52 protein-coding genes (1 of these 52 cut by a window edge) are annotated in these 56,376 nt (G+C 63.3%); 33 read left to right on the forward strand and 19 right to left on the reverse strand.

Annotation, left to right across the window (positions count from 1 at the left end; translation table 11 throughout):
• From ACT7B3_RS06230 to ACT7B3_RS06240, 3 genes are all read right to left on the reverse strand, one after another.
• On the reverse strand, positions 1-218 hold the 5' portion of the coding sequence (locus ACT7B3_RS06230; RefSeq protein ID WP_444677994.1) for a peptidylprolyl isomerase. Its footprint begins 61 nt before the window's first position; only the first 218 of its 279 coding nucleotides appear in the window; its start codon is at positions 216-218; its stop codon lies beyond the left edge, outside the window.
• 80 nt (positions 219-298) lie between these two features.
• A complete protein-coding gene (locus ACT7B3_RS06235) occupies positions 299-586 on the reverse strand; it encodes a DUF1330 domain-containing protein (protein WP_445157248.1) in 288 nt (95 codons plus the stop codon).
• Positions 587-619: 33 nt separating this feature from the next.
• Positions 620-940 carry a hypothetical protein gene (locus ACT7B3_RS06240; protein WP_444677991.1) on the reverse strand — a complete coding sequence of 107 codons (321 nt, stop codon included), beginning with the start codon at positions 938-940 and terminating at the stop codon, positions 620-622.
• A 302-nt stretch (positions 941-1,242) separates the two neighbouring features.
• Here ACT7B3_RS06240 and ACT7B3_RS06245 point away from each other — a divergent pair, with 302 nt between their 5' ends.
• From ACT7B3_RS06245 to ACT7B3_RS06270, 6 genes are all read left to right on the forward strand, one after another.
• The gene (locus ACT7B3_RS06245) at positions 1,243-1,746 is read left to right on the forward strand and encodes a hypothetical protein (protein WP_444677990.1); all 504 of its coding nucleotides are present in this window, start codon (positions 1,243-1,245) and stop codon (positions 1,744-1,746) included.
• Positions 1,747-1,756: 10 nt separating this feature from the next.
• Positions 1,757-2,953 carry a methyltransferase gene (locus ACT7B3_RS06250; RefSeq protein WP_445157249.1) on the forward strand — a complete coding sequence of 399 codons (1,197 nt, stop codon included), beginning with the start codon at positions 1,757-1,759 and terminating at the stop codon, positions 2,951-2,953.
• 95 nt (positions 2,954-3,048) lie between these two features.
• Entirely contained in the window at positions 3,049-5,055 is a 2,007-nt protein-coding gene (locus ACT7B3_RS06255; protein WP_445157250.1) for a sensor domain-containing diguanylate cyclase, read from the forward strand.
• Positions 5,056-5,270: 215 nt separating this feature from the next.
• Positions 5,271-6,275, forward strand: a complete 1,005-nt coding sequence (locus ACT7B3_RS06260) for a M28 family peptidase (protein ID WP_444677986.1) — start codon at positions 5,271-5,273, stop codon at positions 6,273-6,275.
• Between the two features lie 68 nt (positions 6,276-6,343).
• Positions 6,344-6,889 (forward strand): PH domain-containing protein, encoded by a 546-nt coding sequence (locus ACT7B3_RS06265; RefSeq protein ID WP_445157251.1) that lies wholly within the window; start codon positions 6,344-6,346, stop codon positions 6,887-6,889.
• Positions 6,886-8,409, forward strand: a complete 1,524-nt coding sequence (locus ACT7B3_RS06270; protein WP_445157252.1) for a PH domain-containing protein — start codon at positions 6,886-6,888, stop codon at positions 8,407-8,409. Before ACT7B3_RS06265 ends, ACT7B3_RS06270 begins: the two co-directional genes overlap by 4 nt.
• Here ACT7B3_RS06270 and ACT7B3_RS06275 read toward each other — a convergent pair.
• Positions 8,388-8,792 (reverse strand): glutaredoxin family protein, encoded by a 405-nt coding sequence (locus tag ACT7B3_RS06275; RefSeq protein WP_445157253.1) that lies wholly within the window; start codon positions 8,790-8,792, stop codon positions 8,388-8,390. The genes ACT7B3_RS06270 and ACT7B3_RS06275 overlap by 22 nt on opposite strands.
• Before the next feature lie 226 nt (positions 8,793-9,018).
• On the opposite strand from ACT7B3_RS06275, the gene ACT7B3_RS06280 reads away from it, so the two are divergent.
• From ACT7B3_RS06280 to ACT7B3_RS06300, 5 genes are all read left to right on the forward strand, one after another.
• Positions 9,019-9,354, forward strand: coding sequence for a hypothetical protein (locus tag ACT7B3_RS06280; RefSeq protein ID WP_444677982.1), 336 nt, complete (start codon positions 9,019-9,021; stop codon positions 9,352-9,354).
• Positions 9,355-9,395: 41 nt separating this feature from the next.
• Positions 9,396-10,499 carry a heparan-alpha-glucosaminide N-acetyltransferase domain-containing protein gene (locus ACT7B3_RS06285; protein ID WP_444677981.1) on the forward strand — a complete coding sequence of 368 codons (1,104 nt, stop codon included), beginning with the start codon at positions 9,396-9,398 and terminating at the stop codon, positions 10,497-10,499.
• A 12-nt stretch (positions 10,500-10,511) separates the two neighbouring features.
• The gene (locus ACT7B3_RS06290; protein ID WP_445157254.1) at positions 10,512-11,642 is read left to right on the forward strand and encodes a serine hydrolase; all 1,131 of its coding nucleotides are present in this window, start codon (positions 10,512-10,514) and stop codon (positions 11,640-11,642) included.
• Between the two features lie 155 nt (positions 11,643-11,797).
• Complete coding sequence (locus ACT7B3_RS06295) at positions 11,798-13,213, forward strand: bifunctional enoyl-CoA hydratase/phosphate acetyltransferase (RefSeq protein WP_445157255.1); 1,416 nt, start codon at positions 11,798-11,800, stop codon at positions 13,211-13,213.
• The gene (locus ACT7B3_RS06300; protein WP_445157256.1) at positions 13,210-14,418 is read left to right on the forward strand and encodes an acetate/propionate family kinase; all 1,209 of its coding nucleotides are present in this window, start codon (positions 13,210-13,212) and stop codon (positions 14,416-14,418) included. Before ACT7B3_RS06295 ends, ACT7B3_RS06300 begins: the two co-directional genes overlap by 4 nt.
• A gap of 16 nt (positions 14,419-14,434) precedes the next feature.
• Here the strand turns inward: ACT7B3_RS06300 and ACT7B3_RS06305 are convergent, their stop codons facing one another.
• A complete protein-coding gene (locus ACT7B3_RS06305; RefSeq protein WP_445157257.1) occupies positions 14,435-15,832 on the reverse strand; it encodes an aminotransferase-like domain-containing protein in 1,398 nt (465 codons plus the stop codon).
• A gap of 97 nt (positions 15,833-15,929) precedes the next feature.
• Between ACT7B3_RS06305 and ACT7B3_RS06310 the strand changes: the two genes are divergently transcribed.
• Positions 15,930-16,532 carry a LysE family translocator gene (locus ACT7B3_RS06310; RefSeq protein ID WP_445157258.1) on the forward strand — a complete coding sequence of 201 codons (603 nt, stop codon included), beginning with the start codon at positions 15,930-15,932 and terminating at the stop codon, positions 16,530-16,532.
• 18 nt (positions 16,533-16,550) lie between these two features.
• On the opposite strand, the gene ACT7B3_RS06315 is transcribed toward ACT7B3_RS06310, so the two are convergent.
• The 3 genes from ACT7B3_RS06315 to ACT7B3_RS06325 all read right to left on the reverse strand — a co-directional run bounded on the left by ACT7B3_RS06315 (position 16,551) and on the right by ACT7B3_RS06325 (position 19,110).
• Positions 16,551-17,498, reverse strand: a complete 948-nt coding sequence (locus ACT7B3_RS06315) for a threonine ammonia-lyase (protein ID WP_445157259.1) — start codon at positions 17,496-17,498, stop codon at positions 16,551-16,553.
• Between the two features lie 9 nt (positions 17,499-17,507).
• Positions 17,508-18,134: an exopolysaccharide biosynthesis protein gene (locus ACT7B3_RS06320; protein WP_445157260.1), complete on the reverse strand. Its 627-nt coding sequence runs from the start codon at positions 18,132-18,134 to the stop codon at positions 17,508-17,510.
• Between the two features lie 70 nt (positions 18,135-18,204).
• A complete protein-coding gene (locus ACT7B3_RS06325; protein WP_445157261.1) occupies positions 18,205-19,110 on the reverse strand; it encodes a cation diffusion facilitator family transporter in 906 nt (301 codons plus the stop codon).
• 205 nt (positions 19,111-19,315) lie between these two features.
• On the opposite strand from ACT7B3_RS06325, the gene ACT7B3_RS06330 reads away from it, so the two are divergent.
• On the forward strand, positions 19,316-20,662 hold the full coding sequence (locus tag ACT7B3_RS06330; protein ID WP_445157262.1) for a cytochrome P450: 1,347 nt from the start codon (positions 19,316-19,318) through the stop codon (positions 20,660-20,662).
• 27 nt (positions 20,663-20,689) lie between these two features.
• Here ACT7B3_RS06330 and ACT7B3_RS06335 read toward each other — a convergent pair whose 3' ends face one another.
• The gene (locus tag ACT7B3_RS06335) at positions 20,690-22,219 is read right to left on the reverse strand and encodes a diguanylate cyclase (RefSeq protein WP_445157263.1); all 1,530 of its coding nucleotides are present in this window, start codon (positions 22,217-22,219) and stop codon (positions 20,690-20,692) included.
• A 206-nt stretch (positions 22,220-22,425) separates the two neighbouring features.
• Between ACT7B3_RS06335 and ACT7B3_RS06340 the strand changes: the two genes are divergently transcribed.
• Entirely contained in the window at positions 22,426-23,259 is an 834-nt protein-coding gene (locus tag ACT7B3_RS06340; protein WP_445157264.1) for a helix-turn-helix domain-containing protein, read from the forward strand.
• Between the two features lie 23 nt (positions 23,260-23,282).
• Here the strand turns inward: ACT7B3_RS06340 and ACT7B3_RS06345 are convergent, their stop codons facing one another.
• Positions 23,283-23,876, reverse strand: coding sequence for a LysE family translocator (locus tag ACT7B3_RS06345; protein WP_445157265.1), 594 nt, complete (start codon positions 23,874-23,876; stop codon positions 23,283-23,285).
• Between the two features lie 125 nt (positions 23,877-24,001).
• Positions 24,002-24,688, reverse strand: a complete 687-nt coding sequence (locus ACT7B3_RS06350) for a type 1 glutamine amidotransferase domain-containing protein (RefSeq protein WP_444677969.1) — start codon at positions 24,686-24,688, stop codon at positions 24,002-24,004.
• Positions 24,689-24,826: 138 nt separating this feature from the next.
• Here ACT7B3_RS06350 and ACT7B3_RS06355 point away from each other — a divergent pair, with 138 nt between their 5' ends.
• Positions 24,827-25,300 carry a GFA family protein gene (locus tag ACT7B3_RS06355; protein WP_445157266.1) on the forward strand — a complete coding sequence of 158 codons (474 nt, stop codon included), beginning with the start codon at positions 24,827-24,829 and terminating at the stop codon, positions 25,298-25,300.
• A gap of 18 nt (positions 25,301-25,318) precedes the next feature.
• Here the strand turns inward: ACT7B3_RS06355 and ACT7B3_RS06360 are convergent, their stop codons facing one another.
• A complete protein-coding gene (locus ACT7B3_RS06360; RefSeq protein WP_445157267.1) occupies positions 25,319-25,744 on the reverse strand; it encodes a DCC1-like thiol-disulfide oxidoreductase family protein in 426 nt (141 codons plus the stop codon).
• A 231-nt stretch (positions 25,745-25,975) separates the two neighbouring features.
• Here ACT7B3_RS06360 and ACT7B3_RS06365 point away from each other — a divergent pair, with 231 nt between their 5' ends.
• The 17 genes from ACT7B3_RS06365 (at position 25,976) to ACT7B3_RS06445 (ending at position 44,988) form a co-directional block, all read left to right on the forward strand.
• Complete coding sequence (locus ACT7B3_RS06365; protein ID WP_444677967.1) at positions 25,976-26,359, forward strand: nuclear transport factor 2 family protein; 384 nt, start codon at positions 25,976-25,978, stop codon at positions 26,357-26,359.
• A 30-nt stretch (positions 26,360-26,389) separates the two neighbouring features.
• Positions 26,390-26,956: a GNAT family N-acetyltransferase gene (locus tag ACT7B3_RS06370; RefSeq protein ID WP_445157268.1), complete on the forward strand. Its 567-nt coding sequence runs from the start codon at positions 26,390-26,392 to the stop codon at positions 26,954-26,956.
• Complete coding sequence (locus ACT7B3_RS06375; protein WP_445157269.1) at positions 26,953-27,699, forward strand: SDR family oxidoreductase; 747 nt, start codon at positions 26,953-26,955, stop codon at positions 27,697-27,699. Before ACT7B3_RS06370 ends, ACT7B3_RS06375 begins: the two co-directional genes overlap by 4 nt.
• 131 nt (positions 27,700-27,830) lie before the next feature.
• Positions 27,831-30,023: an OsmC domain/YcaO domain-containing protein gene (locus ACT7B3_RS06380; RefSeq protein WP_445157270.1), complete on the forward strand. Its 2,193-nt coding sequence runs from the start codon at positions 27,831-27,833 to the stop codon at positions 30,021-30,023.
• Between the two features lie 106 nt (positions 30,024-30,129).
• Positions 30,130-30,606 (forward strand): LabA-like NYN domain-containing protein, encoded by a 477-nt coding sequence (locus ACT7B3_RS06385; protein ID WP_444677965.1) that lies wholly within the window; start codon positions 30,130-30,132, stop codon positions 30,604-30,606.
• Positions 30,607-30,816: 210 nt separating this feature from the next.
• Positions 30,817-33,015 (forward strand): catalase/peroxidase HPI, encoded by a 2,199-nt coding sequence (gene katG, locus ACT7B3_RS06390; protein ID WP_445157271.1) that lies wholly within the window; start codon positions 30,817-30,819, stop codon positions 33,013-33,015.
• A gap of 396 nt (positions 33,016-33,411) precedes the next feature.
• On the forward strand, positions 33,412-34,026 hold the full coding sequence (locus ACT7B3_RS06395; RefSeq protein WP_445157272.1) for a DUF1294 domain-containing protein: 615 nt from the start codon (positions 33,412-33,414) through the stop codon (positions 34,024-34,026).
• Positions 34,027-34,281: 255 nt separating this feature from the next.
• Entirely contained in the window at positions 34,282-35,187 is a 906-nt protein-coding gene (locus ACT7B3_RS06400) for a hypothetical protein (RefSeq protein ID WP_445157273.1), read from the forward strand.
• 123 nt (positions 35,188-35,310) lie between these two features.
• Complete coding sequence (locus ACT7B3_RS06405; RefSeq protein WP_445157274.1) at positions 35,311-35,646, forward strand: hypothetical protein; 336 nt, start codon at positions 35,311-35,313, stop codon at positions 35,644-35,646.
• A 77-nt stretch (positions 35,647-35,723) separates the two neighbouring features.
• On the forward strand, positions 35,724-35,969 hold the full coding sequence (locus ACT7B3_RS06410; protein ID WP_445157275.1) for a transposase: 246 nt from the start codon (positions 35,724-35,726) through the stop codon (positions 35,967-35,969).
• On the forward strand, positions 35,966-36,196 hold the full coding sequence (locus ACT7B3_RS06415) for an integrase core domain-containing protein (RefSeq protein WP_445158850.1): 231 nt from the start codon (positions 35,966-35,968) through the stop codon (positions 36,194-36,196). The genes ACT7B3_RS06410 and ACT7B3_RS06415 overlap by 4 nt, the downstream gene beginning before the upstream one ends.
• Before the next feature lie 3 nt (positions 36,197-36,199).
• Positions 36,200-37,138 carry a hypothetical protein gene (locus tag ACT7B3_RS06420; protein ID WP_445157276.1) on the forward strand — a complete coding sequence of 313 codons (939 nt, stop codon included), beginning with the start codon at positions 36,200-36,202 and terminating at the stop codon, positions 37,136-37,138.
• 350 nt (positions 37,139-37,488) lie between these two features.
• Positions 37,489-38,166: a vWA domain-containing protein gene (locus ACT7B3_RS06425; protein WP_445157277.1), complete on the forward strand. Its 678-nt coding sequence runs from the start codon at positions 37,489-37,491 to the stop codon at positions 38,164-38,166.
• A 4-nt stretch (positions 38,167-38,170) separates the two neighbouring features.
• The gene (locus ACT7B3_RS06430; protein WP_445157278.1) at positions 38,171-38,917 is read left to right on the forward strand and encodes a PP2C family serine/threonine-protein phosphatase; all 747 of its coding nucleotides are present in this window, start codon (positions 38,171-38,173) and stop codon (positions 38,915-38,917) included.
• Between the two features lie 2 nt (positions 38,918-38,919).
• Positions 38,920-41,073 carry a topoisomerase DNA-binding C4 zinc finger domain-containing protein gene (locus tag ACT7B3_RS06435; protein ID WP_445157279.1) on the forward strand — a complete coding sequence of 718 codons (2,154 nt, stop codon included), beginning with the start codon at positions 38,920-38,922 and terminating at the stop codon, positions 41,071-41,073.
• 301 nt (positions 41,074-41,374) lie between these two features.
• Positions 41,375-41,830 (forward strand): hypothetical protein, encoded by a 456-nt coding sequence (locus ACT7B3_RS06440; RefSeq protein ID WP_445157280.1) that lies wholly within the window; start codon positions 41,375-41,377, stop codon positions 41,828-41,830.
• Positions 41,831-41,856: 26 nt separating this feature from the next.
• Positions 41,857-44,988 (forward strand): ATP-binding protein, encoded by a 3,132-nt coding sequence (locus ACT7B3_RS06445; protein ID WP_445157281.1) that lies wholly within the window; start codon positions 41,857-41,859, stop codon positions 44,986-44,988.
• Here ACT7B3_RS06445 and ACT7B3_RS06450 read toward each other — a convergent pair.
• Positions 44,911-46,638, reverse strand: a complete 1,728-nt coding sequence (locus tag ACT7B3_RS06450) for an FAD-dependent oxidoreductase (RefSeq protein ID WP_445157282.1) — start codon at positions 46,636-46,638, stop codon at positions 44,911-44,913. The two genes, ACT7B3_RS06445 and ACT7B3_RS06450, sit on opposite strands and share 78 nt — an antisense overlap.
• Before the next feature lie 259 nt (positions 46,639-46,897).
• Here ACT7B3_RS06450 and ACT7B3_RS06455 point away from each other — a divergent pair, with 259 nt between their 5' ends.
• Complete coding sequence (locus ACT7B3_RS06455) at positions 46,898-48,133, forward strand: hypothetical protein (protein ID WP_445157283.1); 1,236 nt, start codon at positions 46,898-46,900, stop codon at positions 48,131-48,133.
• Between the two features lie 142 nt (positions 48,134-48,275).
• On the opposite strand, the gene ACT7B3_RS06460 is transcribed toward ACT7B3_RS06455, so the two are convergent.
• The 6 genes from ACT7B3_RS06460 to ACT7B3_RS06485 all read right to left on the reverse strand — a co-directional run bounded on the left by ACT7B3_RS06460 (position 48,276) and on the right by ACT7B3_RS06485 (position 56,308).
• Complete coding sequence (locus ACT7B3_RS06460; RefSeq protein ID WP_445157284.1) at positions 48,276-49,175, reverse strand: hydroxymethylglutaryl-CoA lyase; 900 nt, start codon at positions 49,173-49,175, stop codon at positions 48,276-48,278.
• Positions 49,176-49,186: 11 nt separating this feature from the next.
• Positions 49,187-51,235 (reverse strand): acetyl/propionyl/methylcrotonyl-CoA carboxylase subunit alpha, encoded by a 2,049-nt coding sequence (locus ACT7B3_RS06465; protein ID WP_445157285.1) that lies wholly within the window; start codon positions 51,233-51,235, stop codon positions 49,187-49,189.
• Entirely contained in the window at positions 51,232-52,059 is an 828-nt protein-coding gene (locus ACT7B3_RS06470; protein ID WP_445157286.1) for an enoyl-CoA hydratase/isomerase family protein, read from the reverse strand. Before ACT7B3_RS06470 ends, ACT7B3_RS06465 begins: the two co-directional genes overlap by 4 nt.
• Positions 52,060-52,066: 7 nt before the next feature.
• The gene (locus ACT7B3_RS06475) at positions 52,067-53,674 is read right to left on the reverse strand and encodes a carboxyl transferase domain-containing protein (RefSeq protein ID WP_445157287.1); all 1,608 of its coding nucleotides are present in this window, start codon (positions 53,672-53,674) and stop codon (positions 52,067-52,069) included.
• 79 nt (positions 53,675-53,753) lie between these two features.
• Positions 53,754-54,923: an isovaleryl-CoA dehydrogenase gene (locus ACT7B3_RS06480; RefSeq protein WP_444677948.1), complete on the reverse strand. Its 1,170-nt coding sequence runs from the start codon at positions 54,921-54,923 to the stop codon at positions 53,754-53,756.
• Positions 54,924-55,366: 443 nt separating this feature from the next.
• Positions 55,367-56,308: a sodium-dependent bicarbonate transport family permease gene (locus tag ACT7B3_RS06485; RefSeq protein WP_444677947.1), complete on the reverse strand. Its 942-nt coding sequence runs from the start codon at positions 56,306-56,308 to the stop codon at positions 55,367-55,369.
• Between the last annotated feature and the right edge of the window lie 68 nt (positions 56,309-56,376).

Genomic DNA, 56,376 nt, shown 5'->3' on the forward strand with positions numbered 1-56,376 from the left:
ACCTTGTTGAGCTCGCCGGAGAACACCACCTGGTCGAACTCGCGCACCATCTGGCCCGGGCCGAAGCTGCCCAGGTCGCCGCCGCGGGCGCCGGAGGGGCAGGTGGAGTGCTCGCGAGCGACCTCGGCGAAATCGCGGCCGCCCTCGATCTCGGCCTTCAGGGCCTCACACTTCTCTTCGCTGTTTACCAGAATATGCCGTGCTGTTGCCTTGGCCATGCCGTTCTCCTTATGCCTTGGGTGGGCTGAGTGTCTTGCCGGGTGCGCAGCATAACATGCGCGCCCGGCGAGGCAGAACGCTACCCCTCGTAGGCGGCCAGGTCGACCTGGGCCGCAGCGTCGCGCAGCGGGATCAGCGCCTGGTAGGCCGGCGAGGCGTACCACTGCGCCACGGCGTCGCGGTCGGGGAAACGCAACACCACGAGATTGGGGTGGCCCGGCTGGCCCGCCAGCACCTGGGTACGCTGGCCCCGCATCAGCAGCTCGCCGCCCCAGGGGGTCAGCGTGGCGGGCACCCGCGCCACATACTCCATCCAGCGCTCGGGGTCATGCACGGTCACCTGACCGACGACATAGGCATGGCTCATCTGTAGGTCTCCTGGCGGGTTGTGTATGGCGCGTTAGCCGCCCACGCCAAACCTTAGCCGCAGGTTCTGCAGCCCGTCGAGCTCGATGCGCACCTCGTCGGAGAAAACCGGATGGCCGTGTACACGCACGGTGACCGTGGCGTCCGCGCCGCGATAGCTGACTTCGGCGCGCAGCGTGGTCTCGGTGCTCACCGGGGCCAGCCAGTGGTAGTCGATGCGGCTCACTTCCAGCGCCGACAGGCCGCGACGCTCCAGCTGCTCTTCGACGATGCGTTCCACGGCGATGCCGTAGTAGACGTAGAGGCCGCCGTAGGCGAGAGCGGCAAGCACGATCAGGGAGAGGAAACGCCCCACTCGAATTCTCCTTGGTGAAGATAGTCAGTTCCGCGCCGGCCCCCAGGGGCCGGCGTGCATGCTAGGCCCGCTGCGCCATTGCCCGGGCGCGAGGCCGGAAGGAAGTGTGGCAGCAGACGCGACGGCAGGATAGAGGCAGTTGGGTGGGAAGCGCGTGCCGGGCAGGGGAGACGCTGCCTGGCCAAGGTCGAGGCGGCAGGTATGGCCCCGCGTGGTACACGAGGCTTGTCACGGGCGTGCCGGTTCCTGACAATTCCGCCTGGAGCGGGTTCTGTGGATGCGAGGTGCGTCGAGGAGGCGATATGGCAGGCAAGCGCAGGTGGTGCAGCTGGCTGCTGCTGGCCATGCTGTGGCCCGCGGCGGCGGTGGCCGAGCGTCTGGAAGGCGTTGTCGGCGATACCCACCACGCGTGGTTCATCCATCGAGAAGGTGGTGATTCCAGCGCCACCTTCCTCGACCTGGAGGACCGCTACCGCATTGAGGTCGTCGGTTTCATCGCCCCCGGGGCCATGCAATGGCGCGATTCGCTCTCGCTCGGCATCACCCTGGTGGAGGGAGAAGTGACAAGTTTCGACGTGCTGCACGGGCTCGGCCTCTCCGCCATGCCGCCGGTCTATACCTCCGAAGGAGGCGCGGTGATCCTCACTCTCGATGCCTTCGCGGTGGACGGCGGTCAAGCTCGGTTGGCCGGTCGCCTCGACGGACGGCTGGCCCTGCAGCCCGCGCTGGGGGCGACTCCTGACATCGACCAGGGCGTGGACATCGCGATTCGCTTCGATGTCGTGGCCTCGCGCATCGAATACTGAGCGTTTCGCCATGTCCCCTTCGTCACGCCTGGCCCGGCTGACCGAATGCCTGGCCCAGTGGCAGCCGCTGTGGCGTCCGCTGCCGTTTCAGCATCTTCATGCGCCCTGGCTCGAGCGTTTCCCCGGCCTCGCTGCGGCGCTGCTGCGCTTGAGCGATGCGGACGTCGACCGGCTGCAGGCCGAGCCCTGGTACGATTCGCCGCTGGCGTTCTGGCTACCTGTGACCGAGCTGGCCGACCTGGTAGCGCTGCCGCGGCTCGAAAGCGACGCCGCACCGCTGCCGGGCACCTGGAGCCAGCACATCGAGGGGCGCAAATGGCAGCAGATCGAGGCGTTCCTGGCTCATGCCCGGCTGAGCCCCGCCGCGCTGGTGGTAGAGTGGTGCGCTGGCAAGGGGCACCTCTCCCGCACCCTGGCACGCCAGCAGCAGCGGGCCGTCACGGCGCTCGAATGGGAGCCGGCGCTGTGTCGCCACGGTCAGGCGCTGGCCGCTCGCCAGCAGGTGACCGTGGACATGCGCTGTCAGGACGTGATGGCCCCCGAGGCGCTTACCTGGCTCAACGCAAGGACCCACGCGCTGGCCCTGCACGCCTGCGGCGACCTGCATGTGCGGCTGCTGCAGGCGGCCATTGCCACCGGCAGCGCGGTGACGCTGTCACCTTGCTGCTACCAGCGCACCGCCAGCCCGAGCTACTCGCCCCTTTCGCAGCAGGCGCAGCGCCTGTGTCACCTTCATGGCCTGGCGCTCAGCCGCGACGACCTTGCCCTGGCGGTGCAGGAAACGGTCACGGCGCCGCAGGGTGTGCGCCGCCGTCGCGAGCGCGCCGGCGCCTGGCGGCTGGGCTTCGACCTGCTGCAGCGCGAGGTGCGCGGAGAGCACGACTACCTGCCGGTGCCGAGCCTCGCCTACGGCAAACTGCCTGATACCTTCGACGAATTCTGCCGCTGGGCGGCCGCCTGCAAGCAGATCGTTCTGCCGCCGCGGGTGGACTGGCAGGCGTTCGAGGCGCAGGGCTGGCAGCGCCAGGCGCAGGTATCGCGCTTCGAGCTGGTGCGCCACGTCTTTCGCCGGCCGCTGGAGGTGTGGCTGGCGCTCGATCGCCTGGCACTGCTGGAAGAGGCCGGCTTTGCCGCAGATATTGGCATTTTCTGCGAGCGTGACTTGACCCCGCGCAATCTTATGCTGCGCGCCGTCAAGCTAGACTGAAAAACGAGCACAGTCCTGCTGGGGCGGTCTCATAAAGATGACGATAAGCGCGGGCGCTGGCGCCAGGCCAGCGACCCGGCACGCGGGGGAACGCAGTGGCGATATCCTATGAGAAGAACCTGGCCGGCGAGGCGGATTTCGCCGGGCTGGTCGATGACCTGGCGCTGCCGCTGCTGGTGGCCACGCAGGAGAGCTGCACGCTGCTGTACGCGAACCGCTCGGCGCGCCGCCAGTTCCAGCTCGCCAGCTACGCAAGGCTGCCCGAGATGGTGCAGTTGCTAGGCAATGCCGGCTACTCGGAGCTGGTAACGGCCCTGCAGGGCGCAGAGCGTCGCAGCGTGCGGCTGACGCTTCCTGCGGCGTCGGCCTCCATTGACTCCACGACCTCCGCCACTACCGTTTCTGCCGCTCTTGCCGACGTGCAGGTGTCGCGGCTGACCTGGGCCGGCCAGGAGGCCGTGGCGCTGCTGTTCGTGGTCCCGTGCGAAGTGCCCGCACCCAGCTGCAATCCGCTCTACCAGCAGATGTTCAGCACCAACCCGGCGATCAAGCTGCTGGTCGAGCCGCACAGCGGCCGCATCATCGATGCCAACGCTTCTGCGGCGGCTTTCTACGGCTATTCGCTCGATACGCTAAAGCGCATGAATGTCGCCGAGATCAACTGCCTGCCGCCAGGGGAGATTCAGCTTCGCATGCAGGCGGCGCGCGACCGCCGCCAACAGTTCTTCGAGTTTCGGCATCGCACGGCTGCCGGCGACATACGCGATGTGCATGTCTACGCCGGCCCGGTAACGGTGGACGAGCGTGAATACCTCTACTCGATCATCGTCGATGTCACCGACCGGGTGCGCTACTACAGCCAGCTCGAAGGCTACAACGAGCTGTTCCAGCACCTGCCCCTGGGGGTCTATCGCAACACCATCGGCCCGCGTGGGCGTTTCGCCACGGTCAACCCGGCGATGCTGAGACTGCTCGAGGCGGATAGCGAGGCGCAGCTGCTGGCGACCTCCATCGTCTCCCTGTTCGATTCGGCGGAGCAGCATCGCCAGCTCGGTGCGGTGCTGGAAAGGCACGCCAGCGTCACGCGGATGCCGCTGCGCCTGCGCACGCTCAAGGGGCGGCTGATCCACGTGGAGATGACTGCCCACCGTACCTGTTCGCCCGACGGCACCGTGGCCTACAACGGTGTCGTGGAAGATGTCACCGCGCGCAACGCCGTGCAACGCAACCAACAGCGCCTGATCCACCTGCTCGATGCTTCGCCGGACTTCGTTTCGATCACCGATGCTGCGCAGCAGGTGGTCTACCTCAACAAGGCGGGCAGAGCGATGCTCCATTGCCAGGATGTTCCCTTGCACCTGCCGGATGCCCTGGCGCAGGCGCACCCCGCCTGGGCGCGGCGACTGATCGAGCAAGAGGGCATCCCGCATGCCCTCAAGCACGGCCACTGGTATGCCGAAACGGCGCTGAACGGCCCGGAGGGGGAAGTCCCGGTGTCGCAGCTGATCGTTGTACGCCGGGACGAGGAGGGCGAGCTGGACTGCATCGCCACCATCATGCGGGACATCAGCGAAACCAAGCGCTACCAGGCCGAGCTTGAGCACCTGGCCGGGCACGACTCGCTGACCGGGGCGGTCAACCGCAACCGCTTCCTCGGCGTGCTGCGGCGGGAGCGCGAGCGCGCCCGCCGGCATGGTGGCACGATCAGCCTGGTGATGTTCGACATCGACCACTTCAAGCGCGTCAACGACACCTTCGGCCACAGCGTCGGCGACGATGTGCTGCGCCAGCTGGTGACGCTGTGCGGCGCCATGCTGCGTGAGGTCGACGTGCTGGCCCGCTGGGGCGGCGAGGAGTTCATGCTGCTGCTGCCGGAAACGAGCCTGGGCGGTGCCGAGGCGCTGGCCGAGCGTCTGCGCCGGGCCATCGAGGTCTCGGACTTTGCCCCGGTAGAAAGGCTGACCTGCAGCTTTGGCGTCGCCGAGCTGATGGCCCAGGAGGCCGAATCGGCCTGCTTTCTGCGGCTCGATGCGGCGCTGTACCAGGCCAAGGCCAGCGGACGCAACCGCACCTGCCTGGCCGCCGACCGACCACCGGCCTGAAGCCGGGCACAGGCCCCGAACTCGCCCATCGGCCTGTGCAGTTGGCGCTTTGGCTCCTATCTTGAAGCAGGCCAGCGGGCCAGGCTGGCCCGGTTGGGTCTGGGCTTGCCAAGGCGGCTGCCAGACCAGGGAGAGCCAACCAAGGAGGGCGAGATGACCTACGGACGGGGGCAAGCGGCTCGCGGCATGGCAAGGAAGTCGGTCGAGGCGGCAGGATGAGCCTTGTGGGAAGCGTTCGCGTGGCGACGGGAGTGCTGCTGGCACTGGCCATGCCGCTGGCCTGGGGGTACTGGCTGATGTTTGCCATGCCGGGCGGCTCCTATCAGGGCACGCCGCCGCCGCTGGACGCCGACGGCGAGGCGCTGCGCGAGCGGCTCCACGCGCATGTGCGGGTGCTCTCCGAGGAGATCGGCGAGCGGCACTACTGGCGGCCGGAGGCGCTCCATCAGACAGCCGACTACATCGAGGAGGCCTTCCGCGCGGCGGGGCACGAGCCCCTGCGCCACCCCGTGCCGACCGGCGATCGTACCTTTCACAATATCGAGGTGCAGCTCTCCGGCAGCGGCGAGGCACAGGAAATCCTGGTGGTCGGGGCGCATTTCGATACGGTGCGCGGCAGCCCCGGGGCCGATGACAATGCCTCCGGTGTGGCGGTGCTGCTCGAACTGGCCCGGCTGCTCGAGAGTGCGCCGCTGGATCGCTCGCTCCACCTGGTGGCCTTCGTCAACGAGGAGATGCCGTTCTTCGGCAGCAGCGCCATGGGTAGCTTGCGCTACGCCCGTCAGGCCAAGGCGCAGGGTGCCAACATCGTCGGCATGCTGTCGCTGGAGATGCTCGGCTACTTCACCGATGCGCCAGGCAGCCAGGCACATCCGCCCCTGCTCGGGCATCTCTTCCCCGACCGCGGCGACTTCGTGGCGTTTATCGGCAACCTGGAGTCGCGCGAGTTGGTGAAACAGGCCATCGGCGCCTTCCGCACCCATGCCCAGGTACCCTCCGAAGGCTTGGCCGCGCCCGAGCTGATTGGCGACATTCGCCGCTCCGACCACTGGTCGTTCTGGGAAATGGGTTACCCGGCGATCATGCTCACCGACACGGCGAATTTCCGGAACCCGTACTACCACGGGCCCAGGGATACCCACGATACGCTCGACTATGACACCATGGCTCGACTCACCAAGGCCCTGGCCAAGGCGCTGCAAGCCATGGCACAGGAGTAGGCGCCAACGAAGCTTCGCCGGACGCCCGTCCCTTGAGCTGTCGCCCGTTCCTTGGCTTAGGAGCCGCCGTGTCCTTCCATAATGCGCCACTCGACCTGGAACGCCTTCCTCGTCTCGAGGAGGCGCCCCTCACGCCGGTATCGCGCCGGCTGGCTCCCTGCCTGGCGCTGTTGCGGCTGATGCACTGGAGCGTGCCGGTGCTGTTGCTGCTTTTTGTACCGCTGCACAGCGAAGAATTTGCGCGTCTCCAGCCGTGGCTGGCGGCCGGCCTGGCCGGGCTCGGGCTGCTTATGGTGGGGCTGGCCTGGTGGGAGGCGCGTCGGCGCGCCTACGGCCTGCGCGAACATGACCTGATCTACCGCCGCGGGCTGCTGGTGCAGCGCCTGCAGGTGCTGCCGCTGGCTCGGCTGCAGCACGTCGAAACCCTTAGCAACCCCATCGAACGGGCCTTCGGTCTGGTCAGGCTCGCCTGCTTCACGGCAGGCGGAAGGGGCGCGGACCTGCTTCTGGAAGGCCTGCCGACGGCACGCGCCGAGGCGGTCAAGCAGCACCTGCTGGCGCGGCTGGCCGGTGCCGCCGACCGCGGCCCCGACAAGACGGCGGACGAGGCATGACGTACGGACACGGCACGCAGCAGGACGGCGCGGTAGAAGACGCCTGGCAGCGGCTGTCGCCCTTGGCTGTCGGCCTGGTGCTGCTCAATGCGGTCGTGGGAGGGCTGCGTCAGCACCTGCCGCTGCTGCTGGGGGCGGGGGCGGGCCTGGCCATGATCGAACGCATCGGGCTGCGCGAACTGGCCCTGGGTGCCGGCGGCCTGCTGGGCCTGGCGCTGCTGCTGAGCCTGCTCTACTACCGGCGTTTCCGCTATCGCCTGGAAGGCGACGTGCTGGTGGTGCAGAAGGGGCTGTTCGAGCATCGCGAATTCAAGGTGGCGGCGGGGCATATCCAGCACATCGTGCAGCACCAGCCGCTCTACCTGAGGCCCTTCGACGTGGTGCTGTGGGAGGCCGAGTCCCCGGCGGGCGAGGCGTCGCGCATCGCCCTGCCGGGTATTCCGCGGCGGCGGGCCGAGGCGCTGGAGCGTGGCCTGCGCGAGGCCGGGGGAGCGCAGGCCGAGCCGCCTGTCGACGCCGACGACCGGCCGGCCAGGCGCGAGGCGCCTGCGTTTCGCATCACCTGGCAGGGGGTGGTGCTACATGGCCTGGCCAGCCGCTCGGTCTACCTGGTGGCCGCCATGCTGTCGCCGCTGGTGCGTCCGTTGGAGCGCTGGCTGCACGATAGGCTTCCGCAACTGGCCATGGCCGACGGGCTGCCTTCCCCTTGGCTGCTGGTGCCGCTTGGCATCCTGGCGGTGCTGGTGCTGCTCGTTGCGCTGGCCATCCTGGCGGCCTGGTGGCGCTTCCATGGCTATGTACTGCACGACGAAGGCACCCGGCAGGTGCAGATCAGCGGACTGTTCCATCGCCAGCAGCAGACCCTGAGCCTGCCGCGGCTGCAGGTGGTGGAGTGGGTGCAGACCGGCCTGGGGCGACTCCTGGGGCGCGGCTATCTGGTGTGCCATCAGTTCGGGGCCCTGGGCAGCGAGGCCGCGGAAGCGCGTCGGTTCGTGGTGCCGGGGCTCTCCTGCCGCCAGGGCGAGACGCTGACCGCACGCTTCTGGTCCGGCCATCGGCCCGCTGTGCCGCTGCGGCAGGTCGACCCCGGCTATCGGCGGGTGCTGCTGTGGCGTCATTTGCTGGTGCTGGGCGCACTGGGCGGGGCGCTGCTGACCCTGGTGGCAGTGCCCACGCTGCCGGCACCGGCCTGGGCGGCGCTGCTCGTGATGGGGCTGGGCGGCTGCGCGGGGCTGGCTCAGCTGCGCTGGCGAGCCACCGCCTGGGCGCAGGACGACGACTACCTGCGCATCCGCCGCGGTGTGCTGGGGCGGCGCCTCAGCGTCTTTCCCTTGCACCACCTGGTGGCGCTGAGCCTGCAGCAGAGCTGGCTGCAGCGCCGGCGCGGCTTGGTCACACTGCATATCGAATTGGCCAACGGCCGCCAGACCCTGCCCTACCTGAATGAAACCGAGGCGCGAAGGCTTGCCGACCGGCTGCTGGCCGGCGTCGAGGCGGGTCAGCTCGCCTGTTCGGGGTGACCGAAGCGGCGGTGCAGCCAGGCATTGATCGCATCGGACTCATAGAGCCACTCGTCGCGGCCATCCGCGTGGGCGATGCGCAGGCAGGGCACCTTCACCTTGCCGCCGCCTTGCTCCAGCGCACGGCGGTGGTCCGGGTCGAGCTGGGCATCGCGGATCTCGATCTTAAGCCCTAGGCGAGCCATCTCCTTGCGCACCTTGATGCAGAAGGGGCAGGCGCGAAACTGGTAGAGCGCCAACTGGCGGCACTGCTCGTCGACCTGCGCCTGCGCCTCGGCGGTGCGTTCGACGCTCTGCGGCGTCGAGAGCTTCTCGGCGATCAGCATGACCGGCGACAGGAGCACCCGGACGCCGCGGAAGAAATAGCGAATCAGTTGGCTCATCGTGGCTCCGCTGCAAGTGTCGTGAAGGAAGGGGGCCCATGATGCCGTGCCGGGCCCCGGGTGCCAAGCGATGCGGCACTTGGCGCTGGGGGCGATATGGGGCAGGCTGGCAGCCACGATAGCAGCGAGGGCGAACATGAACGAGCGCAAGCGGTGGCGAGAGGCGTTGAGGCTGCAGTTGAGACAGAAGGGGAGAGAGGGGGGGAGAGTGCAGTGGCGAAAGCCAATGCATCAGGCAGCGGCGGGGCTGGCCCTGCTGATGCTGACGGCCTGTTCGCCGCCGTCCGATGGCGTGCGGGAGGCAACCCTGGCGGTGCTGGTGCAGCAGGCCGAGCAATTCGACGGCGCCCGCGTGGCCACCGAGGGCAGGGTGCGGCATTTCGAGACGCCGCTGCACTACTGGATCGAGGATGAAGATCTCAACCGGGTCGAAGTCTTCCCCCATGAGGACATTGCGCCCTACCTGGGCGAAACGGTGCGTATCATCGGCCACTTCGAGTACTCTTCCGGTGAGGGGCGTCGCTTGACGCTCGAACGCCTCGAACGGCCGTCGATGCCTTAGGGCGGACGCCGGCCAGGCAGGTCACGTGCGAGGGAAGCGCCATGATTCGACTGGCCCAGCGGCCACAGCTGCCGCCCCTGTCGGCCAGGGTAGAGGCCATCGACCTGGCGCGTGGCGTCGCCATTGCGCTGATGATCCTCAGCCATACGGTCAGCGGCCTGCACGGCCTCCGCCAGGTTCCCGACTGGGGCATGGTGCCGATCCATCTCCTCACCAAGTTCTCCTCCTCGCTGTTCATCGTCGTGTTCGGCATCGCCCTGGCCGTCGCCTTCCTGCCCAAGGTCACCGCCGAGGACTGGCCCAGGCGGCGCCTCAGGCTGATGCTGCGTGGCCTCGAAGTGCTGTTCTGGTACAAGGCGCTGACCATCGTCGAGATGCTGCCGATGTTCACGCCCCAGGACATCCTCGATACGCTGCTTTACCAGCGCTTCGCCATCTGGGTCGAGATCCTCGGCTTCTACGCGCTGGCGCTGCTGTGGCTGCCCTGGGCGCTGCCGCTGTGGCGGCGCATGCCGCTGTGGTCGCGCTTGCTCGCCCCGCTGGCGATCGGCCTGCTGTCGGCGCTGCTCGAGCGCCACTTCCACTTCTGGGACAGTGCGGTGCTCAAGGCCCTGCTGGTCGAGGACGCCGGCCACTACACCTGGGGGCAGCTGGCACGCCTGCCGCTGGTCATGCTGGGCCTGCTGATCGGGGAGGCGATCCTGCGCTGCTACGACAGCCCGGGCCTGCGGCGCAGGCTGGTGGCGGGGCTGGCAGTCTGCGGCGCGGTGCTGCTGGCAGGCTTTTTCACCCTCGCCTGGCCGGCGTTTGACGAGGCGCTGATGGCCGTGGCGTGGAACGTCGGCAAGCATCCACCGGAGCTGCCGTTCATGCTGTTCAGCCTCGGCGGTGCGCTGATGGTTCTGGCACTGTGCCTGTGGGGCGGCCGCCGGGCGGCGACCTGGCTGCTGCCGCTGACACTCATCGGTGGCGACGCCCTGCGTGCCTTCATCTTTCATATCGTGGCGATCTTCCTGGTGCTGCGCTTCCTGCTGGGGGCCTGGCAGGTCTACAGCTACCCGCAGGTGCTCGGCATCGGCGCACTGCTGATCCTGGCCACTGCCGGCTGGATCGCCCTGTTGCGCTGGTTTCGACGCCATGCGTGAGGATCGCTGCGGATGAGCCACCTTGGTCTTGTGTTAGGTGCACGGCGCGGCCTGCTGCCGTTTCTCGGTCTGCTGCTGGGAGTGTTGATGCTGCATCCCGGCCACGGCCAGGCCGATGGCTGGCTGGAGCGGCTCGACGCTGCGCAGGCGGAGCCCCCTTGGGCGGTGCGCCTGCGCACCAGTCTCGGCCTGCTGGAAGCGGGCTTCGGGGGCGAGCTCGGCGTGCACGTGCGCCCACTGGACGGTGGCGACGCCTTCGGCTGGCGCGATGAGGAGTTCTGGTACCTGGCGTCGCTGGTCAAGGTGCCGGTTGCGGTGGAGCTGCTGGCGCGGGTCGAGGCGGGCGAGGTTAGCCTGGACGACCGGCTGGTGCTGCGCCGGCACGACTACGTGGACGGGGCAGGGCCGACCAACTGGGCGCCGGTGGGCACCGAGCTGACCCTGCGCACCCTGCTCGAAGCGATGCTGATCGTCAGCGACAACACCGCCAGCGACATGCTGATCCAGCTTCTCGGGCTCGACGCCGTCAACCGGCGGGCCGCAGCGCTGGTGGGCCCGCCTGGCGGGCTTGGCCCGATCACCACCCTGGTGGATGTGCGCCGCCACGCCTATGCGGCCCTGCATCCCGCCGCCTTCACCCTGTCCGGCATGGACTTCATCGCGCTGCGCCGGCACGAAAGTGACGCCGAGCGTCGGGCGGCGTTCGCCCGCCGCCTGGGCCTGACCCCGGGCGAGCTGCAGGTGGAAAGCCTGGATGAGGCCTTCCGGCGCTACTACGCCACCCCGTACAACAGCGGGCGGCTCGATGCCTTCGGCGAGCTGCTGGCCTCGCTGGCCGAAGGGCGTGCGCTGGGGCCGCAGGGCAGCGCGGAACTGCTTGCCGTGCTGGCGCGCACCTCCAGCGGCCCACGGCGGCTGAGAGCAGGGTTGGGGCGCGACATTCGCCTGGCCCACAAGACGGGCACGCAGCATCGGCGCGTCTGCGATGCCGGCATCGCCACTCGGGGCATGGGCGACGCCACGCGCCGGGTGGTGATCGTGGCCTGCGTGCGCGGCGAGCTCGACCTGGCGCGCAGCGAGCAGAGGCTCGCGGCGATAGGCCGTGCGATTCGTGAGGCCGGGGTCTTCGACGCCTTGCCCTGAGCGGTGAGGCCTGGACCGATTGCTTGATTTCGATTCCGGTATGCTGCGCAAGGTGTTGCGTTATCGTATTTCTTGCTCGATGCTGGCTTTCTTTGCTGCATCGCCGCACTTCGTGGCCGCCCGGCTCGCTCTCCTCGTAATACAAGGCGTACCCTATGCACACTCAACGGCCCTCCGCACAAGAGTCCATCGAGAATCGCACCTTCGACGAGATCCAGGTCGGCGACAGCGCCTACCTCGAAAAGCGTCTGACCCTCGACGACATCAAGCTGTTTGCGATCATGTCGGGCGACATCAACCCTGCCCACCTGGACGATGACTTTGCCAAGAGCACGCGCTTTCAGGAAGTGGTGGCGCACGGCATGTGGGGCGGGGCGCTGATCTCCACCGTGCTTGGCACCGAGCTGCCGGGTCCGGGTACCCTCTACCTGGGCCAGACCCTGCGCTTTCGCAAGCCGGTGCGGCTCGGTGACACGCTGCGTGTGAGCGTACGCGCCAAGCGCAAAGAGGCCGAGCATGCGCGGATCACCTTCGAGTGCCTGTGTACTAACCAGAACGGCGAGACCGTGATCGAAGGTGAAGCCGAGGTGCAGGCGCCTACCGAAAAGGTGCGCCGGCCGCGTGCGGTATTGCCGCGGCTGCGCCTGGCCGAGCGGGGCCACCTGCACGAGATGCTCACCGCCGCCGAGCACCCGGCGCCGGTGAGCATGGCCGTGGTGCACCCGGTCGACGAGGTGTCGATCCTCGGCGCCTTCGAATCGGCACGCCAGGGGCTGATCCGCCCGGTACTGGTGGGGCCCGAGGCCAAGGTGCGTGCCGCCGCCGACGTGGCCGGGGTCGATATCTCCGACTTCGAGCTGATCGACGTGCCCCACAGCCATGCCGCCGCCGCCGAGGCGGTGGCGCTGACGCGGGCCGGCCGCGTCGAGGCGCTGATGAAGGGGGCGCTGCACACCGACGAGCTGCTGCACGAGGTGGTCAAGCGCGACACTGGTCTGCGCACCGAGCGCTGCCTTAGCCACGTGATGGCCTTCGACGTGCCCACCTATCCGCGCCCGCTATTCATCACCGATGCGGCGATCAACATCTACCCCACGCTGGCCGACAAGAAAGACATTGTGCAGAACGCCATCGACCTGGCCCATGCGGTGGGCCTTGCCTCGCCTCGGGTGGCGCTGCTCTCGGCGGTGGAAACGGTCAATCCCAAGATCGCCTCGACCCTGGAGGCCGCCGCCCTGTGCAAGATGGCCGAGCGCGGCCAGATCCGCGGCGGTGTGCTCGACGGTCCGCTGGCCTTCGACAACGCCGTGTCCGAGGCGGCCGCGGCGGCCAAGGGCATCGTCTCGCCGGTGGCGGGACGCGCCGACATTCTGGTGGCGCCCGACCTCGAGTCGGCCAACATGCTGATGAAGCAGCTCACCTACCTGGCCGACGCCACCGGCGCCGGCCTGGTGGTGGGCGCCCGCGTGCCGATCGTGCTCACCAGCCGCGCCGACGACGCCATCACCCGGCTGGCGTCCTGCGCCCTGGCGCTGCTGGCGGCAGAGCAGCAGAAGAGGGCACGGGCATGAGCGGCGAGATCCTGGTCGTCAATAGCGGTTCGTCGAGCCTCAAGTTTGCTCTGTTCGGCGCGGCCGCCGCGCCAAGCCCCATGGGCATGACGCTGCGCTGCCGAGGGCAATTCTCCGGGCTCGGCAGCCGGGCCAGGGTGGAGCTGGGAGAAGGGTTTGCCGAGACGCTCGGGGAGCCCCACGATGCCCCCCTGTGCGAGGTGCCCCCGACCCTCGACCACGACGGCGCGCTGGCACGCCTGCTCGCCTGGGTGGAGGCCAATCCGGCGCTGGGCGACCTGCATGCCGTGGGTCATCGCATCGTGCACGGCGGGGCGCACTACCGCGAGCCGCTGCGCCTCGACCCGGAAAGCCGGCAGGCGCTGGAAACGCTGGTGGCTCTGGCGCCGTTGCACCAGCCGTTCGGCCTGGCGCCGGTGCGGGCCCTGGCCGATTTGCGCCCCGCGCTGCCGCAGATCGCCTGCTTCGACACCGCCTTCCACGCCACTCAGCCGCTGTTGGCTCAGACCTTTCCGCTGCCACGACGCTTCCGCGAGCAGGGCATGATCCGCTACGGCTTCCACGGGCTCTCGTTCGATTACGTCAGCCGAGCGCTGGCCGAGCAGTTGCCGGGCGGGCTACCGGGTGGGCGCGTGGTGATCGCCCACCTGGGCAACGGCGCCAGCCTGTGCGCGCTGCGTGATGGCAGGAGCGTGGCCGCCACTACCGGCTTCACCGCGGTGGAGGGGCTGATGATGGGCACGCGCAGTGGCAGCCTGGACCCGGGGCTGGTGCTGCACCTGATCCTGCAGGAGGGCATGAGCGCCGAGGCCGTGCAGCGCCTGCTGTACAAGGAGTCAGGCCTGCTCGGGGTGTCCGGTATCAGCGGCGACATGCGCGAACTGCTGGCCAGCCAGGCGCCGGAAGCCGCCGAGTCCGTGGCGCTGTTCGTCTACCGCATCGTGCGCGAGATCGGCAGCCTGGCGGCGGCCCTGGGCGGGCTCGACCATCTGGTGTTCACCGCCGGTATCGGCGAGCACGCCGCTCCGGTTCGTGCCGCCGTGGCGCAGGGCTGCGAGTGGCTCGGTGCCCGGCTTGATGCTGCGGCCAATGAGGCCCATGCCGCCCGCATCAACGCTGCCGACAGCCGGCTGGGGCTGTGGGTCATTCCCACCGACGAAGAGCGCATGATCGCCTGGTACACCGCCGCGGCGCTGGCGCGCTGAGCGCGGTCAGGGCGGATCACAGCGGCTGCCAGGGCACCGCGGGCGGTTCGGCGAGCAGCTCGGCCACGATCTCCAGCGCCTGGCTCAGCGCCTCGCGGGAAGCGGCGGCGCTCAGGCACAGGCGCAGCGCCTGCGGGGCGGGCTCGCTGCCGACGCAGAAGGGTTCGGCGCTGGTCACCCGCACGTTGCGCTGGGCCAGCGCATCGACCAGCACGGCGCTGCGCAGCCCTTCGGGCAGCGGCAGCCACAGGTTGGCGCCGTGGGGGCGGCCGCCGAGCGGGTGGCCGCCCAGCACCTCCCGCGCCAGGCGCTGGCGGGCGCCAAGCTCTTCGGTCTGCCAGGTGAGCAGGGTGCGGCTCTCTTCGCCGCTTACCCAGCGGCACACCGCCTCGACCATCAGCGGCGGCACCATCCAGCTCTGGGCGCGCAGGGCTTCGCCCAGGCGTTCGCGGGGGCCGGGCGGGGCTACCAGGGCGCCGATGCGCAGCCCGCCGGCCAATACCTTGGCGGTGCTGAAGGCGAACAGCGTGCGTTCCGGCGCCAGCCGGTAGAGCGGCGTGCCGCGCTCCGCCTCCGGCAGGTACTGCACGCCATCCTCCAGGATCCAGAAGTCGTGGCGTCGGGCCAACTGCGCCAGCTGCTCGCGCCGGTCCTCGCCGAGCAGGCGGCCGGTGGGGTTGTTCTGGTCAGGGGTGACGTAGACCAGCCGCGGCGGCTGCTGGGCGCACAGCCGGCCCAGCGCCTGCATGTCCATGCCGTGCTCGTCCATCGGTACGCCCAACACCTTGAGGTGGGCTTGGCGCGCGGCGCCGATCAGCCCGGGGTAGGTGAGCACGTCGGCGGCGATGCGCTCGCCCGGCCGCGCCAGGGTCTGCAGCACCAGACTGATGCCGTGCTGGCCGCCTTGGGTAACCAGCAGCGCCTCGGCCTCCACCGGCATGCCTAGTGCGGTCATCCAGGCCGCCAGCTGCTCGCGGTGCGCGGGCACGCCGCGCTCCGACTGATACTCCACGGCACGTTGCAGCACCGCATCGTCGGTGGCGATCTCCGCGAGCACGCGACCCAGGGCCTGGGCGCGCAGCGGGTGCGGCGGCGGCAGGCTCAGGCTCAGGTCGAAGGTGCCGGCCGCGGCGTCGCTGCGGCCGGCGAGAAAGGCTGCCGATGAGCCGGCGTCTTCCTCGCGTACGTAGGTGCCGCTGCCGACCCGCGCCACGACCCAGCCCTGCCGCTCGGCTTCGGCGTAGGCGCGGGTCACGGTGCCTATCGTGACGCCAAGTCGATCGGCAAGGCGACGCTGCGGCGGCAGCTTCTGACCCGGGGCCAGCTCGCCGCGGCGAACGGCATCGGCAATGGCCTCGGCAATGCTGCGATAGCGAGTGCCCTGGGAGGAAAGCGAGGGGAGCCATATTGTCATGGTGACAATAAAACCTTTGACGGAAATATTGCCCACATTATGCTGACAATTGCGCGCACAATCCAACCAAAACGCATAATTGTATGGGTGCAAAAGAATGGAAGCTCTGGCGTTCCTCGGGCCTGCGGCCCTTTACATGATCTCGATGACCATCACTCCCGGGCCCAACAACGTGATGCTCACGGCCTCGGGCGCCAACTATGGCTTCCTGCGCACCCTACCGCATATCTTCGGCATCCTGGGCGGCTGCTTCCTGCTGTTCGCCGGCATTGCCCTCGGCCTCGGCCTGGTGTTCGAGCGCTACCCCGCGGTTCAGCTGCTGCTGCGCGTGGTGGGCAGCATCTACCTGCTCTACCTGGCGTGGAAGATCGCCACCGCGCCGCCGCCCGACCTGCGCCAGCGGGGCGAGGGCAGGCCACTGAGCTTCTGGCAGGCGGCGGTCTTCCAGTTCGCCAACCCCAAGGCCTGGGTGATGGGGCTGGCGCTGATGGCCGGGTTCTTGCCGGAAGGGGGTAACCCGCTGATCAATGCGCTGGTGCTGGCGGCCTTTGCCGAGCTGGTCGGCCTGCCCTGCATCGCCCTGTGGGCAGGATTCGGCGTGGCCATCGGCCAGTGGCTCGACACGCCGCGCGCCTGGCGTATCTTCAACTGGGCCATGGGCGCGCTGACCGCCGCTTGTGCCTACTTCATCCTGGCCTGATCGAGACGCTAGCCGTGTCTAAAGGAATTCGGATAGCTCCTCCGGGCTCATGTTGCCGCCGGTGATCACCACCACCACGTCGCCGTCGGGAGGTAGCGCGACCCGAGCTTCCAGCAGCGCCGCCACGCCCACGGCCGCCCCCGGTTCCGCGACGATCTTGGCCTGGCAGAGCAGGTGGCGCAGGGCGCGGCCGATGGCATCGTCATCGACCTGCACCAGGGCCCGGGTGGTTTCGCGGCATACCGGGTAGGTGTGCTCGCCGACGATGGCGGCGCCCAGGCTCTTGGCGCAGGTATCGACCCTGTCCAGCCGCGTAGGGGCGCCGCAGGCCCAGGCCTTGGCCATGCTGGCAGCACCTGCCGGCTCCACGCCGACCAGGGCAAGCTGGGGGCGCAGCGCTGCGACGGCCGAGCCGATGCCGGCGATCAGGCCACCGCCGCCCACCGGGCACACAATGGCGGTGGCTTCGGGCGCCTGTTCGAGTATTTCCAGTCCCACCGTGCCCTGGCCGGCCATGATGCGTTCGTCGTCGTAGGGGTGCACCAGGGTCAGGTCGCGTTCTGCCACCAGCCGATGCATCATTTCCCATGCCGCGTTGATATCGCCGTGCAGGATTACCTCGGCACCGAGCTCGCGGCTGCCAGCTACCTTGAAGTGGCTGGCGTTCTCCGGCATTACGATGGTGACGTGTGCGCCGGCCTGGCCGGCCGCCCAGGCTAGCCCCAGGGCATGATTGCCCGCCGAAACCGCTCCCAGCCCCCCACGCAGCGTTTCTTCACTGGCGGTGCGCACCCAGTGCAGGGCGCCGCGCGACTTAAATGAGCCGGTGCGCTGGAACGGCTCGCCCTTGAGCCAGACCCGCCGGCCCAGCCGCTCGGACAGGCCATGGTCGAGCAGCAGCGGGGTGGGCAGGAGCGCATCGGCAATGCGGCGCTGGGCTGCCTGCAGGCGTTCGAGCGGGAGCATGCGGCCTCCTTACAGCAGGAAATAGAACATGGTGAACAGGCTGGCGCCGGTGACGAGGAAGGCGAGGATCGACAGCAGGCCGTCGCTGGCCATGATCGCCAGGCCGAACAGGGTCAGCGCCACGCCAGCGATGTTGACCGTCAGTGGCACCAGTTCCATGGGCGGCATGGCCAGCGAGAGCACGAAGCACGCGAGGGCGGTCATCTGCATGCCTCGCGTGCCGGTCATGAAGGAGATGCGGTGCTGGATCAGGCGGTCGATCAGGCGCGAGGGCTTGCGCATCCAACCCAGGCCCTTGTGCACCTTCTTGCTCGACAGCTCCCGGTTGCGCAGCCAGGCTGGCAGCCAGAAGGTGCGCCGGCCGATCAGCAGCTGTCCGCACACCAGAAAGGTGAAGAAGCCCATCAGCGAGGGCACGCCGGGGATACCGCTGATCACCGGCGCCAGCGTGACCAGCCCGGCCAGCAGCAGCAGGGGGCCGAAGGAGCGCCGTCCGGTGGCTTCCAGCACAGCGTCGAAGCGCAGCTTGCCGGACGGCGTTTCGATCGCCTCGATGGTGTCCAACAGCTCGATCAGATTGTGTGGTTCCTTCCGTTCCTTGGGCTCGTGCTCGCTCCCTTCCTTGCGATCTTCCATGCTCTCCTCGTCGGGGCGCTGCTTGCGCGTTCTGGAATCGAATGTCCTCCCAGCATAGCCCCTAGCGCGGCTAGGCCCAGCGCGGGTCGGCGGTAAAGGCCACCGTGAACCAGCGTCGCTCGGGCGGTGGGCTCAGCTGGGCGGCGATCTGCTCGCGGATCTCGTCGAGCACGGCGATACCGCGCTCGGCGGCAAACTCGGGCGTGGTGACGATATGGATCTCGATATAGTGGCCACGCCCGGCCTTGGCCACATGGCTGTGGTAGTGCAGCAGCCCCTCGCGCTGCATTACCGGCGCCATGGCGGCATGCACCTCGCGGTCGATGTCGTCGGGAGCGATCAGCAGGATCTCGCGCAGGGCACGCCGCACGATGCCGATCGGCACCGGCATGAAGCAGACCGTGAGCACCACCAGCAGCAGCGAATCGATATAGCGCGTCAGCGGCTCCCACTCGGTGCCCTGCAGCAGCAATCCGATGCTGAAGGCGACCAGCAGGGAGGTGGTGATGAGCGCCGACATCAGCCAGCCCTGCATGTCGATGCGGACGAACTCGGATTGCGCCCGTCGGTTGAGCCGACGCTGGTAGAACACCATGACGTAGCACAGCGTGGCCACCACCACGGCATAGCCGATGGCCACGTCGAAGGCTAGCGCCTGACCGCCTTCCATCAGCCCCAGCAGGGCGTTGAGGAAGGCATAGAAGCACAGCAACATCAGGATGCTGCCGTTGAGCGCTGCCACCAGCGGCTCCAGGTGCCAGTAGCCGTGCTGAAAGCGCTGGCTGGCCTCGCGTATCGCCAGGCGGGCCACTACCAGCGACAGCGCCGACATGGCGGCGTCGATGGTAGAGAACACCCCATCGAACAGGATCGACTGCGAGCCGGCCAGCAGGCCGAAGGTCACCCCCAGGCTCGAGACCACCAGGGTGACGACAATGGAGACTTTAAGCGCACGTTGCTCGAGAGAGGCTTGCATATCAGGTTCCCCGAAACCAAAACCCTTCATCCTAGCGAAGATGGCAAGCGTGCGGGAGAGGCAAGCCCCTCTGCGGGCGCGTAGGGCCAGGTCGTTCGGTAAGAAATTGTAGCGTTGTGGCCGATGATGAGCCCAGCGGTAGATTCATGGGCGCTCGCTACTAGACTTGCCGTTAGGGAAGCCTGGCAAGCAAAAGGAGAGTGACATGACGAAGGACTCGTACGGCACCTTGCCGAAAGCCACGGTAGGCGAAACGCTTGCGGTAATGGGCGACGTCTTTGTGCCCAACATCGCCAAGGGCGTCATCATCCGTCGCCCCAAGGTAGTGGGGGCGGCGGAAAAACTCGGCCTCGATGCGCGGGCCATTAGCCGTCTGCAAAAGCTGAACGAAAAGTACGGTTCGGGCCCGCTGATGTTGAGCACGCCCGAGGGCAAGCCGATGGCGTTGATCCTCGACCCCGACCATGCCAATCGGGTGCTCAACGAAACCCCCGAGCCGTTTGCCACGGCCGAATGGGCCAAGCGCAAAGCGCTGGAGCACTTCGAGCCCGATATGGCATTGGTTTCTCACGGCCCTGAACGTGCTGAGCGGCGGCGCTTCAATGAAGAGGTGCTGCAGAGCGAGTGTCCGGTACACGGCCTGGGGGCTCGTTTCGTTCAGGTGGTCGAGCAAGAGGCCAATGAGCTGCTCACTCAGGTCGGAGGCCAGGATGGCAAGCTCGACTGGGACATGTTCGAGGCGAGCTGGAATCGCGTGGTGCGACGCGTGGTGCTGGGCGATACCGCTCGCGACGACCATGCCCTGACGGAGATGCTGGAGAAGCTACGCAGTGCGGCCAACTGGGCCTTCCTCCACCCGGGACACGATAGGGTGAAGGACGACTTTCTCGAGCGAATCCGCACCTACCTGAGGCGCGGGGAAGCGGGCAGTCTGGCGGGGGAAATCGCTGGCGTTTCGACCAACGACACCACCCAGCCCGAACATCAGGTGCCTCAGTATCTGTTCGCCTTCGACCCGGCGGGCATGGCGACCTTCCGCGCCCTAGCGCTGCTTGCCGCTCACCCCAACCAGGCCGAGCGGGCCCAGGCCGAAATAGTCGAGAATGCCGGTAAACCCGCCCCCGAACTCGTCTTCTTGCGCGCCTGCCTACTCGAGTCGCTGCGGTTATGGCCCACCACGCCCCTGGTGCTGCGCCAGACTACCGAGGTTACCGAGTGGGAAAACGGGACCATGCCGGCAGAGACCTCGATTCTCATGTTGGCACCGTACTTCCACCGCGACGATCGCCACCTGGATGAAGCCGATCGCTTCAACCCCGATCTTTGGCTCGAGCCGGAAGCCGCGCGTGATTGGCCGTTCATCCCTTTCAGCGGCGGTACCGCCATCTGCCCCGGTCGCCGCGTGGTGCTGACGGTGACCAGCCATATGCTGGCGAAGCTACTGCATGGCCGAGAGTTCCAGCTGAACCCACCGACGCGTCTTCTCAGCAGCAAGCCGATGCCGCCGCTGCTCAACAACTACGACTTGGAGTTCCAGGTCAGGACGCAATGAGTTCTCGCGTCGCCATCGCGCATGGCGTCAGCTATGGGCGGTTCGCTGCGCGCGCCGACGGGCCTTGTCTTCGTACATCCGCTCGTCGGCGAGAGAGAGTACCTCTTGGGCGGGTGTTTCCGTGGAGCTGGCACTGCCAAGGCTCAAACGGAGCTCCAGCGACAGCTGCTCGCCACTGGCGGTGGTAATGGTGCAGCACTGGCCTTCCAGATGCGTTCTGATCCGCTCGGCCAAGCGATTAGCGGCGGCCAGCTCCGAGGAAGGAAACAGCACGACGAATTCGTCGCCGCCGTAGCGTGCCAGAATGTCCTCTGCGCGACAGTGCGCCTGCAGGCGCTCGGCGACACAGCTGATGAGCTGGTCGCCTGCCACGTGGCCATACTGGTCGTTGACCTTCTTGAGCCCGTCGACATCCATCATCAGCACGGCGAAATCCAGCCCGGGCGGCTGGCTCTTGCCTTGAACGCTTGAAATAAGCGCCGACTCGAAGAAGCCCCGGTTATAGAGACCGGTCAAGCCGTCGCGCTCGGCCGTCTGCTTCAGTGCAAGACTCAGCAGCTTGTTTTCGGTAGCCGCCGCCAGTTGATCGACGAACAGGGGCAGCGTGCGCTCCAGAGCGCCGTCCAGAGTAGAGGCGCGCACGATCAACCAGCCCTCGTACCGGCTGAGACGGCCTGCCATCGGCGTAGCGTATAGCGGCTCGCCTTGCGTGCCTGCGCGCAGATTGATGCTGCTCTCCTGCCGCTCTTGCAGCTGAGCCAGCAGGCCACCGAGGCGGCGTTCATCTTCCGGGCCGAGGTGCAAGCCGGCAACGGCCGCGTAGCGTGTCACTTCCGGACGCTGTCGTTCCTGCAGGTAGACGGCAAAGCCATACTCCGGGAAATTGGCCCGCAGATGCTTCAAGGAGTCGTCCAGCAGCGTTTGCGTGTTGCTGGCAAGGTTGGCCACCTCGCCGAGATCGAGCAGGGCGTGAAAGACCCGATTCTGAAACTTGATTTCTCGCATACTGCGGCCGATCTGGCGATTTTGCCCGTACATCACAAAGGCAATGGCCAGAAAGTAGACCGTTGCGCCTGCCCCCTGGTAAATGTCCACCCCGGTGCTGACGTAAGGCCGAAATGCAAAGCCGGTCAACGCGCCCCATCCCAAGGCGCCGCCAGCGAACAGGCCAATAGAGGCCAGCACCCGCCGTAGGCCACCCACGACCATGTTGTTCATGACGCAGGCAAGGGCGATGGCCACGGTAGCAAGTACATAAAAGTCCAACACGCTGCACCACAGGCCGAACAGCAGGCTATCGAACAGCAGGTTCTTGAACTCGGCTCGCTTCGAGTCCTGAGCCTTGACCGCATGCAGGTAGGCGACTGCCGGCCAAAGAAGCAGAAGCAGCCCGGGGAGAATCAGCGACCACCCCCTGTTTTCCACCACCGCTATCCATACCGTAAGGCCAAAGGTATGGAGAAAGGCAAAGGCACGCGGCGGTAGCGTTGCCCGGGCAAGCCGATGAGGACGCCTGGCACCCTGCAGTTTGTGAGAGAGGGCCGTGGACGTCAGCAAGAGCTCACTCTGAATTGAAAGCTAAACGAATGAGGCGGCACTAGCATTTTGGGCCCTGGGCGTATCGAGGGTATTTCCGCTAGCCTAGCATTAGTGAAGCAGTAGACAGTACTCATCAATAGGATTGTTCGCATGAGGCGTACTCGTGGCGCATCGAGCCTCGCAAGGCGCTAGACTGTGTCGAGTCGCCGGTAAGGAAACTCACCATGACGCTCCCTGATAAGCCACTGTTCTGGCGCGATACGCGCATGCCCCATGTGGAGCTGCGCAAGGTAGAGGATGGACGCAAGGTCTGCTATGCGCCGCACAGTCATGCCCAATGGTCGCTGGGGGCGATCACGGCGGGAGAGAGTACCTTTCGCTACCGGAACGAGCGTCATCACGTCAGTGCCGGTACCCTGGTGACGATGAATCCCGGCTGGCTGCACGCCTGCAGTGCCCTCGAGGATCGGCCCTGGGGCTATCTCATGCTTTACGTGGATACCGAGTGGCTGACCGCGCTGCGCTGCCAGGCGGGGCTGCTGGAGGCACCCTACTGGCAGGACATCGCCACCGCGGTGATCAATGAAGAGAAGTGGTACCAGGGGTACTGCCGCATGGCGGCCTGCCTGCTGGACCCCACGCGTAACCTGCTCGACAAGCAAACCGAAGTGGTGGAGTACCTGTCGGCGCTGATGCACGAGTTGGCCGGCCAGCCGGCACGGCCGTTAGCCCGGGCGCCGGCCACGCTCACGGCATTGGCGGCCTATTTGGATGAGCACGCCAGCGAGGAAATATCCCTGGACGAGCTGTGCGAGCGCAGCGGCTACAGTGCCGGCCACTTGATCCGGGCCTTCAAGCGCCATTTCGGGTTCACACCGCATGCCTATCTGGTCAATCGGCGCGTCCAGCTCGGCCAGCACGAGCTGAAGAACGGCACGCCGATTGCCGAAGCGGCGCTGAACGCGGGTTTTGCCGACCAGCCGCACTTTCAGCGCACCTTCAAGCGGATGGTGGCCGCCACGCCGCAGCAGTACCGCCAACCCTCACTCGAACAATAGGCTCTCACCCGAGCTATAAGCTCTCACCCGAGCAATAGATAGAGGCAGCTGGCGGCCAGCAGCAGCGCCAGCGTTCGATTGACCGTCATCAATACCGCCGGGCGATGCACATAGCGGCGCAGGAAGGCGCCGGCATAGACCCAACTGCCCAGTGACAGCCAGCAGATCGGCAGATAGAGGGCGGCGAACAGCAACACCTGATTCAGGTCGCTGCCACTGGTGTAGGCGCCGATGCCCGATGCCGAGGCCAGCCACGCCTTGGGGTTGAGCCACTGCATCAAGGCTCCCGTCATGAACCCCGGCGCCTGCTGGGCTTCGTTGTCGGGCAGGCGGCCATCGTCGCGAAACAGCCGCCAGCTCAGGGTGAGCAGGAACGCCACGCCGGCCCAGCGCAGCGCCTGGTCGAGGCCCGGCACCAGGGCCAGTGCCGAATAGAGTCCCAGCCCCACGGCTATGAACAGCGCAATGAAGCCCAGCGTGGCGCCAGTGACGAACACCAGCCCCTGGGGAAGGGGGTAACGGGTGCCGCTGCTCAGGCATACCAGGTTCACCGGCCCGGGCGAGATCGAAGCCGCAAGGGCAAACGCCGACATTGGCAAAATCATGGCAAGGCTCATCGTCATCCTCCTGGGTGGCAATGGCCTAGTCTGCCGGTGGCGGCGTGGTGCGGTATTGAAGGAAATTGACGTGCAAGCGAGAGAATCGCTACCGGCCGAGGCTGGCCGGTAGCGTGGCCAGGCGCCTATTTGCCCAGCGCCTCCAGCAGCAGCTTGGCGGTGGGCTCCGATGAGGGCGGGTTCTGTCCGGTGATCAGCTTGCCGTCCTGGCGGGTGTAAGGGGCGAAGACCTCGGCTTTGGAATAGAGGGCGCCACCCTCCTTGAGAGCGTTTTCCACCAGATGCGGCACCACCTCGGTAAGGCCAACGGCCTCTTCTTCTTCGTTGGTGAAGCCGGTGACCTCACGGCCGTGGAGGATCGGATTGCCCTCGGTGTCGCGGGCATGAATCAGCACGATGGGCGCGTGGCATACGGCGGCGACCGGTTTCTGCTGCGCCCAGAAGGTCTCGATCAGGCGGATCGAATCCGCATCGTCGACCAGGTCCCACAGCGGACCGTGGCCGCCGGGGTAGAAGACGGCGTCGAAATCGTCGGCGCTGACCTCGCCCAGCTTGTGCGTATTGGCCAGCGCCTGCTGGGCCTTGTCGTCCTGCTGAAAGCGGCGGGTCGCGTCGGTCTGGCTCTCTTCGGCGTCGCTCTTCGGGTCCAACGGTGGCTTGCCGCCCTTGGGCGAGGCCAGCACCACCTCGGCGCCGGCGTCCAGGCAAACGTAGTACGGTGCCGCCAGCTCCTCCAGCCAGAAGCCGGTGGGCTCGCCGGTGTCGCCGAGGCGGTCGTGGGAGGTCAGGACCATCAGAATGCGTGGGCTCATGCTGCGCTCCTCTCTTGCTACCGGTGGACCATCGGGTCCATGTTGGTTGAAAGGCTATACAGGAGCGTAGCGTGTCTGCCGAGGTACGGCCCAGTCCCGTGCTGAACCGGTCTCGGCTTGCCGCCAAGGAGGAGAACCATGTTGCTCGAAGGGTCTTGCCACTGTGGTGCGGTTCGTTTCCGCGTCGAGTCGCCGCATCCATACCCGTATCAGCGCTGCTACTGCTCGATCTGCCGCAAGACGGCCGGGGGTGGCGGCTACGCCATCAATCTGAGCGGCCGCACCGAGACGCTGCAGGTCGAGGGAGCGGAGCACCAGGGCGTATACCATGCCGTGATCGACGGCCAGAAGAGCAGCGGCGAGCGCCACTTCTGCAAACATTGCGCCTCGGCGCTATGGGTTTACGATCCCAGTTGGCCCGAGCTTGTGCATCCGTTTGCGTCGGCCATCGACACCGAGCTGCCGGTGCCGCCGGAGCGGGTTCACCTGCTGCTGGACAGCAAGGCCGCCTGGGTGGAGGTCGAGGCGAAGGAGGGCGACCAGTGTTTCGCCGGCTACCCCGAGGAGAGCCTCGCCGAGTGGCATCAGCGCAGGGGGCTGGAAATGCCTTGAGCGTTCCGCCAGCCAGGCTTACTTTCGCCCCAGGTTGTCGATGGCGCCCCTTCCCAGCACCTTAAGCAGGCCGGCGCGGCAGGCTCGGAACAGGGGATAGAGCCGAGCCGTGCGCTCGGGACTGGCAAACAGCCGATACATCAGGCGATTGAACAGGCCGCTGCGGGTTCCGAGCAGCGTGAGGCGGTGCAGGGCCTCGCTGCCGTGATACCAGCGTTCCCCAATCTGCAGGGCAAAGCCTTCGTCCAGGTCGACGCCCATGGCGGTCAGTTCGCGGCGCGCCTCACTGTCCTGCCGGGCATCGATCAGTTCAAGTTCGCCCACGTCACGGCGGATGCGCTGCCAGCGTACGTAACGCCGGCACATCGGGCACTTGCCGTCGTACACCAGGCGCAGGCGACGGTTCGAGGCTGCCGGCACGTTCGAATCTTCCGCAGGCGGCATCTGGCGATTCCTTACTTCAGTGGCGAGGCGGGTTGCACCAGCATGGAGGTCAGGGCGGCCAATGCCCAGGCATCCTTCATTGTCGGCCGCCAAGCCGAACATAGAGGCAATGCCTTGGGGCAGCCAGGACATGACGCTGGCCGACCCGTTCGGCAACCGGCTAACCTTCACTAACGCAATCAATACCTGAACTGAGCATTTTCCCCGCCAGGACCTGTCAGGAGAGCTTTCATGGACGAATCGAAGCAACGCGAGCTGATCGAGCAGTATATCGCTGCCTATAACGACTTCGACATTGAAGGGATGCTGGCCGTCCTGGCACCGGACGTCGAGTTCGAGAACTATTCGGGCGAGGAGCTGACCGCCTCGGCCAGCGGCCTCGAGGAGTTCCGCCTGCTCGCACAGCGGGCCAAGGGGCTCTTCACCGAGCGCTTTCAGCGTGTGACTTCTCTGGTCTTCAACCAGGACGGCGCCACGGCCGAGATCGATTACCGCGGCCGCCTGGCACAGGACATTCCCGGCGGGCCGAAGGCGGGCAGCCTGCTCGAACTTAATGGTGCCACCGAGTTCACGTTCGGCGGAGAGCGGATCGTCAGAATCGTCGACCGTAGCTAAATTGGCCTTCTGCCGCCATGGGACACCTAAATGGAAGCAAACATCGCCATACGTGAAGAAACAGCTGCCGATATCGATGCCATACACGACCTAACTGTCGCGGCTTTTCGAGAAATGGAACACAGCAGCTATACCGAGCAGTTCATCGTCGCCGAATTACGCGCCGCTGGCGCCTTGGCAGTATCGTTGGTGGCGGAGAGGAAAGGTCGGGTGGTGGGCCACATCGCTTTCTCGCCGATAAGCATCTCGGACGACACCACGGGCTGGTATGGCTTGGGGCCGGTTTCCGTACTGCCGGAATACCAGCGGCAGGGTATCGGCAAGGCGCTGATCGAAGAGGGCTTGGCTCGGCTGCAAGCCATAGGCGCCCATGGCTGCTGTCTCGTCGGCCACCCTGAGTATTACGTCAAGTTCGGGTTCCGTCTTGTGCCTGGGCTCGTCTACGAGGGAGTGCCAGAGGAGTATTTCTTCGCCTTGCCCTTCGGCGATCGTGTTCCGCAGTGTAGCGTTACCTTTCATGAGGCGTTTCTTACAGTGGGACCGGAGGAGAGCAATAAGCCCCCTTCGAATTGGCCCGTGCGGGAGGAAGCACATTGAAAAAGGTCCTGGTGGTTACCGGCGGCAGCCGGGGCATTGGCGCGGCCACCGCCCGCCTGGCCGCGGCCAGCGGCTACGCCGTGTGCATCAACTATCGCCACAACGAGGCGGCAGCACAGGCCGTGGTTGATGAAATTGCCCAAGCGGGCGGTGAGGCGATAGCCATAGCGGGTGATGTCGGCCACGAGGCCGACGTGGAACGCTTGTTCGCCGAAGTCGACGAAAAGCTCGGCCCGGTCACGGCGCTGGTCAACAACGCCGGTATCCTGGAAAGGCAGATGCGGGTGGCGGAGATGGACGCTGCGCGCCTGAACCGAGTACTCACCACCAACGTGATTGGCAGCTTTCTCTGCGCCCGCGAGGCCATACGGCGCATGTCGACCCGCCATGGCGGGCAGGGTGGGGCGATCGTCAACGTCTCCTCTATCGCCTCGCGGCTCGGTGCGCCGGATGAATACGTCGACTACGCCGCTGCCAAGGGCGCTATCGACAGCTTCACCATCGGCCTGGCCAAGGAGGTCGCGGGCGAGGGCATTCGGGTCAACGCCGTACGCCCCGGGGTGATCTACACCGAGATCCATGCCAGCGGCGGCGAGCCCGACAGGGTCGAGCGGGTAAAAGCGGGCGTGCCCATGCAGCGCGGCGGCCAGCCGGAAGAGGTGGCCCGCGCCATCCTCTGGCTGCTCTCCGATGAAGCCTCGTACTCTACCGGCACGCAGTTGGACGTAACCGGCGGAAGATAGTACAGGTCGCACTTTTGTTACCGCCGTGGATGGGCGCCTCAGGCATAGCCGGTTACCGAAAGGCCCCGGGCGGTGTGTTAAACTGCGCGCCTCGGCCTGCGCCAGCAACACTTCCCCATCGGTAGCCCGTCATGGAAATCAAAGTCAATTTTCTCGAAAATCTCAGACTTGAAGCCAAGTTTGACGATTTCACCGTCATCACCGACCAGCCCATTCGCTACAAGGGCGACGGCTCGGCGCCAAGCCCGTTCGACTACTTCCTGGCGTCTTCCGCCTTGTGTGCGGCCTACTTCGTGCGGGTCTACTGCCTGGCGCGCAACATCCCCACCGAGAACATCCGCCTCTCGCAGAACAACATCGTAGACCCGGAGAACCGCTACAACCAGATCTTCAAGATCCAGGTCGAACTGCCGGAAGACATCTCCGAGAAAGACCGCGAGGGCATCCTGCGCTCCATCGACCGCTGCACCGTCAAGAAGGTGGTGCAGACCGGCCCCGAGTTCCAGATCGAGACGGTGGAGAACCTCGACGAGGACGCCCAGGCGCTGCTGATGGTGCAGCCCGACGAGGACGCCTACACCTGGATCGAGGGTAAGGACCTGCCGCTGGAGCAGACCATCGCCAATATGTCCGCCATGCTGGCGGAGCTGGGCATGAAGATTGAGATCGCCTCCTGGCGCAACATCGTGCCCCACGTGTGGTCGCTGCACATTCGCGATGCCGCCTCGCCGATGTGCTTCACCAACGGCAAGGGCGCCACCAAGGAGAGCGCGCTGTGCTCGGCGCTGGGCGAGTTCATCGAGCGTCTGAGCTGCAACTTCTTCTACAACGACCAGTTCTTCGGCGAAGAGATCGCGAACAGCGCCTTCGTGCACTATCCCAACGAGGAGTGGTTCAAGCCCGGGCCCAACGACGAGCTGCCGGAAGGCATCCTCGACGACACCACCCGCGAGATCTACGACCCGGAGGGCGAGCTGCGCGGCTCGCACCTGATCGACACCAACTCCGGCAAGCGTGAGCGGGGCATCGTCGCCTTGCCCTTCGTGCGCCAGTCGGACGGCGAGACGGTCTACTTCCCCTCCAACCTGATCGAGAACCTCTACCTCAGCAACGGCATGAGCGCGGGTAACACGCTGCCGGAAGCCCAGGTGCAGTGTCTCTCCGAGATCTTCGAGCGGGCGGTGAAGCGCGAGATCCTCGAACAGGAGCTGGCGCTGCCCGACGTGCCCATGGAGGTGCTCGAGCGCTACCCGGGCATTCTCGAAGGCATTCAGGCGCTGGAGGCCCAGGGCTACCCGGTACTGGTCAAGGACGCCTCGCTGGGCGGCCAGTTCCCGGTCATGTGCGTGACCCTGATGAACCCTCGCACCGGCGGCGTGTTCGCCTCCTTCGGTGCGCACCCCAGCTTCGAGGTGGCGCTGGAGCGCAGCCTCACCGAGCTGCTGCAGGGCCGCAGCTTCGAGGGCCTTAACGACTTCCTGCCGCCGACCTTCAACTCCCAGGCCGTCTCCGAGCCCAATAACTTCGTCGAGCACTTCATCGACTCCTCGGGGCTGGTCTCCTGGCGCTTCTTCAGTGCCAAGAGCGAGTTCGAGTTCGCCGACTGGGACTTCTCCGGCACAAACGACGAGGAAGCAGCCACCCTGTTCGGTATCCTGGAAGAGCTGGGCCTCGAGGCCTACATGGCCGTGCACGAGGACCTGGGCGCCCCGGTGTGCCGCATCCTGGTGCCGGGCTACTCCGAGGTGTATCCGGTGGAGGACCTGATCTGGGACAACACCAACATGGCGCTGGATTACCGTGAGGACATCCTCAACCTCCACGCCCTGAGCGACGAGCAGCTCGCCGGGCTGCTTGAGCGCCTGGAGGAGAGCCAGCTCGACGAGCACATGGACATCATCACCCTGATCGGTATCGAGTTCGACGAGAACACCGTGTGGGGCCAGCTCACCATCCTCGAGCTGAAGCTGCTGATCCACCTGGCGCTGGGCCAGCACGAAGAGGCCCTGGAGCGGGTCGAGATGTTCCAGCAGTACAACGACAACACCGTGGAGCGCGGCCTGTTCTACCAGGCCATGGCTGCTGTGCTGGAGATCGTGCTCGACGACGAGCTGGAGCTCGACGACTACCGGCACAACCTCACCCGCATGTTCGGCGAGACCACCATGGCCGCGGTGGTCGGCTCGGTGACTGGCGAGGTGCGCTTCCATGGCCTCACGCCCACCAACATGCAGCTCGAAGGCCTGGAGAAGCACCAGCGCCTGATCGAGAGCTACAAGAAGCTGCACGCCCACCGCGCCAGGCGCGCAGGCGTGGCCCTGTAAGCCAGCCAACAGCTGCAACGGCGAAGCACACAAACGCCCCGGGCCGGTTCATACTGGCTCGGGGCGCTGCGCTTTGTGCCATCTGAGCGAGATAAAGGGGGATCCAGTGGACAAGGTGGCGATATTCGTCGACGTCCAGAACGTCTACTACACGGTGCGGGAAGCCTATCGGCGTAACTTCGATTACAACGCATTCTGGAAGGAAGCGACCGGTGGCCGGGAGGTGGTTGGTGCCTTTGCCTATGCCATCGACCGGGGCGATCCAAAGCAGCGAGAGTTTCAGAATATCCTGCGTGCCATCGGCTTCGAGGTGAAGCTGAAGCCCTTCATCCAGCGTGCCGACGGTTCCGCCAAGGGCGACTGGGATGTCGGCATCACCCTCGATGCCATCCGCTATGCCCAGCAAGCCGATGTCGTGGTGCTGGTTTCCGGTGATGGCGATTTCGACCTGTTGGCACAGGAGATCCGCCATGTGCAGGGCAAGCGGGTGGAAGTCTATGGTGTGCCTCAGCTCACTGCCGCCTCCTTGATCAAGGCGGCAAGCGAGTTCCGGCCGATCGACCGAGGGCTGCTGCTGGGCTGATGTAGTACCCGTTATAGGCTGCCCCTATCAAGGCGAAAGCCTCCCCTCAGCTTGACGGTTGCGTGTCTGAATCCTTCACTGTATGTGCCGGTTTACAGGGTATTGCCTCTTCTTCTGACGCTGCTCAGAAGCGCCTAACAACAAAGCAAGCGATGCCATGCCATCGCCTCGCAAGCCCTGTAGGCCTCCATCTTGCCGAGGAGACACACCGTGACGGATCAGAAGCCTACACGCCGGGAGTATGGGGCGCGCACCACGTCCCGTCTGCAGGGCAATGAGCATTGGTGGCCCGACCAGCTCAACCTGAACGTATTGCACCAGAAGCACCCCGATGCCAGCCCGTTCGGGCCCGACTTCAAATATAGCGAGGCGTTCTCCCAGCTCAACGTCGACGAACTCTGCGCCGATCTCGATGCCTTGATGACCGACTCGCAAGACTGGTGGCCCGCCGACTGGGGCCACTACGGCCCGTTCTTCATTCGCATGTCGTGGCACGCCGCCGGTACCTATCGTGCGCTCGATGGCCGTGGGGGCGGTGGCACCGGTGCCCAGCGTTTTGCTCCGCTCAACAGCTGGCCCGACAACGGCAACCTGGACAAGGCACGCCGCCTGCTGTGGCCCATCAAGCAGAAATACGGCGAGAAGATTTCCTGGGCCGACCTGCTGGTGCTCGCCGGTAACCGTGCGCTGGAAACGATGGGCTTTCGCACCTTCGGCTTCGGCTTCGGTCGCTCCGACATCTGGGCGCCCGAGGATGACATCTACTGGGGCCCCGAGACCGAATGGCTCGCCACCAACGACGAGCGCTACACCGGCAGCTGGGAAGACGGCAGCCGCGTGCTCGACAACCCCCTTGCCGCGGTGCAGATGGGCCTCATCTACGTCAATCCCGAAGGCCCCAACGGCGTGCCGGACGCCCTGAAGTCCGCCCAGGATGTGCGCGAAACCTTCGCTCGCATGGGCATGAACGACCGTGAGACCGTCGCACTTACCGTGGGTGGCCACACCTTCGGCAAGATGCACGGCAACGGCTCGCCGGATGCCGTGGGCGAAGCGCCGGAAGGCTCGAAGATCCACCTGCAGGGCTTCGGCTGGGCCAACAAGAACGAGACCGGCCTCGGTGAGTACACCGTGACGTCCGGCCTTGAAGGCGCCTGGACCCCGACCCCGACCAAGTGGGACCACACCTACCTGAAGACCATCTTCGCCCACCAGTGGGAGGTCAAGAAGTCGCCGGCCGGTGCCAACCAGTGGGAACCGGTTGAGGTGAAAGAAGGCTATTGGGTGCCCGACGCCCACGTGGAAGGCAAGAAGAACCCCCCGGTGATGAACACCGCCGACATGGCGATGATCACCGACCCCGCCTATCTCGAAATTTCCAAGGAGTACCACGATAACCCCGAGGTGCTCGCCGACGAGTTCGCCCGCGCCTGGTACAAGCTGCTGCATCGCGACATGGGCCCGCAAGCCCGCTACCTCGGCCCCCATGTGCCGGATGAAGAGCTGATCTGGCAGGACCCGGTACCCGCACACCAGGGGCCGTTGGTCAACGACCAGCAGATCGCCACGCTCAAGCAGCAGATCGCCGATTCCGGCCTTACCGCCAAGCAGCTGGTGAGCACCGCCTGGGCCTCGGCCTGTACCTACCGCCAGACCGACCACCGCGGCGGCGCCAACGGTGCGCGTATTCGTCTCGAACCGCAAACCGGTTGGGATATCAACAAGCGCTCCGGCGTGTTCGAGGTGATCGACAAGCTCGAGCAGATCAAGAACGACTCTGACGCCAACATCTCCCTGGCGGACATGATCGTGCTGGGCGGCAGCGTCGGCGTCGAGATGGCGGCCAAAGCGGCGGGGCACAACGTCACCGTGCCGTTCACCCCGGGCCGCACCGACGCCACCCAGGAGATGACCGAGGTGGATACCATCGCCTACCTGGAGCCGAGGCACGACGCCTTCCGTAACTACATGCAGCCCCAGGCGACCTCCATCCCGGCCGAGCACCTGATGGTGGACCGCGCCTTCATGCTCAACCTCAGCGTACCGCAGATGACCGCGCTGCTTGGCGGCATGCGGGCCATCGGCGTCAACGTGGGTGACAATAACGACGGCATCCTCACCGACCGCCCCGGCCAGCTGACCAACGACTTCTTCGTCAACCTCATCAGTATGGGCACCGTGTGGGAGCCGCTCGATGACAGCGAAGAGCGCTTCGAAGGCCGCGACCGCAAGTCGGGCGAGAAGAAGTGGACCGCCACCCGCGTCGACCTCGTGTACGGCTCCAACTCCCAGCTACGCGCCATCGCCGAGGAGTACGCCGCCAACGGCGGTGAGGAGCGCATGATCGACCGCTTCGTGAAAGGGTGGGTCAAGGTCATGGAGAACGACCGCTTCGACCTGCACCGCTGAGCTGAAGCGCCAAAGCAGAATCCATTCCTGCAATGAACGAAACCCGAAGGTGGCTACTCACCTTCGGGTTTTTTCGCTTCCGACTTAAATCAAAAATGGTTGTCTTATCCCGCCTCATGCTTTTGTTGGAATTGCCCTAAGCGTTTCGGTTGGTTACGGTTGGTAAAAAGCTGCAGTAGATAGCTTAGGTGACCACATATACGCAAGGACTGCCGCATTAGGATGATGCGAATCATCATCCATTCTGCCAGCAGGGGCGGTAGCGTGCCCCGACTCCCAACTTCCCCGCCAGACGAAATCAGTCCTATTTACATTTCCCAGTAACTTACTGAATTCAAATAGTTTCGACCGCGCATGGTATTCTCTGACAATCTATTGATTCAGAAGAGATAACCCATGCGCCATGAAGGCAAACTCACCGAGTGGAACGACGCCAAGGGCTTCGGTTTCATTACGCCAGCCGCAGGTGGCCCTCGCGTGTTCGTACACATCAGCGCCTTTCCCCGCGATGGGCGCCGGCCAACAGTCAACGAGCCGATTACCTACCACCTGACACAAGATAGCCAAAACAGACCGAAAGCGCAGAAGGCGCTCTACCTGAAAGCGGCACGTCACTCACCCCAGCGCTCCAAAGGGCTGATGTTGGCATGCGGTATGACCGCTGCGTTCTTCGCGCTCCTGGCAGCCCTGATCGCTACCGGGCACGCGCCAATGCCGCTCCTGGCAGCATACGCACTGCTGAGCGTGATCACCTTCGCCATGCACGGCATCGACAAAGCCGCAGCAGGGAAGGGCAGAAGGCGCACACCGGAAGCCACGCTGCTCTTCGCAGGCCTGATCGGCGGCTGGCCCGGTGCGCTGGTAGCGCAGCGACTGTTTCGGCACAAAACCAGGAAGCAGCCGTTTCAGGCCATATTTTGGTGTGGGGTGTTGGTGAATTGTGGGGTGTTTGGGTGGGTTCTTTATACGGGGGAGATGGCGCGACTTTGGGCTGGTTTAGGATTAGGTTAACAGTAACCAGGGCTGTGGCGCGTCATGACCTATTCTACATCCCGCCCTATTAGTTGATACGCATGCAGTATATTGAATCGGAAAAAGGTGCACGCGTGCGAATTCTGCATAGATTGCCTAGTTATTCTTAGCTCATTAGATATCAATGGGTTAGGTGAGAAGCAGCAGGCTAGATAAGATTGTTGTGCGCGCCTGCGCGTTCAAGAGAAGAAGTGAGCGTGCTATATAATATCTGTTAGCAGTACAAGGAAAATTATGAGTCAATCTGAAATGAAAGAGACGTCCACATTCGTCAGGGTGTTGATCTCAATATTCTGCCTGCTGCTGGCTGCGATGGTAATATTTAACTATGTCTGGGTTGAACCGAAAGGCGAGTTAAATAACGGCGTTGTATTTCTCCTGTTTCTTTTATTAGTACTTGTGCTAGCCGAATCGTTTGATAACTTCTCTCTTGGAAAATTGCTCACGATCTCTCGTGAGGTCAAAAGGAAAGAAAAAGAGGTTCAAACGCTAGAGAAAAAGAACAGCGACCTTTTAACTCAATTAATTTCTGTCACGAGCAATAACACACAAAACCAAAGTCATACCAATGTGTACGGCGACTATCATGCACCACCGACCGTAACCAAGGCATCAGACGAAGAAGTAGAAGAGAGTAAAAGCTCGGAGCAGTCCCCGACAAGAGCAGAGTCAACGGTACCAGTCAGAGTTAGCTATAACTGGCGGGAAGCCGAGAAGTTGTCATTATCAAAATATTTGACTTCAAAGAAAATCCATCAGTCAAATATAATAACGGAAGCCAAGCTAACTACGCAGTTCCATGGCATTGACCCTGTGAGTAATATTCAACCAATCTATGATGCTTATTACAGAGATGATGACTACGAAATCTTTGTGGAGTTTAGGCCAAATAGAGGGATGCCATTTATGTATCGAGATCGCCTCTATGTGATGCTTAGCAAGATCTCCCACTACAAGGCAACTAAAAATGTTAATGCTTATCTTGAGCTGGTGCTAATGAATATTCCTGAAGAGGAGCCATCAAGAAATGGCGGATTCGATAGGCTTTTGGAAAATTTCGAGCCAGCAATTGCTAGCGGACTTCTTCGGGTTAGCGAAGTTGAGTTCAGCGAGCAAGAGCTGGCAAGCATCAGAGAGTGATACTGCTAACAAGCCACTGCACACGGAAATTTTACTCGCTGCGCTCCCAAAATGCCGGTGAGTGGGGCGTTATGCTTGCTGCACCATATGCCGCACAAATCTTTTTGGACATAGGAAGGCAAAATGACTGATCCTAAAATAAATGAAATGAGAAATATTTTGATCTATACCCCTGATGGGGTTTCTGCTGAAGATGCTTTGAAAGATGTTAATGACTGGTCTTTTGAGGAACTAGGAATCCCCGGGGGTCATAAATTTTGCTTAAGAAATGGTGATACTAAAATAGCCATCTTTAAAAGTGCCGAAAACATAGCAATGACTTCTAATGTATTGCCTCATGACTCGCATTATGACCAAGGCAAAGCTAATGATGCGCTTCTAAAGTTAAAAGCCGCCTTAGATGAGTCAGGTATACAAAGTGTAGTTACTGCTTCCGACAAGGATCTTGGTAAAGCATAACAATCGGCTGTTGTCGCCCCTGGAGTTCCCCCACCCCAGTGGACACGCATCGATAACTCCCCAACAGGAGAGAACCGATGCCCGAGATGCTCACGGGGAAGAAAACGCAACGCTATAGCACCGAGTCCAAAGTCAAAGCGGTGGAGTGGAGCCACCAGGCCCACCGGAGCGTCAAAGGCGTTGCCGAAGCACTGGATATTCACCCCTTCATGCTGTCACGCTGGCGATTGGGAGAGAGGCTGAGTGGAGACTGTGTCCGAGCCACGCTGCGTGAGGCCTTCACTGACGTTGACACCGGGCTCACAAAACCCAAAAGCTGCTGAATCAACAACGGGCACGGCACAGCATGAACCGCCCGGGACAGTGTACTGATAATGCCGAAGTGGAGTCGTTCTTCATAACACTGAAGGGAGAATTGCTCCACGCCACCAGCTTCATGACGTTGCGCCAGTTACGAAAGCATATCAGGGACCCCGGGCTGGGGAGGCTTTTCCGCCGCCTCGCGGCTGCAGGTGCCGCCCCAAAGTCGGCGTTAATTATCAAAGGATAGCCCATGGAAGAAATCGGATATCTCAAATATTATGGCAAAGCCGTAGAGGATGGTGTCATTGACGCTAGAGCAGCTGGTACTGCTTTGGTAAATTTTGACCAGTCAATACGTTACTTTAACGCCAAACAATCCCCCGATTTTGCGAAACTGAACTATGAGATTCCCGTTAGAATCGAGAAGGGATCTTGGGTAGCAGTGCTTCTGGCTGGCGGTACAGCTGTGGGAGCAGCTTTTGCAATCGGATACGCTAAGAAAGCCGGCGAAAAAATGGCCGAAAAAGACTTCTCAGATTTAGGTTTTTCAGATGTATTTCGTAAATCAGCTGACGCGTTGAGACAACTCATTGCACTCGCAAAGCACACACGCAAAACAAGAGGCTGGGATTTAAGTAAAGTCAGGTTTAAAGAAGATAACACAATGGTTGGTATCCCTAATGAAAAAGGGGAAATGGTGTTTGTAAATGTCGAATATTTGAAATGGTTCAAAGGTATTCCACCATCTATGCTTGAAAAGCTCGTTGAGCCAGTCCGAGAAGAGCGCATCCTGGCTATTGGCGTCCGAAAGAATGGAAAAATTCTAGAAGAGCGAGTTAGCCAAGAGGAACGAAGAATTTTTTCGTCTTCTGAAGAGGGCGATGTTCAAGAAGAGATTTTATTCCCTGAGCTAAAACACGGTCAGTGCGTAAAGCTTGAAGGTAAGTTGACTCGCGGAAATGAATCGTCTAATACTGTAGGCTTCGAGTATCAGGGTCATATTTTGAACTGTGTGCCAGCTGAAGGAACTATAGTCCGTTTTAAGCCTGCTCTATTCAATAAGTGTCTTCTTGAAGGTTACGTGGCTAGACACAATCATAGCGCGGTTTCGCTTGATCGAAGACCAACAATAATTATCGAAAATATATTCTATTATGAAGATTCGGATGGCCAAAGTGAACTATTTTAAAGCTGGCTTCTTTGTGGGGGTTGGCTGTTAATTAATTTTTTGTTGGGTTGGGTGATAAGGTGTAAGTTTTTGGATTTTCCTATCAAGTTCGTTCTGTAATTTCCGTATGCTTCTTTTCCTTAACTTAGTTGACCCTTCCTTGAAGATGGTTTGGAATGTTGTGGAGCGCTTGGAGCGGTAGTTTCGTTTTTGTAGGTCATTGTATTTAGGCTTTATGCATCTTCCGATGCTCTCGCCTAATAGTGTGTTGATTGGCAGCTGGATGAACTATATGTTAGTAGCTGCTGTAGCTGAGTAGCACGAATTGCTGTTGGAAAAATCCTAAATGAGTCATAAAAGAGGATGTGGATATGGATGAGTTAGACCAACAACCCTTCAGCGATGCTGAGTTCGCTGAAAATCCGGAGCAGCGTTGTCCAGTAATTCTTCTGCTGGACACGTCTTATTCCATGGGTGGTATGCCGATTTCGGAGCTGAACGAGGGGCTGGCGACTTTACGGCAGGAGCTTATGAATGATCCGATGGCTGCAAAGCGTGTGGAACTGGCTATGGTCACGTTCGGGCCTGTTGAGATTAAATCCGACTTTGCCACGGTAGATTATTTTTATCCCGAAACGCTGGTGGCGGAGGGTGTAACCCCAATGGGTGAAGCAATTGTGACTGGTTTGGACATGCTTCGCCAGCGGAAAGACCGTTACCGTGAGAATGGTGTAAAATACTATCGCCCGTGGGTGTTCCTGATTACTGATGGAGCCCCGACCGACAGTTGGGAAGAGGCTAAGCGGCGCGTTCACCAAGGTGAGGAACGCAAGGAATTTATGTTCTACGCCGTTGGAGTGGAACAAGCGGATATGAGTATTCTTGGTCAAATCGCAACGCGTCAGCCGCTCAAGCTAAATGGGCTGGCCTTCTCAGAGCTATTCAAATGGCTATCAAGCTCCCTGAGTGCTGTTTCGCAGTCAAATCCAGGAGAAGTCGTTCCGCTCAAAAATCCAACCGCCCCGGATGGCTGGGCTGTAGCAGGATGACCTTGTGACTTGGCGGTGGGTGTCCTCATCAGTAGTCGGTACGTCCCACATTCAGAATGGCGCTAGGTTACAAGATGCTTACGCTGTTTCTGAATTGGGCAATGGCTGCATTTTCGCTGTTGTGTCGGATGGTGCTGGCAGCGCCAAATTCGGGGCATTTGGCGCATGGCTTACTTGTCGCTTCCTCTCTGTTCGATTTCGCGAATGGGTTAAACGAACCCCTGAGTTGCCAACCGATGAGGACTTGTCGAGCTGGATAGATGAACTGAGGGTATGGATTTCCGCAGTAGCAGCCCGACGAGACACCGTACCTCGCCAATTTGCCGCAACGTTGGCGGCAATCGTTGTTGTCCCGGATGAAGCGGTCACTCTACACATAGGTGATAGCGCCATTGTTGGAAGGAAAGGAGAGGAGTGGGAAGTGCTTTGCTGGCCTGAGAATGGCGAATACGCATCCAGTACATACTTTGTCACCGATGAACCCGAACCACGCCTGAACATCATTCGCCACCCGCGAGAACATAGTGCCTTCGTGCTGTTTTCTGATGGTGTGGGCGACCTGGCGTTGTCACATCTGGAAATGGCTGCGTATACGCGCTTCTTAGACCCGATGATTCGTCCGGTTGATTCTGCTACAGGCGAAGGACACCTTGTCGAGCTATCGGCGAAGCTGGCTGCCTACCTTTCCGGCCCTTCCGTTTGCGAGCGTACCGATGATGATAAGACGTTGATTCTCATTACTGGAGGATGAGCATGCAGGAAATTGTCATCGGAAAGGATCGGGTTTCAGTTGCTGAGTTGATTGGAAAGGGCGGGGAAGGGGAGGTTTACGCGATCAAGAATCGTCCCGGGCTGGCCGTCAAAATCTACAACACCACCTTGCGTGCTAAACGTGAAGATAAGGTGCGGGCAATGGTAGGTGAAGGCCTTGCCGTCAAGACAGACCTCGTTGCCTATCCCGGTGAGGTGGTGCATGATCGTCATGGCAACTTTCTTGGTTTTGTCATGCGGCTTGTGTCAGGCTATCGTCCGCTGCACGAACTATACAGCCCGAAGTCACGCCAGCGGTATTTTCCAAAGGTGGACTATAGGTTTGTTATACATGCTGCACTTAACGTCGCGCGCGCCGTTGGTAAAGTGCACCAGACTGGATGCATCATTGGTGATTTGAACCATTCCGGCGTGCTTGTTGCGGCGGATGCGACTGTTGCTTTAATTGATGCAGATAGCTTTCAGTTCAGTCTCAACGGGAAATCCTATCCTTGCGTTGTCGGGGTCCCGGACTTTACTCCTCCCGAACTACACGGCAAGAACCTCGCATCCGTTCAGAGAACCGTAGAGCATGATAACTTTGGACTGGCCGTTGCGATTTTTCATCTTCTATTCATGGGCCGTCACCCATATGCAGGGCGTTACAACGGGCCAGATATTTCGATGGGCGATGCCATTGCCCAGAATCGGTTCGCCTTTTCGCTCACCCGCCAAGCCGCAACCCAAACTACCCCTCCTCCCGGCTCTCTGACACTGGAGATGTTTCCGGATGTGGTCGCCAGAACATTCGAAAAGGCATTTGGGTTGTCACCAGGCGCCCGTCCAACCGCACTGGAATGGATTTATGCCCTCAACTGCCTGGAAGGCTCGCTCAATCGTTGTAGCAAAGTCAAAACACATTATTATCACAGAAATTTCGTAGGCTGTGTCTGGTGCAAGCTAGCGGGTAACAGTGGCTTTGACATGTTTCCTGATTTAGCTGCGGTTGAACCGAATATCCCGGCCGATGCGCACGGTATGGAAATGGCAATTCGCGAGATTTTGGAGTTCCGCTTGCCAACGGTCGCGGACTTGCTTTCCGCTACGGCTACGCCGCGTGATGGCAGTAATGCACTCCGCGAAGCTAAGAGCGGAAAGAGCGGGCGTGCTTTACTCGGCCTGATCATGATGGGTGGGGCCGCCACTGGTTTCATCTACGCCGCTCCAGCATTTATTGTGTGGATTGTGTTGGCCATTTGGGGGTGGGGTACTTTCTCTGGTCGTGAAGTTGAATCTGGTCCATTCCAGAAAGCCTTTAGGGATGCCGATGAGCGCCTTCAGCGTGAATTGAACGCCTTTGTTCAGCGCAATAGCATTGCAGAGATTATGAAGGTGCGCAGCGATCTCGATGTCGCTATCGCGGCTTACAAAGGCCAAGAAGACGTGCTGAGGCGCGAGTTGATGGTGCTGAAGTCCGACCGAGAATTGCGTCAGAGGCAGGTTTACCTTGACCGTTTCTCGATACGCCATGCGAACATTTCTGGCATTGGCCCTGCAAAAACCGCAATGCTCATATCCTTTGGTATAGAAACAGCTGCCGATGTAACTCGAAATGACGTCCTGCGCGTTCCGGGGTTCGGTGACGTGATGACTGGTAAGTTGGTGGCATGGCGGCGAGGTTACGAGTCCCGGTTCAATTATGATCCGAAACCGAACGCTCAGGACGCTGCCGATGAAAAGGCACTGCGCAGTCGTTTCGCAGTGGAAAAGGCCAGGCTTGAATCCATGATCCGCAACGGGCTGGGCGCCCTGAGAAACGCCAAGGCCCGCCTTGATGCGCTGCCTGCCAAGGCCAATAGTGATAGGGGACTTGCGGATGCTCTTGCAACCCGAGCACAAGCCGAACAAGACTTGCGTGAGCTGGGCGTTTCGATTCCGGCTTCAACCGTTGCGCTGACGGTGCCGCCGCCGAGACCAACACCACAATCGCCCAGAGCCTCCCGTGTCACTACTCCTACGCCGCCGCACGTAACCACCGCGACTAGTTCTCTAATCTGTCCGCTTTGCGGCTCTTCAATGCAACGTCGTTCCGGGCGCTATGGAAAGTTTTGGGGGTGTTCGCGTTATCCAAGTTGTAAAGGTACTCGCAAGGCTTGATCGCGAATATATGATTTTGTGTGGCTCTTGCATCGATAAAGATTTAGCTAGCGATCATGTTGTCGCTGAGAGTGTCGAAATTTTTCTCAGCCACCGCGGCGATTACTTTGAGGTTGAGCTGAGCCCTGGTCAGTTAAGCGCGACATGCGAGGTGTGGGCGTATGCGGATGCATATGGCCTTGCTGAGCTTTTTGAATTTCTAGCCAAGAAATCTCGTTCATGGCAAGTTCTGGCCAGGGAATTTTTTGACTTCTCTCCAAACTAGAGTAGATTGTCTAAGTGTCTTGACGTTGAGGTTGAAATGAGACAGGTGGGTATTCCAAGTTTAGATTTTACTCGGTGGAAACTGTGGGGCGAACGTTTCGACATCACTGATCGCAAATATCCGGGCGTTTACGTTATAGCTATTTCAGATCAAGATTTGTCAGGAAAAGCTGTCAAGTGGCGGAATGTAGTCTACATTGGAATGACTAAATCAAAAGGTGGATTGAGCCAGCGCTGGTCTCAGCTCCAAAACTCACTTCGTGGCCGTAACGGCCACAGTGGTGGATGGGCAATATATAAAGCACTTGGAAATTTCGATGAATGGAACTCCAACCTTTTTGTCGCCGCTATGCCTATCAAGTGCAATGCTGCTGACGCCGGCCCCAACGACCTTCGTCGGTTGGGATGGATTGCATATCTTGAATATGAGGCATTCTCAAAGTTTTCTAGGAATGTGCCAGGTCATAGAAGGTCGCGTTTTAATACATTGTGATGCCGCCTCGGCATAGGACCCCACCAGTGATCATCCCCCAAGACGGGCGCTTGCGGCTGGATCGTGAGCGCTTAAAGCAGCATCGCAAGCGGCTGGGCCTGAGTCAGGAGGCGCTGGTCGAGTACTGTTTTGATCGGCGCTTATGCGTCTCCATCGCTTCCATCAAGCGGGCGGAGAGTGGCAAGGCGGTGCTGTATCGTACCGCGCGCCATCTGGCCGAGATCTACGATGTCGAGGTCGAGGAGCTGTCGGCGGAGGCCGAAGAGGCTGCCGTTGTCGCTTCCGATATCGAGGAGATGGAGAGTGCCCGCGTACTGATCCAGCTGCACGCCGTGGCGGCCGACCCCTCGGCGCTGGCGAGCTGGGTGCCGCATTTCGGCGGCAGCCTGGAGGAAGGGGGCACGGCGCTGTTCGGCCTGCCCCGTGCTTACCGCAGCGATGCCCAGCGCGGCTTGTTGTGTGCCGCTACCCTGGTGGAGCAAGGGGTGGCCCGCGGCGTTTATCTTCAGGCCGGCCATTGGCCCACGGCTACGCCGCTTTCCATGTCGGGTGGGCAGGGCGGCGTGTGGGTCGAGCGTGGCGTGGCGGTGCAGTTGGCGGAACGCTTCGTTTTCGATGACGAAGGCGGCGAGTGGCTGCGCTATCGCCAACCCCGGGACGAGGCTCATGATGCTCGCTTCGAGCTGGTGGGGCGTCGGGTGCAGTTGGGTCAACTGCAAGCCATCCTGGAGAGCACCCAGGCCTACCAGGCCGGACATCTAATCTACATCCGCGGTGTGGCGGGCATCGGCAAGACGCGCTTGAGCGCCGAGTTTGCCGAGATGGCCGCGGCCCATGCCGATCATCATCAGGCCGAGGTGCTGGACTTCGGTACCCGCGCCGATGAAGGCCCGCTAATGCAGCTCGCGCGTTCACTGCTGCAAACCTCCGCCGAGGCGAAAGCGGAAATTCTGGACGAGGCTCTCCTGCTGGCCCGTCTCTCGGCGCTGCGCCTGCCCATGGATCACGCCATGCTGCTGCGTCCGCTGCTGGGCTTGCCTCAGCCGGAGGAGGCGCAGTCGCTCTATGCCGCCATGACCCCCGCGACCCGCAGCCAGCGCCTGGTGCTGGCTCTGCGCGATCTGCTCCTGGCGCGCTCCATTCATCGCCCTCAGTTGGTGGTGGTGGAGGACCTGCACTGGGCCGACGAGGCGCTGCTGGCCACCCTCACCGGGCTGCTGCAGGGCACCCAGGAAGCGCCGGTGATCTGGCTGTTCACCTCGCGCCTGGAGCAGGACCCGCTGGAGAGTCGCCTGCGCCCGCAGCTGCCGGAGCTGCCGCTCACCCTGATCGAGCTGCCGCCGCTGCGCCCGCAGGAGGCCGAGGCCCTGGTGGCCAGCTACGGCACGGTGCCCGCCGAGCACGCCGCTCGCTGCGTGACCCAGGCCCAGGGCAACCCGCTGTTCCTGACGCAACTGCTGCTGTTCCATCCGCATCGCAGCCTGCCGGCCAGTCTCGCTAATCTGGTGCAGAGCAAGCTGGATCAGCTCACCGACCTGGATCGTCGGGCGATGTGCATCGCCGCGGTGATGGGGCAGCGCTTCTCCCTGGCCTCGCTGCAGGAGGTGCTGGGGCAGGCCGATTATCAGCCCGAACTGCCCCAGCGTTACAGCCTGGTGCGTCCGCTGGAAGAGGACAGCTACCGCTTCGTGCACGATCTGATTCTGCAAGGCATCTACGAGGGGATTCCCAAGATCCAGCGGGACAGGCTGCACCTGCGCCTGGCTGCGCTCTACGGCGAGGCGGAACCGGGCTTGCGGGCGCGCCACCTGCACCGCGCTCGCTCGCTGGAGGCGCCGAATGCCTTCCTGCTGGCGGTGGCGGCGGAAATGGCTCGCTATCGCCACGAGGAGGCCATGGCGCTGCTGAGGGATTGCCGCGCCATCGACTACGCGCCCAAGGATGAGTACCGGCTGATGCTGCTGCAGGGCCAGGTGGCGATGGCCACCGGGCAGATCCAGGCGGCGCGGGAGCACTTCGAGGCGGCGCGCAGCTTCGCCCGGGACGAACAGGAGCGCATCAGCGCCGACCTCTGGCTGGCCCGGGTGCTGAACATGCTCGATGCGCTGGCGGCGGAGGAGGCGATTCTCGACGGCCTATTGCCCCTGGCCGAGGCGCTGGAGGACCCCTTGCCCCTGGCCGAGGCGCTCTATCTTAAGGGCAATCTCTATTTCCCCCGGGGCGACTTTGCCACCAGCCGCGCCTATCACACCCGTGCCCTGGAGCAGGCCCGCCGTGGCGGCGACGTGCGCACCGAGATCCAGGCCATGAGCGGGCTGGGCGATGCCCACTATGCCGAGGGGCAGATGCGCAGCACCCTCGAGCTGTTCGATCACTGCGTCACGCTGTGCCGAACCCATGGCCATGCCGATCTGGAGGCCTCCAACCTGTTCATGCTGGGTACCGCCCGCATCTACGCCAACCAGACCGAGGCGGCGCTGGCCGACTGTTTCGATGCCGCCGAGCTGGGCAAGCGGGTCGGCAATCGACGTGCCGAGGTGGTGGCGCGGCTCACGGCGGGGTGGATTCTGCTCTCCCAGGGCGAGCCTTATGCGGCGGACGAGCAGATCGAACAGGCGCTGACGGTGGCGCGTGGCCTGGGCTCCGGTCGCTTCGAGGCGTTTCTGCTGGAGAGTCGCGCCCGGGTCGAGCTGATCACCGGGCGGCTGGTCGAGGCGCGGGCCAGCATCGAGCGTGCCTGGCAGCTGGTCGAACAGCACGGCCTGAAGGCCTTTATCGGCCCCTGGGTGCTGGGCACCCGGGCGCTGCTGGAAGAGCAGGTCGAGACGCGCCTGGCGACGCTGCAAGAGGGCGAAGCGCTGCTGGATGCCGGCTGCGTGGGCCACAACGGCTATCGTTTCCTGATCGCGGCGGCGGAGGTCAGCCTGCTCGATGGGCGCCCGGAAGCGGCGCGCCACTACGCCCGGCGCCTGACCCAACTGATGGGGGCGGAGCCCTGTGCCTGGGGCGAGCACCACTGCGTCCTGATCGAGGCCCATGCCGAGTGGCTGGAGAGCGATGAAGCCGGCGCCTTGGAGCGTCTACAGGCTTGCTGGCAGCGGGGCGAAGCCGCTGGCCTGGGAATGACGCTGCCTTGCCTGGCCGCCACTCGCCGCTAGGCGCAGGGGATTGAGCCGCCGCTCGGGGGCCGCCAGCAGTAGGGCGACGAGATGCGCCGACTGCTTCAGGCACTGCTCCTGCAGGCCGGCGCCGCGGGTCCAGCCCCCGGCGAACAGCAGCGGGCAAACGCCCCGATGGCCCTCGTAGCGCCGGCGGGCCGTGCGCTGGTTGTAGCGCTCGATCTCCGCCTGCGCCTCGAGGCATTCGGCATCCAGCACGTTGTGCTTGAACAGGGTCCAGGCCTTGGCCTCCAGGGCGCTCTCGATCGCCGGCAGCCGGTCGCGGTAGCCGGCTGCGCCCAGGGCCGCACCGGCCAGCGATGCGGGGGCATCCGGGGGCGAGGCATGTCGGTCGAGCATCTCGCTGCGAGGGATGCGGTTGAGGTCATCCACCAGGGAGACGAAAAACTGCGGCAGGCCCGCCCGGTCGTAGCAGGGGGTTTCGGCATCGTTCTGATGGCGATTCACCACGTAGTCGATGCGGTAGGGGTGGAAGGTATCTTCGCGCCCCCGTATCTCGATATTGCGGGTGCGCCACAGGTTGGGATTGGGCGGCAGGCGGGTGGCGGAGGTGTGACAGACACCGAAGCTGCGGGTATAGCGCACCTTGCCGAGAATGTGCTGCAGCTCCCGCTGGGTCTCGCTCAGGCCATCGCCGAAGGTCAGCAGCGGCAGGGCATCCTCGGCATGGGTGGCCATGATCAGCAGGTCCGCTTCCCAGCGGCGCTCGCCGGGGGCGCGCTCGGTGAGCGTCACGCCCTGGGTCGATAGCCTGGCCTCCACCTCGATACCGCGCAGGATCTCGACTCGCGGACCCTGCTTCAGCGGGCCGGTGATATGCGCGGCCAGTGCTTCCAGCCAGTGCTGGACGCCATGCTCGAAGTAACGACGATCGGGCGGTGAGCCACCCTCCTGCAGGCGGTAATACTCGAAGGGCGCCTGCAGCGGCATGCCGCCGGGGCCGCGGTCGTCGGTGAAGTACATGGCCGAGATGCGCGGGTAGTAGACGGTGTGGCGGAGGCGCTCGAGCCGCTCCGGCAGCGCCGGGTCCTCCCAGTCGATATCGACATTCAGTGCATTGGCCGCCGCGCTCAGCATCTCGGCGGGTGCCGCAGCGCAGGCGTCGAAGAAGTCGTCCACCGTATAACGCGGCGTGATGCGCCGGCTCTCCACCAGGTCGATGGCGCTGCGGTGAAGCAGGGCGATCAGCACGGCCAGCCGGCCGCCATCGGCCAAGCTCAGCTCGTGGCTCGGGTCGCTGGCGCCGCGGAACAGCTCCCGGTCGTCGGTGAGCGCGACACTGCCGTCACGGCTGAAGTAGCTTGCGGTGTTTTCCAGCGGCTTCAGGCGCTCCAGTTCGCCGATCTCGGCGAGCAGCGTGCGCAGGTGGGGGCTGGTCGCCAGGTTGACGTCATTGACTCCCAGGTCGGCCCAGCGCCGATACGGCGTACCGGGCTTGCCCGGCAGGCGTCGGTTGCCCAGGTCGACCCACACCGTCTCCGCGTTGCCGCCCAGGCTGGACTTGCGCTCGAACAGGGTGATCTCGATCTGCCGGGCCGCTTCGCTGCCGAACTTCTGTAGGTAGTAAGCCAGCGACAGGCCGGAAACCCCGCCGCCAATGATGGCGATCCGCAGCGGTGTGTGGTCCATGATGAAGCTCCCCAGGCGATGAATGGCTCAAGGATCAACCAAGAGCCCGCTGCGACCAAGGGGGTAAGATGAGGTGATACCGAAGTGATCCGTTACGCTTCGGGCGGGTGATACCGGCGCTCGTGGTGGTGCCGAGGTGATTGCTAATGCAACAAAATCACTGTGTGTAATTAAAGCATGGCTTTATGATTTGTGTTGGCTGGCTGAGCCGGCCTCAAAAATATTATTCATATTTGGATGCGTGCAACGGGATTAATAGATGTTAGATCAAGTGATGGGGGCGGTCGCAAATGATGCTTCTTCGGAATTATTTTTCCTGCTTTTTGGTTCTTTTATTTTGTATGTGCTTCAGCAGTCCTACAGGAAGGTTAAAAACATAAGGCATAGACGTCGACTAAGACATGAGTTGTCTTTATATAAGAAAAGAAAAGACTCGATTAATGTGGTTGATCTTGCTAATGGAGATCCTGAGTTTGAGAAAAGAAACATTTTTTCTAGAGAGGTGTCAATTTTTGGCGCCCATCGTAGCTTGTTTTTGAGTATGCCTGTCGAGATAGAAGAGAAAATAATTTCAAGAGAGCGAGAGGCCGGCTACATGGATTCTCAGCTTTCAAAATTTCACGCTGACACATCATTTGATGGCGGCAGTGATTTTAAAGACCTGGCTGAGCTGACTGGTATAATAGAACTTCCATGCCTGATAAATAAACATAAAAACATTGTTGGGGAGGAGTTTCTTAATGCTAAGGAGAGGTTGATATTCAATGGGGATAAATATGGCGTATTCAACCTCAAGTTCACGCGTTTCGGTGATGACGAAAAGCCAGGAGTGGAGATTGATTTTTTCAAAACGGATTACTATACCCATAGAGTTTTTAGGTCTATCTATCAAGAGCTAAAGTTGAATGGCCATCCTATTGCATCAGCCGGGCTTTCTGATTTTTTAAAATATAAGCCATTTCTCACTTCTTTTGGTATAAATGCTCTGCTTATTTGCGAAGGAGGTCATGGAAAAGAGATAATATTGAGCAAGCGTTCTGGCAGAGTGCAGGGTGGGGTTCAAAAATACCATATTACAATGAATGAGGGGCTGTCGCAGACAGATAAAGATCCTTTTGGTAAGGTTGATCTCGAGCTTTGCTTCAAGCGGGGGCTCCTCGAAGAGCTGGGAATTAATGATAAATTATATCAACACGGGGTGAAGGCTTCGTTTTATGATTTTTTCTTGGAAAAAAACAATTTTGAGATTGGTCTGTCGGCAGTTTTTGAATTGGATCTTGATTACGAAAAAGATATAGAGCCACTGATTGCTCGCGATAAGCATCTGGAAGTGGATTCGTTTGTCGCTTTGCCGCTAAAAAGTAAGGTCATAGAGGGCTTTATTGATAGTAATGAATTTATCCCGCATGGGTTGTATGTCTTGGAAAGGGTATTGTTGAGAGAAAATATTAGTGTCGCGAAGAGTGTTGCAAACGCATCATTTCGTACACGCTGAGTGACGTGAGCCATTCCTGTCTGTGAGTAGAGCTGTATGTGCTGTGAGTACAGGGATCGTATGCACAGTGATGGTATTCACCTGACAAAAAAGCCCCTGAGCCAGTTATCTGGCTCAGGGGCTTTGCATTTCTGTTGGCGGCTTACTTCGCCGCCAGTGCCACGCCCACCTTGGAGCGGTTCGGCCGACCGATGGTCTGGGTGATCCAGGTGCCGGTTTCGGCGAGCTTGTTGAGGTCGATGCCGGTGTCGATACCCAGGCCGTTGAGCAGGTAGACGACGTCTTCGCTCGCCACGTTGCCGGAGGCGCCCTTGGCGTAGGGGCAGCCGCCGAGGCCGGCGACGGAGCTATCCACCACGCTGATGCCCTCTTCCAGCACGGCGTAGAGGTTGGCCAGCGCCTGGCCGTAGGTGTCGTGGAAATGGGCAGCGAGCTTTTCCATGGGAATGTCGCGGCTCACGGCTTCGATCATGCGCTTGGCGGCGAGCGGGGTGCCGACGCCGATGGTGTCGCCGAGCGAGACTTCGTAGCAGCCCATGTCGTACAGCGCCTTGCTCACCTCGGCCACCTTGGCCGGGGCGATCTCGCCTTCGTAGGGGCAGCCGAGCACGGTGGAGACGTAGCCGCGCACGCGCACGTTGGCCTCTCTGGCTCGCTCCAGCACGGGGGCGAAGCGCTCCAGCGATTCGGCGACGGAGCAGTTGATGTTCTTCTGCGAGAAGGCTTCACTTGCCGCGCCGAATACCGCCACTTCTTCCACGCCGCACTCCAGCGCCGCTTCCAGCCCCTTGAGGTTGGGGGTAAGGGCGGCGTAGGTCACGCCTGGGCGGCGCTTCAGGCCGGTCATCACCTCGCGATGATCGGCCATCTGCGGTACCCACTTGGGCGAGACGAAGCTGGCCGCTTCGATGTACGTGAGCCCGGCGGCGCCCAGGCGGTCGATCAGTTCCAGCTTGGTGGCCGTGTCGATCGGGTTGGGCTCGTTCTGCAGCCCATCGCGGGGACCGACCTCGACCAGGCGCACCTTTTTCGGAAATGCCATCTAACGTCTCCTTATTCCGCTGGCGCAAACTCGAGCAGCACGTCTCCCTGGCCCACCGTGTCGCCGGCGTTGAAGTGGAAGCTTTCCACGTGGCCGTCGGCGGGGGCGGTCATGGTGTGTTCCATCTTCATGGCTTCCATGACCATCAGCGGCATGCCTTTCTCCACCTTCTGGCCGGCTTCCACCAGCAGCGCGACCACGGTGCCGTGCATCGGCGCGGTAAGGGTCGATTCGGCTTCGTGGTGGCCGTGGTCGATGGCGTCGATACGGCGCCAGAACAGGCGGGTTTCGCCACGCGGGTCGACCATGACGACGACGTTACCGTCGCGGCGGGCCTGCAGGCGGCGGCGGTGGCCGTTGAGGGTAACGGCCACGGCGTCGCCTTCCAGGTGCTGCAGGCGGGCGGTGAGGGTCTCGCCACCGATGGTCAGGTCCCACGGATCGGCGCCGCTGGCGCGGGTGCCTTCCACAATCACCACGCCTTCGGCATCGTGCACCTGGGCCACGGCCGGGTCGCACAAGGCGATGCGGATGGTGTGCGGGGCGTTGAGGCGGAAGCCGTCGTGGCGGTCCCAGGGGGAGTCGCTTTCACATTCGCGGGCCAGCTGGTTGAGGCCGATCAGCGCGGCGCCGGCGTACTCTTCGATGCTGAACTGCTTGGGCGCGAAGAGGGTGGCCTCGTTCTTCTCGATGAAGCGGGTGTCCAGCTCCACGTTGCGGAACGCGGGGTGGGTCGCCAGCCGCTGCAGGAAGGCGCGGTTGGTCACCACGCCCTGCACGTCCAGCGCGGCCAGCGCGCGGTTGAGGGTGGCCAGGGCCTGGTCGCGGTCGTCGCCGTGGACGATCAGCTTGGCCAGCATGGGGTCGTAGTGCATGGAGACCACGTCGCCGGTTTCCACGCCGCTGTCCAGGCGTACCTGGCGCGGGTCGAGTCCGGCGCCTTTCAGGTCCATGGCGAAGCGCTCGAGCCTGCCGGTGGCGGGCAGGAAGTCCTGATCCGGGTCTTCGGCGTAGAGCCGCGCCTCGAAGCTGTGGCCGGTAATGGTCAGCTCGTTTTGCTGCAACGGCAGCGCCTCGCCCATGGCCACGCGCAGCTGCCACTCGACCAGGTCCTGGCCGGTGATCATCTCGGTGACGGGGTGCTCCACCTGCAGGCGGGTGTTCATCTCCATGAAGTAGAACGAGCCGTCCTTGTCGAGCAGGAACTCGACGGTACCTGCGCCCACGTAGCCGATCTCCTTGGCGGCGCGTACGGCGGCTTCGCCCATCTCGCGGCGCAGCTCTGGCGACATGCCGGGGGCGGGGGCTTCTTCGAGTACCTTCTGGTGGCGGCGCTGCACGGAGCAGTCGCGCTCGAACAGGTAGACGCCGTTGCCGTGGCTGTCGCAGAACACCTGGACCTCGACGTGGCGCGGCTGGGTCAGGTACTTCTCGATCAGCATGCGGGTGTCGCCGAAGGCGGCCTGGGATTCGCGGCGGCAGCCGTCCAGTGCGGCCTGGAACTGCTCGCCGCTTTCCACCACGCGCATGCCCTTGCCACCGCCGCCGGCGCTGGCCTTGAGCAGCACCGGGTAGCCGATCTGGTCGGCTTCGCGGCGCAGCAGGGCGTCGTCCTGGTCGTCGCCGTGGTAGCCCGGCACCAGCGGTACGCCGGCGTTGGCCATGCGCGCCTTGGCCGCGGACTTGTCGCCCATGGCGGCAATCGCCGAGGCGGGCGGGCCGACGAAGGTAATGCCGGCGGCGTCCAGCGCTTCCACGAAGGCGCCGTTCTCGGAGAGGAAGCCGTAGCCGGGGTGAATGGCGCCGGCGCCGGTGCGCTTGGCGGCTTCCACTACCGCTTCGACCTTGAGGTAGCTCTCACGGGCGGCGGCCGGGCCCAGGCGCACGGCCTCGTCGGCCTCGCGTACGTGGCGGGCGTTGGCGTCGGCGTCGGAGTACACGGCCACGGTGCGCAGGCCCATGGCGCGGGCGGTGCGCATTACGCGGCAGGCGATTTCACCGCGGTTGGCGACCAGCAGGGTGTCGAAGGGCGTGGTGCGGGATTCGTTGTTCTGGCTCATGAGCGGCGCTCCGTGGCGGTCTTGTCGGGGTCGGCCCAGGCGGGGCGGCGCTTCTCGAAGAAGCTGGCCAGGCCCTCCTGGCCTTCGGCGCTCACGCGCAGTTCGCTGATCACACGGCAGGTGTGCTCGCGAGTGGCCTTGCTGTCGGGTTCACGGGCCACGTCGGCCAGCAGCGCCTTGGTGGCGCGCTGGGCCTGGGGCGAGCCGCCCAGCAGGGTATCGAGCATGCCGCTTACCGCGGCGTCCAGCGACTCGTGCTCGACTACCTGGTGGGCCAGGCCTAGCTCCAGCGCCTGGGCTGCTTCCATAACCTCGGCGGTAAGCGCGAAGCGGCGCATCTGGCGCGGACCCAGGGCACGCTGCACGTAGGGGCTGATCACGGCGGGCGAGAGGCCGATCCTGACCTCGGAGAGGCAGAACTTGGCCTTCTCGCTGGCGATCACGATGTCGCAGCAGGCCGCCAGGCCCACGGCACCGCCGAAGGCGGCACCCTGCACGCGGCAGACGGTGGGGCAGGGCAGGGTATCCAGGCCGTGCATCAGCTGCGAGAGCTTTCGCGAGTCGGCCAGGTTGCCCTCGAAGTCGTACTCCACCATGCGCTTCATCCAGCCGAGGTCGGCGCCGGCGGAGAAGCTCTTGCCCTCGGAGCCCAGCACCACCACGCGCACCTCGCCGTGGTGGGCGGCATCATGCAGCTTGGCCAGATGTGCATTGAGCTCGGCGATCAGGCTGTCGTCGAAGGCGTTGTGCACCTCGGGGCGATTCAGCGTCAGCCAGGCAACGCCGCGTTCGTCGATCTTGAGTTCGGAATATGTCTGCGTCATGGCTGCCTCACATCCGGAACACGCCGAACTTGGTGTCTTCCACTTCCGCGTTCATGGCGGCGGCAAGCGAGAGCCCCAGCACGTCGCGGGTCTGGGCCGGGTCGATCACGCCGTCGTCCCACAGCCGGGCACTGGCGTAGTAGGGGTGACCCTGGCGCTCGTACTGCTCGCGGGTGGGCTGCTTGAAGGCCTCTTCCTCTTCCTTGCTCCACTCATTGCCTTCGCGCTCGTACTGCTCGCGCTTGACCTGGGCCAGCACGCCGGCGGCCTGCTCGCCGCCCATTACCGAGATACGCGCGTTGGGCCACATGAACAGCAGGTTGGGGTCGTAGGCGCGGCCGCACATGCCGTAGTTGCCGGCGCCGAAGCTGCCGCCGATCAGTACGGTGAACTTGGGCACCTTGGCGCAGGCCACGGCGGTGACGAGCTTGGCGCCGTGCTTGGCGATGCCTTCGTGCTCGTACTTGGAGCCGACCATGAAGCCGGTGATGTTCTGCAGGAATACCAGCGGGATCTTGCGCTGGGCGCACAGCTCGATGAAGTGGGCGCCTTTCACCGCGGATTCGGAGAACAGCACGCCGTTGTTGGCGACGATGCCCACCGGGTAGCCGTGAATATGGGCGAAGCCGGTGACCAGGGTGTCGCCATAGTAGCGCTTGAACTCGTCGAAGTCGGAGTCGTCGACGATACGGCCGATCACTTCGCGCACGTCGAACGGCTTCTTGAGGTCGGTGCCAACGATGCCGTAGATCTCGCTGGGATCGAGACGCGGAGCCTTGGGTGCCTGCATCTTGAGCTGGCCGCGCTTCTGCCAGTTCAGCCGCGACACGCAGGCGCGGGCGAGCTGCAGGGCGTGGGCGTCGTTCTCGGCGTAGTGGTCGGCCACGCCGCTGATCTTGGCGTGTACGTCGGCGCCGCCCAGGTCCTCGGCGCTGATGCTCTCGCCGGTGGCGGCCTTCACCAGCGGCGGGCCGCCGAGAAAGATGGTGCCCTGCTGCTTGACGATGATCGACTCATCGGCCATGGCCGGTACGTAGGCGCCGCCGGCGGTGCACGAGCCCATCACCACGGCGATCTGCGGGATGCCCTCGGCGGAGAGGGTGGCCTGGTTGTAGAAGATGCGCCCGAAGTGGTCGCGGTCGGGGAACACTTCGTCCTGGCGGGGCAGGAAGGCGCCGCCGGAGTCGACCAGGTAGATGCACGGCAGACGGTGCTTGCGGGCGATCTCCTGGGCGCGGATGTGCTTCTTCACCGTCAGCGGGTAGTAGGTGCCGCCCTTGACGGTGGCGTCGTTGGCGACGATCACGCACTCCACGCCACTTACGCGACCGATACCGGTGACCACGCCGGCGGCGGGCACGTCGCTCTCGTAGACCTCATGGGCGGCCAGCGCCGAGAACTCGAGGAAGGGTGAGCCTTCGTCGATCAGGTGGTCGATGCGGTCGCGCACGAACAGCTTGCCGCGCGACTCATGCCGGGCGCGAGCCTTCTCGCCGCCGCCCTGGCTGATCGCCGCGGTCAGCTCGCGCAGCTTCATGACCTCGTGGCGCATGGCCTGGTCGTTGGCCTGGAAGCCGTCGCTGCGCGTATTGACTTGGGTGTTCAGGATGGCCATCTATCGGCTCCCTCAGATCTGGTAGGCAACAGAGTGAGCGCCGCCCGGGCCTGCGGGGTCCGGGCGAACGCCGTCAGGCTTACTTGGACTCGTTGAAGAGTTCGCGGCCGATCAGCATCCGGCGGATCTCGCTGGTGCCGGCGCCGATCTCGTAGAGCTTGGCGTCGCGCAGCAGGCGTCCGGTGGGGTACTCGTTGATGTAGCCGTTGCCGCCCAGCAGTTGGATGGCGTCCAGCGCCACCTGGGTGGCCTTCTCGGCGCAGTAGAGGATGACGCCGGCGGCGTCCTTGCGCGAGGTCTGGCCGCGGTCGCAGGCCGCCGCCACGGCATAGAGGTAGGCGCGACAGGCGTTCAGGGTGGTGTACATGTCGGCGATCTTGCCCTGCACCAGCTGGAACTCGCCGATCGACTGGTCGAACTGCTTACGCTCGTGGACGTAGGGCACCACGATGTCCATGGCCGCCTGCATGATCCCGATGGGGCCGGCGGCAAGCACGGTGCGCTCGTAGTCCAGGCCGCTCATCAGTACGCGTACGCCCTTGCCAACTTCGCCCAGCACGTTCTCTTCCGGCACTGCGCAGTCCTGGAACACCAGTTCGCAGGTGTTGGAGCCACGCATGCCGAGCTTGTCGAGCTTCTGTGCGGTGGAGAAGCCGGCGAAGCCCTTCTCGATGATGAAGGCGGTGATGCCCTTGGAGCCGGCGTCGGGATCGGTCTTGGCATAAACGACGAGCACGTCGGCGTCGGGGCCGTTGGTGATCCACATCTTGTTGCCGTTGAGGATGTACTTGCCACCCTCCTTGCGTGCGCGCAGCTTCATGCTCACCACGTCGGAACCGGCGCCCGGCTCGGACATGGCCAGCGCACCGATGTGTTCGCCGCTGATCAGCTTGGGCAGGTACTTGGCCTTCTGCTCGGCATTGGCATTGATCTTGAGCTGGTTGACGCACAGGTTGGAGTGCGCGCCATAGGAGAGACCCACCGAGGCGCTGGCGCGGGAGATCTCTTCCATGGCGATACAGTGGGCCAGGTAGCCCATGCCGCTGCCGCCGTCCTCTTCCGGCACGGTGATGCCGAGCAGGCCCATGTCGCCGAACTTCTGCCACAGATCGTTGGGGAACTCGTTCTTCTCGTCGATCTCGGCGGCGCGCGGGGCGATCTCGTCACGGGCGAAGGCGTTGACGTGATCGCGCAGCATGTTCAGTTCGTCGGCGAGGCCGAAGTCGAGGGGCTTGTAGGACAGGTGCATGGCAGTACTCCTCTTGCCGTTGTCGCTGGCCACCGCGGTTGGCCATGTCGCTGGCCTTAGTAGTGGCGAGTGGTTGTGGCGAGTTGTTGTGGCGATGTCAGGTGGAGCAGGGGGTGGCGCCGCACCCCTCGCAGTGTCTGGATGAGACAAGACTAGGGGAGGTTTACGTTAACGTAAAGTGCAGCCTATGCGCCTGCGACGAATGTCGAAGATATGCTGCCATGACTGGCTGAAAAGTGGACAAGCGTAGGGGGGAACTGGGGCAAAGGGTGGGCCTGGGTGACGGGGAGGCGTGAGCAGCCGCCGTGACCGAGCGGCTGCTACCGGAGAAAGACAGGGCTAGCTCTAGTGACGAACTCAAGAGGGCTATCCGAAGCGGCGGCTATTTACGAGATGGCTTTAGAAAGAAGCGGGCCATCGCCAATGGCGATGGCCCGCAGCGCTCAGCCGGCGAACCAGAGCGCCAGCTGGTAGTAGAGCGGGATACCCACGATCACGTTCAGCGGGAAGGTGAAGCCGAGGGCTGCCAGCATGGCTAGGCCGATGTTGGCCTGGGGTATCGCCGTTCGCATCGCCGCCGGGGCGGCGATATACGAGGCGCTGGCGGCAAGCGCCGTGAGAATCATCAGCGAGCCCATGGGCAGGCCGAGCAGCAGGCCGACGGTCAAGCCGGCCATGGCCAGGCAGAACGGTGCTACCAGGGCGAAGGTGAGCAGGCGCCAGTGGAACCACGGAATGGGGCGCAGGGTTTCCGCTGCGGTGAGGCCCATCTGCAGCAGGAACAGGGCGAGCACGGCGTGGAAGGCGCCCATGAACAGTTCGGTCACGGCTGCCCCTTCCCGGGGACCGTACATGGCGCCGATCACCGCGCCGCCGGCCAGTAGGATGACGCCGCGGTTGGTCAGGGTTTCATGCCAGATGCCCTGGAACGCCTCGCCTGCCTCCTTGCCGGCATGGCGGCGATAGAGCGCGATGGCCACCATGATCGCCGGCAGTTCCATCATTACCAGGTAGAGGGTGACTTCGGCGCCGATGGGCAGGGCGCGGCTTTCGGCGAAGGCCAGCGCCACGGCGAAGGTGCCCGCACTGACCGAACCATAGTGCGCCGCGATACTGGCACTGTCGGCAGGCGACAGGCGAATGAAGCGGCGCAGGATGGGCATCAGGATCAGCGGAATCAGGGCACCGAGAACGGCGACCGCCAGCAGTTCGTGGAACAGCGACCAGCGCAGGTTGCCATACAGTGCCATGCCGCCCTTGAGGCCGATGGTGAGCATGAGCAGCAGGCTCAGGGTGTCGTAGGCCGCCTTGGGAATGTTCAGGTCGGACTTGACGATGCCGGCAAGCAGGCCAAGCAGAAAGAACATTACGACTATGTCTGGCATAGGCTTCTCTTTTTTCGCGAAAGCGGTGACTAGGAATCATGCTAGCCGCGGATTGTGAGGATTGCGTG

The sequence above is a fragment of the Halomonas sp. E14 genome (assembly GCF_052568415.1).

Coding starts and splice junctions, on each gene's coding strand:
- ACT7B3_RS06235 (WP_445157248.1), bottom strand. CDS start 586: ATGAGCCATGCCTATGTCGTCGGTCAGGTGACCGTGCATGACCCCGAG.
- ACT7B3_RS06245 (WP_444677990.1), top strand. CDS start 1,243: ATGGCAGGCAAGCGCAGGTGGTGCAGCTGGCTGCTGCTGGCCATGCTG.
- ACT7B3_RS06250 (WP_445157249.1), top strand. CDS start 1,757: ATGTCCCCTTCGTCACGCCTGGCCCGGCTGACCGAATGCCTGGCCCAG.
- ACT7B3_RS06260 (WP_444677986.1), top strand. CDS start 5,271: ATGAGCCTTGTGGGAAGCGTTCGCGTGGCGACGGGAGTGCTGCTGGCA.
- ACT7B3_RS06270 (WP_445157252.1), top strand. CDS start 6,886: ATGACGTACGGACACGGCACGCAGCAGGACGGCGCGGTAGAAGACGCC.
- ACT7B3_RS06275 (WP_445157253.1), bottom strand. CDS start 8,792: ATGAGCCAACTGATTCGCTATTTCTTCCGCGGCGTCCGGGTGCTCCTG.
- ACT7B3_RS06280 (WP_444677982.1), top strand. CDS start 9,019: ATGCATCAGGCAGCGGCGGGGCTGGCCCTGCTGATGCTGACGGCCTGT.
- ACT7B3_RS06285 (WP_444677981.1), top strand. CDS start 9,396: ATGATTCGACTGGCCCAGCGGCCACAGCTGCCGCCCCTGTCGGCCAGG.
- ACT7B3_RS06290 (WP_445157254.1), top strand. CDS start 10,512: ATGAGCCACCTTGGTCTTGTGTTAGGTGCACGGCGCGGCCTGCTGCCG.
- ACT7B3_RS06295 (WP_445157255.1), top strand. CDS start 11,798: ATGCACACTCAACGGCCCTCCGCACAAGAGTCCATCGAGAATCGCACC.
- ACT7B3_RS06300 (WP_445157256.1), top strand. CDS start 13,210: ATGAGCGGCGAGATCCTGGTCGTCAATAGCGGTTCGTCGAGCCTCAAG.
- ACT7B3_RS06305 (WP_445157257.1), bottom strand. CDS start 15,832: ATGACAATATGGCTCCCCTCGCTTTCCTCCCAGGGCACTCGCTATCGC.
- ACT7B3_RS06310 (WP_445157258.1), top strand. CDS start 15,930: ATGGAAGCTCTGGCGTTCCTCGGGCCTGCGGCCCTTTACATGATCTCG.
- ACT7B3_RS06315 (WP_445157259.1), bottom strand. CDS start 17,498: ATGCTCCCGCTCGAACGCCTGCAGGCAGCCCAGCGCCGCATTGCCGAT.
- ACT7B3_RS06320 (WP_445157260.1), bottom strand. CDS start 18,134: ATGGAAGATCGCAAGGAAGGGAGCGAGCACGAGCCCAAGGAACGGAAG.
- ACT7B3_RS06325 (WP_445157261.1), bottom strand. CDS start 19,110: ATGCAAGCCTCTCTCGAGCAACGTGCGCTTAAAGTCTCCATTGTCGTC.
- ACT7B3_RS06330 (WP_445157262.1), top strand. CDS start 19,316: ATGACGAAGGACTCGTACGGCACCTTGCCGAAAGCCACGGTAGGCGAA.
- ACT7B3_RS06340 (WP_445157264.1), top strand. CDS start 22,426: ATGACGCTCCCTGATAAGCCACTGTTCTGGCGCGATACGCGCATGCCC.
- ACT7B3_RS06345 (WP_445157265.1), bottom strand. CDS start 23,876: ATGAGCCTTGCCATGATTTTGCCAATGTCGGCGTTTGCCCTTGCGGCT.
- ACT7B3_RS06350 (WP_444677969.1), bottom strand. CDS start 24,688: ATGAGCCCACGCATTCTGATGGTCCTGACCTCCCACGACCGCCTCGGC.
- ACT7B3_RS06355 (WP_445157266.1), top strand. CDS start 24,827: ATGTTGCTCGAAGGGTCTTGCCACTGTGGTGCGGTTCGTTTCCGCGTC.
- ACT7B3_RS06360 (WP_445157267.1), bottom strand. CDS start 25,744: ATGCCGCCTGCGGAAGATTCGAACGTGCCGGCAGCCTCGAACCGTCGC.
- ACT7B3_RS06365 (WP_444677967.1), top strand. CDS start 25,976: ATGGACGAATCGAAGCAACGCGAGCTGATCGAGCAGTATATCGCTGCC.
- ACT7B3_RS06370 (WP_445157268.1), top strand. CDS start 26,390: ATGGAAGCAAACATCGCCATACGTGAAGAAACAGCTGCCGATATCGAT.
- ACT7B3_RS06380 (WP_445157270.1), top strand. CDS start 27,831: ATGGAAATCAAAGTCAATTTTCTCGAAAATCTCAGACTTGAAGCCAAG.
- ACT7B3_RS06395 (WP_445157272.1), top strand. CDS start 33,412: ATGCGCCATGAAGGCAAACTCACCGAGTGGAACGACGCCAAGGGCTTC.
- ACT7B3_RS06400 (WP_445157273.1), top strand. CDS start 34,282: ATGAGTCAATCTGAAATGAAAGAGACGTCCACATTCGTCAGGGTGTTG.
- ACT7B3_RS06405 (WP_445157274.1), top strand. CDS start 35,311: ATGACTGATCCTAAAATAAATGAAATGAGAAATATTTTGATCTATACC.
- ACT7B3_RS06410 (WP_445157275.1), top strand. CDS start 35,724: ATGCCCGAGATGCTCACGGGGAAGAAAACGCAACGCTATAGCACCGAG.
- ACT7B3_RS06420 (WP_445157276.1), top strand. CDS start 36,200: ATGGAAGAAATCGGATATCTCAAATATTATGGCAAAGCCGTAGAGGAT.
- ACT7B3_RS06425 (WP_445157277.1), top strand. CDS start 37,489: ATGGATGAGTTAGACCAACAACCCTTCAGCGATGCTGAGTTCGCTGAA.
- ACT7B3_RS06435 (WP_445157279.1), top strand. CDS start 38,920: ATGCAGGAAATTGTCATCGGAAAGGATCGGGTTTCAGTTGCTGAGTTG.
- ACT7B3_RS06440 (WP_445157280.1), top strand. CDS start 41,375: ATGAGACAGGTGGGTATTCCAAGTTTAGATTTTACTCGGTGGAAACTG.
- ACT7B3_RS06450 (WP_445157282.1), bottom strand. CDS start 46,638: ATGGACCACACACCGCTGCGGATCGCCATCATTGGCGGCGGGGTTTCC.
- ACT7B3_RS06455 (WP_445157283.1), top strand. CDS start 46,898: ATGTTAGATCAAGTGATGGGGGCGGTCGCAAATGATGCTTCTTCGGAA.
- ACT7B3_RS06460 (WP_445157284.1), bottom strand. CDS start 49,175: ATGGCATTTCCGAAAAAGGTGCGCCTGGTCGAGGTCGGTCCCCGCGAT.
- ACT7B3_RS06465 (WP_445157285.1), bottom strand. CDS start 51,235: ATGAGCCAGAACAACGAATCCCGCACCACGCCCTTCGACACCCTGCTG.
- ACT7B3_RS06470 (WP_445157286.1), bottom strand. CDS start 52,059: ATGACGCAGACATATTCCGAACTCAAGATCGACGAACGCGGCGTTGCC.
- ACT7B3_RS06475 (WP_445157287.1), bottom strand. CDS start 53,674: ATGGCCATCCTGAACACCCAAGTCAATACGCGCAGCGACGGCTTCCAG.
- ACT7B3_RS06480 (WP_444677948.1), bottom strand. CDS start 54,923: ATGCACCTGTCCTACAAGCCCCTCGACTTCGGCCTCGCCGACGAACTG.
- ACT7B3_RS06485 (WP_444677947.1), bottom strand. CDS start 56,308: ATGCCAGACATAGTCGTAATGTTCTTTCTGCTTGGCCTGCTTGCCGGC.